Here is a 50,455-nt window from a genome sequence, read left to right on the forward strand (position 1 = left end):
TTGATCCCGTATAATTGACCAGGTGGAGAATAATACGTCTATCCTGTTTTCTCATGGCTGTATGTATTGATTCCAATGTAAAAGGAGTCTTTATATTCAATGGGACATCCACGAGGGATCGTACTGCATTATCAATCAGCTTACGATATTCCGGAAGCGCATAGGATTCATAAAACTTCCCTATGTTTCCTGTAAAATATAGACTTTCGCCTTTCCCAAATGTATTTTTTAAAATGAAAGGATAATCTGTTCGTCCCGGCAGTTCACAGTACCTTGACTGTTGATGCTCCCTATAGTTCATGACCGATGCCGTTTTCCCATCCGATATGACATTCATCCCTAATGATGAAGCTGGAATATGTGATTGATCGATTCCATCTGTCAGATCCTTATCCCCATTTATTTCAATGTGGTCATATTTACAATGCCGTATGCTGACTGCTTGTTCTATACCAAAAATCTCCCCAAGTAACGGCCGATCCCTTTTTTCTCCATCATCATCATATAGGGAGGTGTCAAAGGTAGAGATGACCTTTCCACCTTGAGCGACATACTTTTTAATAAGCTCCGCCTGCTTCTCACTCATGACACTTATATTTGGCAGGATGATCAACTCATAACGTTGGAAGGCACCGCTTTCGATCGATTCATCATCAATGACATCAAATTGGATCCTGCTTCTTGATAACGCATCGTACCATCCCATAAAGGAACCACGAGCATCACCTTTTTCCGGATTGGATAATTTATCCTGTCCTGCTGTAAAATCTGTCTCCTCTGCAGATGATTGATACTCATTCGCAGTCGCAAAGGACCAAACCAATGCGATTGAAGCCATTGATTTTGTATTCATATAGTATTTTTCATTTTCTGATAGAAACTGATTGATCTCTTTTACAGTGCCCATCCGCTTGTCTTGATTATTATCGTTATAGACGCCATACCATGTATTTGCACCATGTGAAACCGCCATTGCATGAGCAAGCCACGTTTCGGCAGGAGAAAGCAAATAACGAGACCAGGGTGCCAATCGCCCAGCAATCGCAACACAATAGGGCTTGCCATTTGTTTGTGTTTCGAGCAATTGAGCAGTTGCTGCAGGTTTCCAAACAGGGGTTCTGCGAAGGTCATCCCCCAAAAACCCCCCTTCTGCCAGTAACATATCTTGATGGTGGACCGTAAGTCGGTTGTCACGACTACAGAATTTGGTCGGTACAAGCTGTGGGCTATTCATATAAATCATTGTGTCAGGAGAAATATCCTTTAACGTTTTGTTTGCCTCTTTCATGAAGAGTGCAATCGACTCGCGTTTATATGTAAACAGATCCCTCCTTTGTGTTTTATTCGCTTTCTCCCAATCTGGAAGGCCATATCCATAATTAGAAAGGAACGACATCTTACACGCCTTGCAATAACATCCTTCTACCCTGAAGAATGGTCCATCAAGAAAAATTCCCTTTATTGAATATTTTGCGAGATTACGGATTGTCGAAAATGCATATTCCCTGAATGAGGAATTGATGCATGAATATCCACCTGATCCGTAGGCACTTTGGATCCTGTTCCCGTTACGATCCCGCTGCTGCCAATCCGGGTACAACTTTGCCAATGACTCGGCAAGCCAGTGCACATTGAAATAAACGACCGGATAAATTCCGAGTGATTCATACGATTCAGATATTTTCCCCAGAATATCTTTCCGTTCCTGGACAGCACAATCAGAATGATAGTAGGTTATACCGGATTCTCCTTCTGTAATATCATGTACTTCAACATGCTCGGCATTAAAGCCCAATTCTTTCCTGATATTGAACTGCTCATCCAAATCCAAAGATTCATATTTTTCCGGTTCAGGAGGAATAAAGTCAACGATCCTAAGGGGTTTATCTTTCCATAGGGCAATTTTATTCATCTTATATCTCCTAACCTTTTATTGATCCTTGCAAGCCGCTGACAAAATGGCGTTGCATCAATATATAAAAAATTATGATCGGTACCAGTGAAATGACGACGCCAGCAGCCATGGTCTTCACATCGGTTCCAAATGTACCAGACAGATAAGCTAATCCGAGAGCTATTGGAAACAGGCTTTCATCTTTTAAGATGATCAATGGCCACATAAACGAATTCCACACAGAGATGAATGAAAAAACACTAAGGGCAGCTAACGTAGGTTTAGTCAATGGCAGAATCACACTCCACCAAACCCTGAATGGACCACAACCGTCAATTATCGCAGCCTCCTCTATTTCCTTCGGGATGGTAAGATAGGCTTGACGCATCAGGAATATGGAAAATCCACCGATCAATCCAGGTACGATCAACCCCCACCACGAATCCACCATACCCAGCTTTTCAACGATGATGAACAATGGAACGAGTTTACCCTCTTCGGGAAGAAACATTGTAGCGATAATTGCATAGAAGATAAATGTCCTACCCGGAAAATTCATTCTGGCTAGTGGATAGGCTGTAAGAGCTGTCAAAAAAATATGAGAGGGGACCATGATGAGCAATAGTAAAAAAGAATTCAACAGGTACCTCGGAAATGGAATAGCTGTCCACGCTTCAATAAAATGGTCGAATACAGCCGGCTTCGGAATAAAACTTGGCGGAAAACCGAAAACGTCCTGAGCATTGGACTTGAGAGCTGTAGATAACAACCATAAAAAAGGGCCGATGAAAATAAGCGATACCGAAATCAACAGTACATATAAAAAAACGTTTTTGCCGATTTTTCTCCATTTGTACAATTGTTTGTCGTTCATTGCACCGAGTGCCCCCCTCTCGAGATTTTGTAATTTATAATCGTAAGAATCATCAGGATCACCCATAGGACTATGCCCATTGCAGTTGCATATCCCATATCAAGCTGCACAAAAGCTTTTTGATAGATATACAGAGGAAGTGACATTGTACTATCCAGCGGTCCTCCACCTGTCATGATATAAATACTTGTGAACATTTGGACTGTCCCGAGCGTAGCCATTACAAGTGTTACAGCAAACACAGGTCGTAATTGAGGTAAATAGACATGCCACAAAATCCTGAGCGGAGATGCTCCATCTATCCTTGCCGCTTCAATCAACTCCTTCGAAACTGCCTGAAGGCCAGCAAGGTAAATCAGCATGTAGAACCCCATCGCTTTCCAGGCTTCGAGGATTGATACAGCTGGGATAGCCGTTTTTGTATTCAATAACCAATTTGTTTCGGCATTAATTCCGATGCCATTCAAGAAGGCATTCACCAATCCAGACGGATGGTATAAATATTTCCACATGATCGCGACAGCTACCATAGCCGTAACTACCGGCAGGTAATAAATCAGTCTAAAAAAATTGATCCCTTTGATCTTTCTATTAACGAGAATAGCTAAAAATAATGGAAGAATAACTACCATTGGAACAGTAATGAGAAAATACTTCATTGAATTTCCTAATGCCTTCCAAAATTTATCATCCTGCATCATCGTTTTATAGTTTTCCATTCCTACCCATTCGGCTGGTGCAAGAATGTGGTATTCAGTAAAGGAATAATAGAAAGCATTCAAAGTCGGAAGATACTCAAAGGTAGAGAGAAGCACTATTGCAGGGAGTAAAAAAATATATGGAATAAAATTGAATTTCTTCTTTCTCCTCTTTTTTGCCACGACTACACTTTGACGGATGGATGTTTCTACTTGGTTTAAAGCCACTCTATCGACTCCTTTCTAAGAACCTGGAAAAAAGAAGTGCAGCGGATTGGATTTTTATAGATCCGCTGCGTTGATCCTTGCTTCTATTTAGAAAGTTCCTGGTTCCAGTGTTCTACAGCTGTATCAAGTGCTTCTTTTGCAGTTTTTTCACCTAAGAGGGCTGCTCGGATTTGTTCAAGGTAGAAATCTTTCAGTTCTTGTTCTTTTTCAATGCCCAGTGAATTGATTGTAAGATTCGGAGATATCTCAACCATTATTTTCCTTGCTTCATCATGAATGTTTTTAACCTCAAAATCAGTAAAGAATGAATCTTCTAAGGTTTCTTCTGTTGAAGGAAAGATTGCAACCAACTTAGTGAACTCCAACTGATTTTTAGCGTTCGTCACGTAAAGGGCGAATTTCGCTGCCTCTTCAGGATGTTCTGATTTCTTAGGGACGACGAATGTCTGGATACCAGCTAAAGCCACTTTGCCTTCACTACCTGTCACAGGTTTAAAAACTTTCAGTTTAGGAAGGACACTTGGAGCGTTCTTTTCAATTCCTACCAATGTAGACGCAAGCTTCTGTCCGACATGGGCTTGCTGTCCATTTTCAAATGTTTGCTGAAGCTGGCGATCATCTTCTGAAACCGCACCTGACGCAACAGCACCGTTTTTGTATCCCTCTACAAACATTTCAACAAATTCTACGTGTTCTTTTGAGTTGAAAACCGCCTCCGAACCTTCATCATTTAATATCGGAAGCCCTTGTCCAACTAGCACTTCCATAGTCGGCAGGTCATTTGAACCGTAAACCTTCGGCAGTTTCTCGTGGATCTTTTTCCCATTCTCCAATATTTCTTTCCATGTTTGTGGCGGGTTGTCAGGATCAAGCCCTGCTTGTTCGTATACCTCTGTATTCAACATTCCGACTGCAGGTCCACCATGATACCATGGGATTCCCAGTAGTTCATTGTTGAAAGTCAGACCTTCAATCAATCCATCGATATATGGATCCAATTCTTTTTCATCGACGAGGGAATTGATTGGGTTCAGTACGCCATAACTTTTTATTAAAGAGATATCCATACTGGCAAGGTTGACAACATCAGGGACTTCTTTACTTTGTAGTGCAGTAATGAACTTTTTCGAAGCATCAGCACCAGGCACATCCACCCATTTGATCTTTACGTTAGGATTTTCTTTTTCATAGTCGTCCACGATACCTTGGATATAATCTCCAAAATTTTTCTTAAGATTGATTGTCCAAAATTCCAGCTCAATATTTTCATCCTTTTCTGCAGATAAATCTTCCTGTGGTGAACAAGCGAGTAGCGGTAGGAAACAGAGTAAAATGACTAATGACAAACTCACGATTTTTGTACGACCCATTAAAAATACCTCCCTATTTTTAATATTCTGAAAATTAAATATGTAAATACTTTTATTAAGTTACATTATATGGTCCTGGCTATTTAAAGACAAGTCTTTTTAATGTCTTTAAATAGCCTGATAATATACTAGAAAACATTCGGCGAAGCAATCCTTGTATACTTTACTTCTTTCCCAACGCCTTTCTTTAAGCCGGGTTCATAATAAAGCCTTTCTACTTCAAGTTCATCAATTCTTTCACTACGACCACTTAAATAATCACCGATCCTTTGTTGAGTCGTATCAATCCTTGCAAGGAGACCACCATATCGGATGTCTAAAATTTCCCACCCGAATGGTTTGTTATAAGCCATCCACTGGGATCTGTGGAGATTCCTCAATTTATCTACTGCATCGTGTAAAAGCTGTAATTCTATTTCAGACGTTTCCGCCAGCTCATCTTTCATATTATTACTATATCTTTCTACTAGTTTTAATCCTATTTCACTTTTTACACTTAGTATGGAACATAATGTTGCAGAGAATTCATATAGTGTGCCCCATGTTGACTCTTTTTCCAAATAAGGTTTTAATTCCTGATATATGGTTTGGTAGTGCTTATTGAAGTCCAGATTTTGTATTTGTTTATCAAATAAACCTAAGAGCGGATCCTGCCATAATAAATATTTCGTCGGGCTATCAGGGATCAGTTTATGCCAATCTGCAGCCGGATGCATGTCCATTTTCCCGATCGTCAAAAACGCTTCATAACGGCCTCCTGTACAAAATTCAAACCGATTCTTCAATTTCTCCTGATCGACTTCATTTGAATATCCATGTTCTGCGAAAAGCTGCAATCCCAAAAGGCCATAATAATAATTGCTTTCTGCTCCATCATCTCCCCAAAGGGTTGCGAAAACTTCCTTGACCCCTTCTTTTTTGCAAGCATTCAGAGCGGCATTTGTCGTAATAAATGTTTTCTCATGATGAATCGTCGGCCCATGCCACGTCCATATCCCACCTGCAAAAACAGGTTTTGATCCAAAATCCGCATGCATCCTGATAAAATTTCTATAAAAATCCTCTGATTCGTTATAGTAATCCCAATATACAAGTTGAACACCTTCAGGGATGTCCTGCAAAACCTCTTTCGGAACTTGAATATCCAGATCGTAATAGGCATTGGATTCTGACCATACACGGAAATACATGTCACTCCAAACCATCGGCTTCAACCTAAGTTTATCGGTTATCTCCTTTACTTTTTCAAGATGCTCTGTCATCAAAGTAAACCGGTCTTCTTTTCCAATCTGGTCTAAAAAGTTCCCTCTGCCCAAACCATGCGCTTCATCCATTCCGATATGAATCCTATCGGTTCTGAATGGATGTGTCGATGCTGCAATCATTTTTTCAATGAAATCATACGTTTCCTTGTTTCTGACTAATAAAACGTCTGAAGTATCTTGTATGCATGATGTGTGGGGCCACCTTAAATAGGAGGACAAATGTGCAAGTGTTTGTATACATGGAATGACTTCTATCCCGAAACTATTCCCGTAATCATCTATTTCCTTCAGCTCGGAATCTGTATATCTTCCTCTCATATAACCGAAGTAAGGATCCGATTCAATCGTATATGTGTCTTCCGTATACAACATCATCATGTTGAACCCCATCAATGCCATATACCTCATGAATGACTTTACTGTTCCAGGCTTAAGGACAGCATTTCTTGAACAATCAAACATGGCACCGATTGTAGTAAATTGTGGTTCTTCTTCAATTTTAAATGAACTCTGTTTTTCAGCGGATTGCAGAAAAAGCCCCAGGGCTCTAAAAAAATGGACCTTGTCATGATATTTGATCGTACCTTGGTTATTTTCCAGGCTAACTTCAATGATGTTTTCAGACGTCTTTTCGACTTTTACAGGAATACCCTTTCCATCTACTCTAAAATGGCGTTGAGATTCCAGTTCTGACAAACCATCTTTCAGTTCATCAGGCAACCCTTGCAGATTTAAAATCATCTTATCTCTCCTTACCTTCAAAGATAGGATTGCACAACTTTTTTAATTGCTTCTGCCGTATAAACAATCCCTTTTTCATCACCCAATAGAACGGTCTGGGTAATCCATACTACCTGGCGATCGCCCATTTGCTCTGCAATTGGACAATGAAACTCCGGTTCTTTTCCCGTCCATTCTTGGATAGACCTGATGATAGAATCATACTTATTGATTGCAGTATAGCCTGTCGAAGATGGTATTCCCTGTTCACTGAGCATCTTTACGAATTGGGATTTGTCTACACGTTCTGACAGTGCCTTTTCTAAATAAAACATGAAAAAATGGTAACCGTTACGCGTCACCCGAGGATCCGTTTTAAATAGCTGGATCCCTTCCACGGGACTGAGAAGTTCAGTTAAAAGTTTTGCATTTCGGTTCCGTAATTCGATTTGATCTTCCAACCGGGTCATCTGCCCTAATAAAATTGCGGCTTGAAACTCGGTGATTCTTAAATTCCACCCTATCTCATCGTGTTGATACCATGACCCATCACGTACACGCCCCACATTGGCTAGCGACCATGCTTTATCTGCTAATCGTTTATTGTTGGTAAGGATGATCCCCCCTTCTCCAGAAGTCAGGTTTTTACTGGATTGAAAGCTGAACGTTCCTAAATCACCAATCGCCCCTACACCTTCTCCTTTCCATTGGGCTCCCACCGCTTGGGCTGCATCTTCAATCAAAACGAGGTTATTTTGTTCAGCTATTCCTTTTAAACGGTCTAGATTTGCTGGTGTTCCGCCTATGTGCACAGCAACAATAGCCTTGGTTTTAGAGGTGATGGCTTGTTCAACTTTTTCCGGGTCAATCAATAAAGATTCCTCTTCCACATCCACAAATACTGGAATCGCGCCAAAAAGGAGTGCAGATGTGGCAGTTGCTATGAAGGTATATGGAGGCATGATGACTTCGTCGAAGGGTTTAACACCAGCTGCTTGAAGAGCAACTGTGATGGCAAGTGTTCCGTTTACTACTGTGACACCATGATCAGCATCTTGAAACCTGGCAAACTTATCCTCAAATTCAGGTATTTTGTGTTGGTAGTCTTTGAGGTTCGATCCACCAGAACCTCCCCACTTGCCCGAATTCAACACTTCATTCAAATAGGTCGATTCCAATGCTCCACTTAACGGCCAGGTAGGATAACGTGGGTTTCCGACATTTCTTCCCTTTTCATCGAGTCTTTTCATATGGTCTCCTTTCAGTTCAATTTGCTTTGATCTTCGCCAACTGATAATGATTGGCTACCTTTTGTATACCTTTAATAATATCCTGTATATCTTCAGCAGTATAAAATTCACTGACAGGAATCCTTATTGAAGTGGTGAGGATTTTTTCCGCAGCAGGGCAAGATCCTTTTTCATATGTCACATCGGATAGTTCAAAAGGAAAATGACTATTCAAATAGGCTTGTTTCTTTTGGAATAAATCATTTAAATAAACGACTTCAGGGATATATCCGGATGCCGCCGGTATACCCTCAGCCCTTAATGCTTCAGCGAATTCATCCCTTGAACAAGAGAAGCTCTCCTTATCAATCTGGAACATATAGAACCAATAGGTACAAGTATCGTCTTCTTCCACTTTATGAGGATGTAGGCCCTTCAACCCTTTGATCCCATTTGTGATTTCATCTCCATATTCCGTTCTTTTCGCACATATGTGTTGGAGTTTTTTCAACTGTGCAATTCCGACAGCTCCTTGCAGTTCTGTCATCCGATAGTTAGGTGCAAGATAGGTTAAATCTTTTTGGACATTCTTCCCGAATCGTTGATAGTTTTTATCTGCAAAAGCGTGAGTAATTTTAAAATCTTCTTCATCACCTGAATTAATGACGACAATACCTCCATCGCCTGTAGATAAATGTTTGAAATCGTTGGTGCTGAAGCATCCATAATCACCTATCGTACCAACAAGCCTACCTTTATAACGGGCAAGGTAACTTTGCGCACAATCTTCGATCACTTTCAAATTATATTGTTTTGCGATTTTCATGATTGGATCCATGTCAGCTGGATTACCAGCTAAATGCACAACAAGAATCGCTTTTGTACGATGTGTGATTCTTTCTTCAATTGATTCTGGATCCATATTGTAAGAATAGGGATCAAGATCCGCAAATACAGGTATAGCATTTTGGTAGAGGATACCGATCAATGTTCCCTGATCTGTGATCGGGCTAGTGATCACCTCATCACCGACTGTGATACCAGCTGCTCCCAATGCAACATGGATGGCAGCTGTACCTGAAGAAGCAGCAACGCTATACTTTACACCATAGAGATCATTGAAATCACTCAAAAACTTCTTCACTTTATTTCCACTATGGTAAAACAGTGTGTTCTGTTCCAGTGCTTCGAGTAACTCTCTACTTTCTTCCAGACCAAATCGTTTGCCAGTTCCAAAAGGAATTTCTTTTACTTTTTTACCGCCGTGCAAAGCCAGCTTACTCATTAAAATCGCCCCTTTTTACAATTTATCACCAAGTTCGATCAAGTACTTTCCATTAATCACATGCTTTTCACAAGGCAGACCATAACGATTGACCATTTTATTTCCGTTGACGTTTTCTTTGCTAGAAACCGGGATTAGGATGACTGCATTTTCAACGGCATTCGCAACTTTGATGGACCCGTCAGGATTCAATCCGATAATCTTCATTTCAAGCCTTTCTCTCACCCATCTGTTGATTTGTTCTCCTGTCCAAAATATGAATCCCATTTTTCTAGCTTCTTGTGTGACAAATTTAACTGCTTGTCGTACGGATTGCTGTCTATAAATATGAATTTGATGAAATAAAAAATGCGCTACCCCCCGGACCATTTTGACATTCTGGAGAAATGGTTTGACAATGCTGTTATCTGCTAAGCGATCCAGATCGACATCCTGTGTCAAAAAACTGATTTCAACGACATCATAAAAACGGTTATTCTGATCAGTCCATGAAACTGGAAAATAAGGGTGGCATGTACCGAAAAGGAATCCTATATTGCCCTTTTTACTTGGTCCTCTCGTCTGGTCTGATAGTATGCCATGCTTTTCACACCAATCAAACAGCTCGCCCCATTTTTCGAACCTTGTATAATGGTTTTTATTTGAGAAAACTTCTGACTTTCCAGTGACCTGTTTCAACCAGCTTAATTGGCGTGAAAATTCAGCTTCGCTCCAATAGCCGTCATCAGTTTCCAATGCATTATAATGGAATGCCAGTTCATGACCTTCGTCTTCGATTTTTTGATAGATTTTCTCGGAATAACCTGGTTCCATCATGCACCATGTCGTTTTCAGACCACATTCTTTCAAGACTTCAAGTGTCATTTCTGCGGATTCATCCTGATTGATATCACTATCATGTGAGATCATAGCCACTTGATCTATTCCTTCAGGCCAATAATCTATAATCGGTAATGTTTTTTCTTTTTGCAATGCAGTCCGAAGCAATTGTGCTATTAAAATTTCCTTCCATAGATCTGCATAAGGATACGCAAAATATTTTTCACCCGTTTCGGTGATACTCCGATCCCACTCCCAGTCCAATTCAAAACCATCCTCCGCTTTCAGCAACTGATCATCTATATTCGCTGTGCCATCAGGAGCCGGCACACCATCTTCCATTACGGGCTTCGTACCTTGCTGAAACCCTACCACAGAGCCGATAATATCAACTGCCCACCGATGGACTTCCCCTTTTCCGTATGTAAATATTTGGTAAACAGCACCGGCTTTTTCACCTATCGGTGTATTTGAACGAAGAATCCCCCTTTCTTCCCTGATTTCCACCTTATCCGACAGTCCTTCCAAGGTGATCGCTTTCAAAAATCGTAGAGAAACACGATTATCTTCATTTAATCCTTCAGCATATCCCTTTTTGATTACTTTCGGACGACACCCTAACATTGCTCCAAGTTCTTTCAAACCACCATATGAAATCAATGCTCCACCCTGAAGGATGAATTCAAGGATCCTGTCATTCGAACTTTGTTCAATAGGGTCAACTGGAAGGATTAAAATATCGTATTCATTTGAAATTTCCACATCATTTTCAATCCATGTAAACGGGATCCCCGCATATTCCAAAATATGTTTCAGATATATTTCAAATACATTTTCCCCTGCAGCCCATCTCTTCAACGCGGTGGTCCTATCAAAGTACACTGCTACTTTAGCCAAATTCATGTAAAAAACCCCTTTTACATCATCGTAATTTCACTTTTTTTCCAGTTGTCCTGCTTTCATTTGCGGCTTCAATAAATCGGATGATCTCGATTGTTTCTTCGATATCTATTCTTGGCTCACCTGTTTTGAACATGATCATCACCTGTTCCAATAAGCTTGCATAATGTGGTTTCGTTCCCGATTGCCCTTCTGCAAATACAGTTGATGACTCCATATGGATCAATGCCCCGAATTGATTATTACCTTTTCTGTTTCCCCTGACGGTGCCGATTCTTCCATCATCCCATTCCCCAACAAGAAGGTCATAATCTTCGTTCGTTACCGTTTCAACACTTATACAGCCTTTGCCGAGAATCGTGAAAAGCATTTCGACTGAATGAATTCCATACCAGAATAAACCAGGCTGCTTCTCAACAATGTTCATCGGTCCATACGAGTCTGCTCCTATGATATTTTTGCTTGATTTCAGATTGTTTTGGAGCCCTTCTGCATATCGAAGAGAGGATGTGCTCATGATAGGGATGTCCATATCATGTGCGATATCCCGTATTCTCACTGCCTCTTCATAATCAACTGTAAATGGTTTATCAATGAATACTGGTTTTTTAAATTCCGCTATCCGCTTAAATTGCTCTAAATGGACTCTTCCATCGACCGAAGTCAATAAGATGGCATCAGATATTTCACAAACTTCTTCTATGGAATCCTTGATTTTGACCTGAAATTCGCCTTTTAACTTTTCCGTGATCCCTTCTATCCTTGAATAACTTAAATCAAAATCCGGTGAGCCCCCTGGAAATGCAATTACCACATTTCCTCCGGGCACATGATAAGGGTGCTCTGGATCATTCAGCAATTCCGTGAATGCAGCACAATGAGAAGTATCTAATCCGACCATACCAATTTTTAGTTGGTTACCCATGATTCCCTCCTCCTAACATAATTTTCCGAATATTCATTCTCATTATAAAACTACTACTTAAATAAAGACAAGTCTAAAAAAAGTCTTTTATTAACTTCAGCTATTGGTTATAATTATTACAATTATTAGTAAACGCACGGTGAGGAGTGAGTTTTTTGGATAATAACAGACCAGAATTCGAGTTTGAAAAAGGGATTGCAATCGGTGTGATCGGCCCTCAATTCCTTATTGAAAGGACTGAAGAAGCACTGAAAGGTTTTCCATCCTTTGTCCCCTACTTTCACAAATGTGATGATGAAAGTGACATCTCCTCGATCCCAAAAGGTTTGATGAACAAGGTTGAAGTCCTTCTTTTCCTCGAATATCAATTATTCAGAAAAGCAAAAGAGAAAATGGATTTCATCATACCTTTCCATTATGTGCCATTGATGGGGACAGGTTTATACCGTTCACTTTTCCGTACTAAAACCTTATATGGCCTGAAAACACTGACAGTGGATTCTGTACCAGAGCAGTATGTCAATCAAATCCTCGACGAATTAGAAGAAAAAAATACGAATAAGATTTTCTATGAAGGTACGGCTCTTGATACTGTAAACGGCATAGTTGATTTCCATTCCCGATATTTTGATAATCGGCCAGGTTCCTCTGCAATGACTGGTATACAAGCAGTTTCTGAAAAGCTTGATGAACTAGGCATCCCAAATGAATGGGTCACTCCAACCCATCAGGATTTGATTGTATCCCTTGAACGAGCATTACTTGCCACTAAAACAAGACGTAACAAGGAGGCTCAGATCGTAGTGGGATTAATCAATATAGATGATTTCAGAAAGGTCGCAGATAATTTTCCGACCGAACATGAGGTACAGAAACTGAAACTTGACCTCCACCGGCTGTTGTTGGATTATGTAAAACTTTTAGACGGACATTTAACTAGTTTGGGAGGTGGAGAATACCTTTTCTTCACTACCAGAGGAATATTTGAAAGGGAGACAAGAGGATATAAATTTTTACCGATTCTAAATGATGCCCATAAATCACTTGGTGTTTCATTAAGCTTGGGTATCGGCTTCGGAAGGACGGCAACGGACGCCGGGAATCATGCCCGAATAGCTTTAAGGCAATCAAAAGATTTCGGAGGTAAAACATGTTTTATCGTAAGAGAGGATAGAAGTGTGATAGGCCCTGTTGAAATGTCGAACCCGATGATCTATGACCTTTCAATTACAGACAACAAGCTTCTTAAGGAAGCTGAGAAGGCTGGTATGTCAGCTGCTTACATGAGTAAACTGATGGCTCAAGTCACTCGTTACAAAAAAACGAACTATACTGCACAGGAGCTGTCATCTATTCTTGGGATCACTATCAGGAGTACCCACCGAATCCTTGCCCAGTGGATCGATGCAGGATTGGTGGACGTTGTCGGTGAGGAAAAAATCACTTCGCGAGGGAGGCCGAGACAAATTTATAAGCTTACTTTCGTTGCTGAACATATTGATAAAATCCAAGAAAGAGTGGAATAAAATTCTTTTATCCCACTCTGAATTTGTTTATTTTTTGAGTATCGATCGAACAGCCAACACCATGTAAATCATTATTCAACAAAACATTTCCTTCATCAATGGCAGGGCCTTCACCAACAGGGTCATCTTCCAAGAACATTGGACCATTCAAATCTACAGGTCGATCGATTTCTAGATAATTAAATACATGTGCACTTGCAGTAAGACCCAGGGTAGACTCTGTTAATCCACCGCCAAGTAATCCTAAATTTGCTTCCCTGGCTATTTCACCACATAATTTGGCTCCTGAAAGGCCGCCCATTTTTGTTATCTTTATGACAGCCGTATCACAAGCCTCAAGGCGAATCGCCTGGATAAGGTCTCCAGCAGTCCAAATACTCTCGTCCAGAGCGATCGGTACATACGTCTTTCTTCTTAATTCTGCATGTCCCAAAAGATCATTTGCTTTTAAAGGCTGTTCGAAAACATCTACCCCTAGCTTTTCGAGGCCCTTAGAAACCTTTACTGCTTCAGAAAGGGTATAGCCCTGGTTTGCATCAACACGAAAGAATAGATCAGGTGCCGCTTCCTTCACCGCTTCAACCATTCCCAGATCCTCACCTGCACTGAATCCAATCTTCAAATCAATTCCTTGATAACCATTTTCAAAGGCATAATTGGCTTTTTGGACCGCTTCCTGTATATTTCTGGTACTTATTAAATAAGAAAGTCCTATAGACCGCTTCGGTTTCGAAAACCATAGTTCGGATATCGTTTTTTTCTGATGCTTCCCTATTAAATCATGAAGAGCTGTATCGATACCGGCTTTTGCAATAGGTTGGCCAATTGTTAACCCGTTTTTGATTTCACTATTCATCAACTTGTGTACGTTCTTTATATCTTCTGCGTTTTGTCCAAGCAAAATAGGTTTAAAGTAATGGTTGATTGTTGATACTACCGATTCAATTGTTTCATAACTCCACCGATTACTCGGTCGCGCCTCTCCCCAGCCCTGGCTCCTATCATCCGTTGTGATTTTTATATAAACATGCGGAGCACCTTTCTCGGTATCACCGACAGAACCACCAGAAATCCTAAAGTTCTGCTTCATCGGTAAATTCAAAGGATATACATCTATTTCTGTAATTTTCATTTCAAACTCCTTTCCAACTTAAGGAAGTGTGTTCTTTAAAAGTAAAGTTTTATTGTAATAGCAGTTCAGGATTGTACCGCAATAGATTTCCGATCAAAACCATTCCGTAGGTAGATCCAAATGTATCTCGTGGTCGGTTTAATAGCTGGACGGATATATCCCTGATCTCTTTATCGAACTGGCTAAGAGTTACCCACTCAGAAATTAACACAGAATAATTTTTGCTACCGCTTCCATCAACGAACATACTAACTCGTGGGTCGGAATAATCACCCTGCCAAATAAGCTCTTTAAAAGTTGAAGTGAATTTCATCATATCTTCTTCAGTAAAAACTGTCCCTATCTGATATAAATCTACTGCTAGACCAAGCTCAATATTTGCGTGACTAATATCTTCACTTTTGTATCTAAAGTATCCAAAATCCCATTGTTTCCCTGAATTATCCCAATAATTCCAAACAAAAGCATCACCGTTATCAGTTTCTTTTATGTGTAAACTACTTTTTAAGAAGTTTCCCATTCTTTGAATCTTATCTAAATAAGCTTCCTTTTTAGTTATTCTATAAAGATTTACAAGTGTTCTGCCTGCTGCAGCATATTGATTGTGAGGAATTGTAATCCCTTTTGACGGTTCATTAAATGGGAAATACTCATTAATTTGGGTCATTCTCGCAGTATCATCAAAGGGAAACTTGTAAACTCCCATTTCAATTCCATTATGCTCCCATTCTGCCCAATGTTGTTCCCATTTCGGAACGAAATTTTTTTCTAATATTTTTAGATAGTCCTTTGCTTTTTTGGTGTATTCTTTACTTAGGGTCTTATCTTGATAAACAATATCTATAAATTCGGAAATAGCAGTTAATGCCATCCCTTCATGAACGATATATTCACCATACTGCTTCAAGGAAAGATCGTCGTAATATGTTGCCGCATCCGGGTCATTAGCATCATCATTCGTTAAGTAAATACGTAATTGTAGTCCTGCTATATCAGGGGTTTTAAAGTCTACAGAGTAAGATTGCCACTCATTATTCGTAAAAGAAAATTCCTTAATAGGTTTACCTGTATCCTGGCGTACAATCATAATTTTCCCAAGATCATCAGAATGCTTATTTTTTGCTCTAAACTTAAAGTTATATTGTTTTCCTGGTGTATAGTTCGGAATGATTGTATAGGCTGATACAAAGTTTTCCCCTTCTGAATTTTGAACTAAAGTACTGTATGTTCCACTTGCTTTATCTTCATCCGTTCTATACACAGACCCTTTTCCGCCATACCAGGGATAAGGATACCAACCGTCAGTCATGTATGCACCATTTCTGTCTTTATAATAAATACTATCCTTTTCCATATTTCCATTCATAATTTGATCGATACTATAACCGGAAGTCCACCAACTCTCAAAACCATCACCTTGAAAATCCTCTAATTGAGCAAACATACCATCAACGTCTTCCACAAATCTGTCTAAATACTCTTCATTTTTCGTTGCCCTATAAACACCCAGGTACCCTTTCAATACATAGGATTCATCCCACCCATATACATTTGACGGAGTATATCCCAGCCTAGGTATGGGCCCGACATGCCCAGCTCCATCATATGCCTGACTTTGATCAGCGTCATAATCATTAAACCTTTTTAACCAATCGGTATCCTCTCCTATTGCAGAATTTGAAAAAGTAGAAGAAAAAACAAGCATCAGTACAATCATAGCTACTATAAACCATTTTTTCATTTTTTTCCCTCCGAAAAAAACATTATTTTAAAGAACAGTATAAAAATTCCGAAAATAAAAGACAAGGTCTTTAATAGGACCAAAAACTTAATCAAATCTCTTGTACTAGAACCTAAGATCTAAATTTATTGTAAATAATATAAAGACATATAAAAGACTTGTCTTTTATAAAACTAGTTAGCTATTATAATCCTGAATATAGATTTTGGAATTTTCAGACAAAGGAGGGTGGATCTAGTATTTTTAATACGATAAAAGGAGGATATTGAATTGAAAAAGTTTGGATTAACATTGTTGATATGTATGTTGGCTTTAGGGGTGTTTTCTTCAATACCATCCAAGCAAGTGGATGCTTCGACTGAATCTATCGAACCTGGGAAAATGCTTGCCGATTATGCTGGTACAATTCGAGAAGCAGAGCCAAGAGCCGATGGAATCCACCATGTTGATACGCCAGCAATGATTGAAAAATTAAAAGAATTGAATGTTAACACGTATTATTATTTGATCTGGCATGAAGAGACGGACTGGGATGATTTAAGGTTTGAATTTCTTCCTGCTGCGAAAGAAGCAGGGATCGATGTTGTCGTTTATCTAGTCCCTCCTTCTGAATCGACAGGAGAAAGGAAATCTTACCCCTATACGACCGATTATATCGCTTGGTCAGAAGCCATCGCTAACCTTTCTCTGGAATATTCGAATTTAATTGGTTGGGCCATTGATGATTTTAACCATAACCTCAATACATATACTCCGGAATATATGGCCCAAATGAAAGAAACCTCAGAAGCGATTAACCCAGAGTTGTTTTTCACACCTCAAATGTATACGCAGTCTCTTTCAGAATCCTTTCTTGAAACCCGGGGCGATTATATTGATGGGGTTGTCCTAGCCTTTAGAGATGGGATTTATCGTAACACCCAGGTTTATGAAACAGCACAGCAACAGATTGATGAATCCTATGCACTGCTTAGTGAATACGATCTTCCACTCTACTGGATGATTTATGCTTCTCAGCTATCAAGAACTCCAGCGAATCCATCATCTCATTATGTAAGAGAAGTGGTTCAAATTGCTTTAGAAAACATGCAGAAGGGGAAGATAAATGGGATCATTACCTATGTACTAAAAAAGAATTTCGCTCCGGAGCCGACAGATGATAAGGCATACAATGACGAGGGGTATCTGAACTTCTTCATCGGTCTGGGTGCACCTAGTTCTTCTGGTAATTATACAGAAGCAACACAGGAAGTCAGAATTGATAAAAAGTCAGAGAATTATTCTTTAACCTTTCAAACGATGGACCATGGCCCGAATGTCTATGGCTACCACAAAAAACAACTCCTCGTTGATGGAGAAGTGGTATGGGAACAAGATACTGCTGAAATGGTCTCTGACTTGGTCTGGGATCCTATACATGTCGATCTTACTCCGTACATGTCTGGTAAATCTAAGGTAGATTTGACTTTCCGTTTCTATGAGAATAGAGGAGTAAATAACTACTGGACCTATGTTGGATTCGATGCGTTAGAACCAACAGGTTTCACAGTAGAGAATAGTAATTTTACAGACAGCTCCAGTTGGGAATTTTCATCAAACACAGGTGCTATTATCGGAGAAATACTTCACTATGATGAACAAAGAAGCTTGATAGCTTATCATCATACAAAAGTATCTTACACAACCTATAAACTCTTTCTATCCATCCATAATGCTGACATTGATGAAGAAATCAAACAGATGCTGCTTTCAAAAGCAGAAAAAATCATGGCAGATTACTTCAGTGAACAAATTGAAAAAGCAAGGCAGGGACTGAACAGTTTAGAAATGCAAATAGAATCACAGAAAGGAAAGAAAACTCCTGTTGAGCTGGCCGACAAGTGGACAGCCATGATTCATGAACTTGAAACACTTTATGAATAAACCAAATGATGAATCCCTTCTGTTCAATCAGAGGGGATTTATTTTCTAAATTTGTCGAACCCCCTAAAGCTTTGTATTCACATAATAGATTGTCTTTTCAATATGAGAAGGTGTTCCCGGGGCATCATGTCCTGAAAAGGGGTATATTTCCATACTTTTTTCTGATGTAATGTGATTATATACACCAAAAATCGGCTTTGGGGGACAAATAAGATCTTTAAAAGCAACTGAAACACGGATTTTACTCTTGATGTTTGAAGCATGATTAAGAATATCGAAGTAGCTCAGATTGGTAAGGACTTTCTCCATATATTCTGGATGAAGTTTCATGAATTTTTCTATTTCAACAAGTGATCCTTCCATTTTTTGCTTTATTGTCAGTTCAATATCACACATATTTGGTACTTCTGCTACAACAAGAGCTGGTCGCGAATCCAATGCTGCCACCGCCATCGCTATTCCACCTCCTAAGCTTGAACCCATTAGACATACCGCGTTTGGATCAATCTCACTTTGCTCCATGATAAAATCAACAGCACGTTTACAATCCAACCAAACTTTATAGTAATAGTATTCTTCTTTTACCAACAAGCCTTGAGTTGCCCAGCTACCCGTATTTCCATAAGAGTATTTACTGTCATCACCTGTTTCCCCCATCCCACGGCAATCGACTGTAAGTACCGCATAACCCTGGATCAACCAGGTCATATATTGGGAGATTGACCCTTTACTACCTCCATAACCATGGTAAAAAATTATACATTTTAATTTTTCCTTGGGATCAACTGGTTTGATATAAAAAGCTTTTATAGGTGTTTCATAAGCTCCTTGATAGATTATACGCTCTACCTTGACTTGCTTGATTGGATATTTGATTTCCTCTATCCGTGGTCTTAATGGAATACTGTTGCACCCCGATAGTGCATTATCCCAAAAGCTATTGAAGTCTTCCCTCCGTGTCAATTCAGGACGATAACCTTCATATTCCCTTATAAGTGCATCTATTTCCCTCATAATTGTATTACCACCCTTTTTATCCATCCTTTGTGATTGTTTTAAAATTAGCAACATAGACAACATTTGTCAAAATATTTTCGAAATTTTTACGGTATCTTTCTTTTATTAATTTATAAACATAAATAGACCCTCTAGCGGCGTGCCTCTGAGAGGGTACTGTTTAAGATATTCAGCTGGTAGGCTTTGCGGGGTCTGCCTCGGTCGACTTGTTCTTCACCTTTAATGGTGACCAGTTTTCCTTTTCAAGTAAGCCCGGTTTGCTATTCATAATCACATATGCAAATCTCTCAATGATTCATCTTTCATATCTTTAACCTGATCAGTGTTCAGTTTCCCTGAGCCATTTTTTTGTTCCATTTTATCCGTTAGATTGAATACTTTAAGCGTCTTTTCCAACCAGTTTTCGTCACCCATAGTTTAAACCTCGTTTCCTTGTAACTCCGAAATAGCCCTTACAAGTACATCGACCGCAACAGATAGTACATCCTCTTGATAGTCGAATTCCGAATGGTGATGGCCATTTGCAAGAGGGGTTCCGAAAATTAGGTAGGTCGCTTTTCCGCCACGTTCCTGTACGCGGTTGATCATATAGGCGGCGTCTTCTGAAGCGCCAATTACATCTTTCGGGATGACGTTTTGGATCAGGTCACTCTTCACAGCTACCTGTTCGATAAGCGGGATGAACCATTCATCGCTCGTTGCATCAACCCCGTCACCGACGATTTCGATGGTCGCTTCTACGTCATGGAGTGCGGCACTCGCTTGGATGATCCGTTCAGCCTCTGAAACCATATATTGATTCAGTTCGACGGTCGCCCCTCTTGTCTCAAGCTGTATTTCCGCTTTTTCAGGAATGATGTTGCGCCCACTCCCAGCATGTAGTGTCCCTACATTGACCCGTGTCTTGCCATCTCCGTGACGGGATATTCCGTGCAGATGGATAGATGCTGTGGCTGCTGCAAGGAGGGCATTCTTGCCTTTTTCCGGCGCTTTTCCAGCATGAGCAGAGATCCCTTTGAAGCTGGCATCACATTTGGTAGTGGCTAAAAATCCGCCTGAGGTCGCTGATACGTCGCCAACCGAACGGTCAAAATGGACTCCGATATGGCCGGATAAAAAGAAATCGACCTCGTCCAGCCAACCTTTTTGGACCATGGACTTTGCCCCTCTTGACCCTTCTTCTGCAGGTTGGAAAAGCAGCGTGTAACGGCCTTGAAGCTGCTCGATATGTTCAGCTAAAAACGAAGCGACCCCAAGTCCGATCGCCGTATGGCCGTCATGAGCACATGCGTGCATCTGCCCGGTTCTCGTTGATGCAAAACCGATCCTCGATGGATAGTGTTCATGAGATTCCGATTCTGTGATCGGTAAAGCATCTATATCAAAACGCAAAGCGATATGAGGCCCTTTTTTGCCTGAATCAAGGGTTGCGACCAGGCCGGTATGACCGCCTTCCATCCGTTCTAAAAATGATGAAGGGACACCTTCTGAAAGGGCCCTTTCTTCTTCTTCCTTTAACACATGGGCAGGCGGTACTCCCATTCTGGTATCACTTGAGAGTGCTTCTTTTCCGACATGGATATCTTTAAATCCAAGGCTGGTCAAGGTTTGATGAATTTTGTAGGTCGTCACAAATTCGGTCCATCCAACTTCAGGATATTGGTGAAATTGGCGACGCCATGTAACCAGGTGTTCCTTTTTATGTTCGACGAAACCTTTTATGTTCATAAGCATTTCTCCAATCTCAATAGCGTATCCACAGCAACCTGTGCCATAACCTCAGTCCCGTTGGGAAGTGCTTTTTCGTCTAGCTCAAAATGCGGATCATGAAGCTGTTTCGGGTTTCCATGTTCCGGCATTGTTCCGAGCCAGAAAAATGCTCCTGGGTATTTTAAAAGGAAGCGGCTGAAATCCTCTCCCCCTAAAGAAGGGTTGATGTCAGGGGTTGCTTCATGACCGAGTATCTTTTGAGCGGAAGAACGGACTTGCTTCGCCCATTCTGGCGTATTGACTGTCGCCGGGTAACCTTCGATATAGTCGATGTCCGCTGTGCCTCCCATAGCCTCTGTTCCACTCTTCACGATTTTGTATAAGCGTTGTTTCATCGTTTCACATGTTTGCTTATTAAGCGTCCGGACTGTTCCTTCTATGGTGACCGTATCAGCAATGACGTTATAACGGTAGCCACCTTCGATTTTGCCGATTGTCAGGACCCCCGCTTCTAATGGATCGACGTTTCGGCTGACGACCGTTTGAAGCTGGTTGATGACACTCATGCCCATCGTGATCGCATCACATGTCTGATGCGGCATACTCGCATGTCCCCCGGTTCCATTGAATGTAATGTAAAACCGGTCGGATGCGCCCATCATCACGCCCTCCCTTACCCCGATTTTACCTGCAGGAAGATCAGGCCAGACATGCTGGCCATAAACGACATCAGGTGTGTATTCATCGAAAACCCCGTCATCCATCATCGGCTGCGAGCCTCCAGCCGGGGCATTTTCTTCAGCTGGTTGGAAAACGAGTAAAATCGAACCTGGAATCTCTTTCTTCTTCTTATTCAACAGTTTTCCTGCGCCCAACAGCATGGACGTATGGGCATCGTGTCCACAAGCATGCATGATCCCTTCTTTTTCAGAAGCAAAAGAGGCGTTCGTCTTTTCATTGATCGGCAGTGCGTCAATATCAGCACGGAGGGCGACTACTCCACCTGGCCGTCCTCCTTTTATCACGGCGAGCACCCCTGTTTTCGCATATCCCTTTTTAAAAGGAATCTCGTATTCTTTCAATTTATCTTGTATGAATTGGGATGTTTCAAATTCCTTCGTGCTCAATTCTGGATTTCTATGAAGGTGGCGCCTCATTTCTATGATTTCATTTTTTATACGTTCGCCTTGCCCTTCAAAATTCAGTATGGTCCGTCCCATGTAAAAAACTCCTATTCTTTCTTACTAAAATTTCATATGGATGCCAGGGCCGATCGGTAATCCTAATAGACTCCAGACAACGAAGATGAGTGTCCAGATGATCAGGAAGATGACCGTATATGGCAGCATGACAGAAAACAGTGTACCGAAGCCTGCTTTTTTGTCATAATCCCGCATGAACGCCAGAATCATCGGCACGTATGGGTTCAATGGCGTGATGATATTCGTGGATGAGTCTGCGATACGGAAGGCGAGCTGAGTGAATGCCGGGTTATAATCAAGCAAGGCGAACATCGGGATGAACACCGGCGCCATCAATGCCCATTGAGCTGATCCACTAACAATGAACAGATTCAAGATCGCAGCCAGAAAAATAAAACCGATGATGACTGGTAATCCTGTCAAATTGATGTTCTGCAAGAAGTCCGCTCCGGAAACAGCGATCCAGACACCGATATTCGTCCACTCGAAGTAAGCGATGAACTGAGCTGCTGCAAAGATCAGGATGATGAAGCCAGACATATCTTTCATCGCTTCACCCATGTACCCAGGAACGTCAGATGTCCTCTTGACTTTCCCAACCGTTACGCCGTATGCAGAGGCAATGGCTATGAAGAAGAACAAAATGATCGGGATGATTCCATCCAGAAAGGGTGAAGGGATGAGCCCTCCCTCTTCATTACGCAGCGGTGAACCGGGCAGGAAAACCGCCAGTGCAACCAGACCAAGATAGATTAGAGCAGCGAATCCTGCGTTGCGCAGTCCTCGGGTTTCGATCGGTTTGATTTCCTCTAATTTTTTGTCACTTGCAGAACCTTCATATTTACCCAGTTTCGGTTCTACGATTCTTTCAGTGATCTGAACACCGACAACCATGAGCATGAAGACTGAGAAGCTCATGAAAAACCAGTTGTCAACCGGGGTTACAGTCAATCCGTCTCCAACATTCTTCGCCACTTCCGTTGTTATTCCTGAGAGTAGTGCATCTGTACCAGTGATAAGGACGTTGGCTGTAAATCCGGCCCCTACACCGGCAAACCCTGCTGCAAGACCTGCAATTGGGTGTCTCCCGAGTGTCAGGAAAACCATCGCAGCGATCGGCGGTACAATGATGAAAGCCGCATCTGAAGCAAGGTTTCCCAGAACACCCGTAAAAATGACGGCATACGTCACCAGTTTAGGTGGTGCATTGATGATCGTTTTTTTCATGAACGTTTGGATCAGACCGACTTTTTGGGCAAGCCCAATACCAAGCATCATACCAAGGACTAATCCGAGTGGTTTGAATTCAGTGAAATTCGTCAGCATCGAAGTGAGGATGAAAACAAGGCCTTCACCGGAAAGCAAACTCTTGATCGACACCTGATCCCCTGTACCAGGGTGTTCGAGAGTGACATTGAACATGCTTACGACTGCAGAAAGGACATCATTCCTAGGGCCAAATAGACAAATAGCATAAATGGATGCGGAAGTTTATTCCCCACTACTTCTACCTTGTCCAAAAACTTCAGCATGAAACCCTTTGACGCGGTTTCAGCTTGATTTGGATTCGTATTAGGTGGCTGCAATTGTAATTCCTCCTTATTTTGGACATTCATTGAGAGTGAGAGTCGATTTATTGATAGATTGCTAGCTGAAGACGAAGGTATGAAATTTCGTAGAATGCATGTGCTCAAGTGTCTTTTTGGGTAATACCCTAATTTTCACCACTAATAGCTAGTGCATTCTGATGGACACCTGTACCAGGCACCTTTTGAAATCCGTTGGGGCACAAGGGCTTAAATTCGGTGCCTGGTACAGTAATACTACATGCCTAGCGGGTAGTGGCAGGCGGCGTGGTGGCCGGGTTTGTATTCTACTAGACTAGGTTCTTCTTTGACGCAGCGTTCCTGGGCATAAGGGCATCGGGTATGAAAACGGCAGCCTGATGGCGGATTCGATGGGTTCGGGAGATCGCCTTCCAACGGTTTGTGGGTCCTCCGCTTCGTCGGATCCGCTACTGGGATTGCGGACAGTAACGCTTCCGTATAAGGATGGGTCGGGCTTTCGAACAAGCTGTCCCGATCTGTGATTTCTACGACCTTCCCTAAATACATCACGGCAATCCGGTCGCTGATATGACGGACGGCTGGGAGCCCGTGGGCAATGAATACATAAGTCAGGTTGAACTCTCTTTGCAATTTCTTCAGTAAATTCAAGATTTGCGCTTGAATGGAAACGTCAAGTGCTGACACGGGTTCATCACAGATCAGCACTTTCGGATTCAAAGCGAGGGCACGGGCAATACCGATCCTTTGCCGTTGCCCGCCGCTGAATTCATGCGGATGCCGCTTAAGATGATGTTCATCCAACCCGACGACTCGTAATAACCTGACCACCTCATCACGGAGCGCTTTTCCTTTTTTCAAACCGTATATTTTCAATGGTTCGCCGACCAATTGTTCAATCGTCATCCTCGGGTTTAACGAAGAATAGGGATCCTGGAATATCACCTGAAGATCTTTCCGCCTCAAACGGAGCTCCTCTTTTGAGAGTGACGTCAAATCTTTTCCTTCAAAAATGACGGAGCCTTCGGAAGGAGGCAACAATCCCAAAAGCATTTGACCTGTCGTTGATTTACCACATCCGGATTCACCTACGATTCCGAGCGTCTCACCTTCGTAAACCTCAAGGTCGATGCCATCTACCGCCCTGACTGTACCGACCGTCTGGTTAAACAGACCTCTGGTGATCGGAAAATGTTTTTTCAAATCCTTGACCTGGATCAATGGCCGTCGATTTGCCGCAGCAGTTGTGTTCATCATGCAACCCCTCCCTTCTCCACATCATAGAAGCAACGTTTTTTATGGTTGGAGTCGAATTGCTCCAGTTCTGGATGTTCGTTCCTGCATTTATCCGTCGCAAATGGACAACGGGGGTGGAATTTACAACCCTCAGGCATATCGGCAGGATTCGGCACGTTTCCTTCAATCGTCCCTAATTCATCCACGACATGTTCAGCCTTCGGAACAGAGCTTAACAGTCCTAGTGTATACGGGTGCTTCGGGTTAGCGAACAATTCCTCCACCGGTGCTTCCTCCACCACTTCGCCGGCATACATCACCACGACCCGATCAGCCACTTCAGCTACGACACCCAAGTCATGGGTGATCAAAATGACACCTGTATCGAAGTCTGTTTTCAATTGTTTGATCAATTCCAATATCTGCGCTTGGATCGTCACATCAAGAGCCGTCGTAGGCTCATCCGCAATCAACAGCTTCGGGTTGCAGGCAAGGGCCATCGCGATCATGACACGCTGACGCATTCCACCAGAAAGCTGATGAGGAAAGCGCCGTACGACCGCTTCTGCGTCAGGAATCCCGACTCGGTCCAGCATCTCGATGGATTTCATCAATGCCTTCTTTTTACCAAGCCTTTGGTGGAGGCGAATCGATTCGCTGATCTGGTTCCCAATTGTAAAAACCGGGTTCAGGGAAGTCATCGGTTCCTGAAAAATCATCGAGATTTCATTCCCGCGCAGCTTTCTCAACTGCTTTTTCTTGATTGCCTGTAAATCTGTCCCGTTAAAATCGATTCTCCCATGGTGAATTTCGCCAGGAGACGGGATCAAATCGAGGATCGACAGCGAGGTGATGCTTTTCCCGCATCCGGATTCCCCGACAATCGCAACAGTTTCTCCTTTATCTACATGAAATGTGACGCCATTTACAGAAGGGACAATTCCGTCTTCTGTTTTAAAACGAACCTTTAGATCTTCAACATTCAACAATGAAGTCGACACGATCATCCCTCACTTTTCTACCTGTCATCTATTTGATCTTCATTTTCGGATCGAGTACGTCTCTCAACCAATCTCCTAAAAAGATGATACCCAAAACGGTTATCGTGATTGCGATTCCAGGGAATGTAGCGACCCACCAGCTTGTGGCAAGATATTCTCTTCCATCACTGAGCATCAAGCCCCATGAAACATCCGGCGGCTGGATCCCCAGCCCCAAAAAGCTTAAGGAGGACTCCAATATGATCGTGGTCGCGACATTCAGTGTAGCAATGACAATAAAGGAAGAAACGATGTTTGGGAGGATGTATTGCCAGATGATCCGTGCATCCTTCGCCCCTACTGCCCTTGCCGATCGGACATAATCCCGCTCCTTTACACTGAGCGTTTCACCGCGCACCATCCGGGCATATACCACCCAGGTCGTACCTCCGAGTGCAAAAATCATCGTCATCAAGCTTGGTCCGATGACCGCTAGCACGATCAACATGAACAATATGTTAGGAATAGCCAAAAAAGAATCAACCGTCCTCATGATGACCGTATCGATCCACTTCCCATAAAAACCGGCAAGCAGTCCTAAAAACAAGCCGATTGCTCCGGCTAACACTACAGCACTAATCCCGACCAGAAGGGAGACCCTTGAACCGACGATGACCCGGCTCAATATGTCCCTGCCAAGGTTATCGGTCCCGAGCAGGTAATCCGGATTGCCGCCCTCCACCCAGGCAGGAGGCAATAGCCGATTGACGACATCGGTCTCGGCTGGGTTGAACGGTGCAATCATATCAGCGAAGACAGCCATCCCGAACATCGCCAATACGATGACCAAACCTAATGTCCCCGTCTTGCTTCTTAACAAGAGCTTGATCCATTTGAATCTGCCACTTGCTTTTCGGGCTTTAGGCGTTTCCAGGGAGACGTCTTTTTCCGTTTCTGTTTGTGTGTACATTGAACTAAAGCCCCCTTTTAATCGTACTTGATCCTTGGATCCAGGTAGCGGTATGTCAAATCAGCCAACAGATTGCTGCCGATAACCAGAATCGCGATCACAAAGGTGGCCGCCTGGACTACTGCCATATCCCTGAGGTTGACAGCCTGGATAAGCAATTGTCCCATTCCTGGCCATGAAAAGACCGTCTCAGTGATCAAGGTGCCCCCGATTAATGTCGCTGTTTGGAGCGCCATGATTGTGACGACAGGGATGAGCGCATTCCGCAAAGCGTGCTTATTCACCACGATCGCCTCTATCAACCCTTTGCTTCTTGCAGTCCGGATGTATTCCTGGCTCAGGATTTCCAGCATGCTCGAGCGGATCAGCCGCGTCATTTCAGCCGCAATCGCTGTGCCTAACGTGATCGCAGGCAAAATAAGGTGATAGATGGAACCTGTCCCTGATACCGGCAAAACATTGAACTGTACCGCAAACAAGAGGATCAGCATGATTCCAAGCCAGAAGTTCGGCATTGCTTTCCCTAGGACCGCTCCTCCTGTTATGAATAAATCGATGAAGGAGTTACGTTTGATTGCCGATAGAACCCCGAGTGGAATTGAAATGATGATGGCAATGATCATTGAGAAAAAAGCCAACTCCAGGCTGGCCGGCAGCCTTTCCAACACAATCGACAAAGCAGGTTGGTTATAACGGAACGATTCACCGAAATCACCTGTGACCAAATCGCCAAGGTAAGTAAAATATTGAACATATAAAGGTTCATTCAAACCTAATGATTGCCTGAGTTCCGCTTTATCCTGTTCTGTCGCCGTTTCCGGCAGCATGAGTGATATGGGATCACCGGTTACACGGACTAACAGGAAAACGATCAGACTGATGATAAACAAAACCGGTATGATCCGGAGAATTTGTCTCAGCAGGAACTTCATATCCATCCCTCCAACGTTTATAAGAAAAGCGCAAACGCCCTGATCAGCCACGACGGTCACTGGAAGTCCGATGAGGAGGCTCGGACCAAACAAAGTTCGTTCTGCGTGGGTAACACTTCGACCTAAATCAATGTGTCGACCTCCGCAGGAGGACTGAAGTGATCCAAGTGGTTGGGCGTTGGAGCTAGACATTACTTCATCGCAACAAAATTTTCATACTTTCTTAGTTTGCTACAAAGGGCTCTTCCGCTAGTGTCTGAGTCTCACCGTTCTTAGTCAATGACTGGGATGCGTCTGGCTCTCTCGGTTTTCCACCAACATATTTACAAAAATGTTGTGTTGAGGTGCCCTGACTCAATACTCATAATTGTGTGGAGGTGTCTGACACATTTTTTGGAACAGCCCCTTCCAGTCCTATTTCAAGGTAATTTCATCTGCAATGAGCATCTCATCCAACCTAGGTTCGAATTTCAACCCTTCATTAAACCCGTAAACTGAATCAAGTTGGTAAAGGTAGATCTGCGGACGATCTTCTGCAATGATTTCTTGAACTTTTTTATATTGTTCATCACGTTCCTCTGCGTTCATATTGCTCATCGCATCTTGAAGCAATTTCTCAACTTCAGGATTGTCATAATCGGTTTCACCTTTTGCCTGTTCCTTGCTTAGCCTTTCCATAGCAAGTGCTGCATCGAACATGGAGTTTCCATAACCAATAAGGAACATATCCCCGAAACTTTTAGATGAGTACTTTTCCGCAAAAGAACTCCATTCAAGGAAATTGAGTTTTACATCGATCCCGACTTCTTTCAACATTGCCTGCATCAATTCTGCAGATTCTTTATCCTTCATATAGCGCCCATTCGGAGCACTTAACTCAAGTTCGAGTCCATCTTCGTATCCAGCTTCTTTCAAAAGCTCTTTCGCTTTTTCCGGATCATATAACGTATCTTGGTAAAGGTCCTCGTTAGCACCCGTGTTGCCAGGGGTCACCCGAGTACGTGTAACTGTTCCTGCACCTTCCATCAGGCTGTCTAAAATGGCTTGTTTATCAATCGCGAGGTCGATCGCTTCCCGTACTTTCGGATCCGAGGTCGGGTGACCTTCCGTATGTCTTAAAACAAGCATCATGACGCGCTGTGTCGCACTTTTTGCAATATCTGTCCCTTCGTTCTCTTTAATACGATCCCAATCAGTCGGGGGTACGTTAACGGCGATATCGACACCACCGGTCAACAACTCAGAAACCCGTGTGGAGTCTTCCGGAATTGATCTGAAAACGAGTTCTTCCCATTTCGGCGCGTCCCCGAAATAATCTGGATTCGCTTCTAAGACGACACGATCATCCTTTTTCCACTCGACGAATTTGTAAGGGCCTGTCCCGACTGGTTCCTTTAAAAACTGCTCCCATCCCTCTTCCTCAATGTACTTGGATGGAAGGATACCTGAACCTAGACGGGAAAGACGATTCAGTAAAGCTGGTTCAGGTTCATGGGTGATGATTTCGAACTCATAATCGTTAAGGACTTTAACCTCTTTGATCTGCTTGTAATTCCCGTACTCGAGCAATTTATTGTCATTAGCGACACGCTCAAGTGTGAATTTCACATCTTCTGCGGTCAAGTCCTCACCGTTATGGAATTTGACCCCTTCTTTCAATTTGAATTTCCATGTGGTATCATCCACACTCTCCCAGCTTTCGGCCAGATCAGATTCGAATTCTCCATTACCAAGGTTTTTTACAAGGTAATTGAACATGTTCACATGGATCGCTTCTGTGGATGTGTTGTTATGATCATGAATATCAAATGTCACCATATCCGAGCCATTGGCAAAGACAAGCTTTTTATCCTGCTTTTGCTCAGTCGATCCTTCACCTTCATCCGAGTTCGACTTATTGTTGAAGGCACATGCAGTCAAACTCAACACCAGCATTGAAATGAACAACGTAAATGCAAATTTCTTCACTTTTACTCCCCCTCATTGTGATTTTTCAAATAGTTGAGTGCTAATTGGGATAACATCGCTGACCCGTATGGCAAAGCATTTTCATCAATATCAAACTTCGGATGGTGTCCTGGATACCGTTCCATCTGGTCGTTTCCAACCCCTAGTCGGAAAAAGACAGCTGGGATCTGTTCGGAATAAAAGGCGAAATCTTCTCCCCCCATACCAGGCTTCACCCTTTCATAATGGCCTTCTCCAAGCACTTCATCTGCAGTCGATGCTGCTAGCTCTGTCATTTCGCTGTCATTTAAAATCGGTGGAAATTTGAATATGAAGTCGAAGTCGTAAGTTGCCCCGAAACCGTCCGTGATTCCCTTGATCACCTTTTCCATCATTTTTGGTACTTTCATGCGCAGTTCCGGGTTCAAAGTCCTGACTGTCCCGGTCATTTCAACAGTCGGTGTGATGACGTTGCTCGCGGAACCACCGTGTATCGACCCGATTGTGATGACAATCGGGTCTGTCGGGTCAACCTGTCTGCTTGAAATATGCTGTAAAGCCGAAATGACTTCAGCTGTGACGGCGACAGAATCGACTGTTTGGTGTGGGTGGGCAGCATGTCCGCCTTTTCCGTTCACCTTCAATGTAAAAAAATCTGCAGCCCCGCAGCCTATCTTTTCACTTGATAAAGTGATGTTTCCGGTTGTGATGCCTGTGTTGACATGCAGTCCTCCAATCGCATCTACTTTTGGATCAGAAAGCACACCATAGTCGATCATCGCTTTTGCACCGCCCCTCCCTTCTTCAGCCGGCTGGAAAATGAATTTGATGTTTCCTTTTTCCAGTCCCCTTTTGCTAAGGAGAGTTGCAGCCCCCATCAACATCGTCGTATGGGCATCATGTCCACACGCATGGCTTAAACCCTGGTGTTTGGAATGGTAGGGAACCGTTTTTTCATCCTGGATCGGCAAGGCGTCCATATCAGCACGAAGAGCAAAGGAAGGACCCTCCTCTTTTCCTCTCAGGAGCGCGACAACGCCGGTTTTGGCAATATTCCGTGTCACCTCAAGTCCAAGGTTTTCTAAGTGATCAGCAACGATGGCTGACGTCCGTTCTTCTTCAAATCCAAGCTCTGGATGTTCATGGAAATCCCTTCTCCATGCAGACAGTTGTTCTTGTAACTGTTGGGCTTCTTTTAAAATGGCCGGGCGTATACTCGTTTCCAAAAGATCCTCCCCTTATATTTTGGCGTAATCTTCAATCACAGTTGCGATCAGTTTGATTCCATCAATGTAATCTTCTAGGTGGATATTTTCATTAGGTGCATGATTGTTTGATTGGAAATTCCCGACTCCTACTGAAACGGATGGGATGCCGTGTTTTTGGCAAAGGACATGCATCGGTCCTGTACCTGGTGACATAGGCATGACTGTCGGTTCCAAATTCGAAATTTTCTTTGTGGCTGCGATGACTGTTTCTGAGAGCGGGTCGTTGTAAGGGGTTTTTCCCGGTTTTTCCATCGCCATTTCGTGTATTTCAATATCACCAAACCCGTGCTTGTCCAGATGTTTTCTAAGAGCTTGAAGGATTTCATGCGGGTCTTGATCTGGGACAAGCCGAAAATCAAGTTTCGCTCTAGCTTCAGATGGGAGGACTGTCTTTGCACCTTTTCCTGTATAGCCTGACTCGATCCCGCATATCGTACAGGTCGGTGCGAAAATCAGACGCTCTTTCAAGGGGTTGCCTTCCAGGTCCAGCAAAAAGGAAGGCAAATCAAGTTGCTTCAACATTTCGTTTTCACTGTATATCAAGTCACGGACTGCTTTTTCATCATCTGGAGAAAGAGATTGGACACGATCATAAAAGCCCTCAATTTTGACGTGCTCATTTTCGTCTTTTAATGTATTCAAGGCCCAAACGAGTCTCCACGCTGGGTTTTCAATGACTGCAGCATTTGCGGAATGGAGGTCCGTGTTCGCTCCTTTGCAGACAAGCTCGACATAGGTCATTCCTTTTACGCCTAAGCTGATTTGTTGCCTTCCGTCAGCATTCCGGTAACCAAACTCCCAAATACAGCCATCCGCCTGTATGAGATCAGCATGATTTTCACTGAACTCATCAAGATTGATACTTCCGATTTCCTCCTCACCTTCCACGATGAACTTGATATTAAGGGGCAATTTACCTCTTACCTGCTGATAGGCATGGACCGCAGCGATGCGAGCCATCAGGTTCCCCTTGTTATCAGCTACCCCTCGGGCATACATTGTGCCTTCATGTATTTCCGCTTCAAAAGGGGGATGCTCCCACATTTCAATCGGGTCTTCCGGCTGGACATCGTAATGGTTATAAAATGAAAGGGTCTTCTCTTTTGTACCGGGGACTTTCCCGTACACGACCGGAAATCCAGATGTGGAGACCAGCTGTGTTTGACCATTTGTTTTTTCGGCCAAATCATTCAACACGTGCTCTGCGGCTTCTTGCATCCCCCGGTTCTGGGCTGCGACACTCGGAATACGACATAGGTCCTGGAGCCATTTTATGTACTGCTCTTTATGCTCTTCGATGTACTGATAGACATCTTGCATTCCCCTTTCACCCTCCAAATTCTGTTTTCATTTTGCAGTTTTCGGCAATATTCCAAAAATTTTCCCAAATTCTTATACATGACTATAAAATAGTTAGATTATTTTGTCAATTAGTATTTTAATGAAAATTGTAAATATTGCGTTTTATTTTCACTTACGGTATAACTAGAAATACATGTTAACGGCAATTTTCTGAAATCTTTCCTAAATAAGAAAAGCGGAAGCGCCCTGGGGAACCACGAAGGTCACTGGATGTCCGACGGGGAGGTTTACGTGGAAATTTTATCTATCGTAACTTTAACCCCAAAAATATGTTTACAAATAAAATAAGGTGGTTGATTATATGTCGGAAATTGCAACTTACTTAAGGGAACACGAGAAAGAGATTCTATCGGACATCATTGCCTTTGTAGATGCAGAATCTCCTTCTGAAGATAAGGAACTGGTCGATCGATGCGGCAATGTTTTGAAAGGGATCTTTACGGAACGCCTAGGGGTTGTTGATCCTGCCATCTACCCCCAGGTGGACCGCGGTGACCATCTCAGTTTCACTGTCGGCAATGGAAGCAAACGTGTATTGATTGCTGGGCATTTTGATACGGTCTGGGATAAAGGACGGTTACCAAGACAGATTGCCGATGGGAAGTTATATGGTCCTGGTGTCCTTGATATGAAAAGCGGGATCATCCAATCCATATGGGCGTTGAAAGCGCTCGTTCATTTCGACCTTCTGGATGACCTTCAGATCAAATTTCTCTGTACGTCTGATGAAGAAATCGGCAGCCAAACCTCTCGGCCAATTATTGAGGAAGAGGCGAAAAATAGTGATATCGTTTTGATTACGGAACCACCTGTTGCGAAGACAGGTGCTTTGAAAACCGCTAGAAAAGGTGTTGGAATTTATGAAATCAAGGTAAGAGGGAAAAGCTCCCACGCAGGCAACCATCATAGTGCTGGTGCAAGTGCAATCCATGAACTCGCCCACCAAATTGTAAAATTAGAAGAGCTTACGAATTATGAGCTCGGTACGACGGTGAATGTTGGTGTCATAAATGGGGGTACCAGGCGGAATGTCGTGCCGGAGGAAGCCGAAGCTTTGATTGACTTTCGTGTAAAAACTGAGGAGGAAGCAGATCGGATCGTCGACCATCTGGAAAGTTTGACCCCAGAGCTTGAAGGGACGACCTTAGAGGTGGAAGGCGAACTGAACAGACCTCCTATGGAACGGTCCCCGGATATTGAGGAATTATTTGAAAAAGCAGAAATTGCTGCTGCAGAGGTTGGTTTTTCGATTACCGAAGCTCAGGTTGGCGGTGGAAGTGACGGGAATTTTACAGCAAGTATCGGAGTTCCGACCCTGGACGGGCTTGGTGGAGTCGGTGAAGGGCCACATGCAGAAAATGAACATATCGTGATCGAGGAAATTCCTAACCGGACAGCGATGCTTGCCCACTTGCTATTGAAGCTTTAAGAGATACCTATATGAATAAAGTGTCAGATTCCCAATGTTGGAGGCTCTGACACTTTTTCGTTTTAGGGTTTTTTTTTGGTTGTGGGATTGTTCAATATCAACCGGTACACTTTTCGTGGCCTTCCTTTCGATCCGCTGAGCTGTACACTTTTACTTGTAGCAAGATTGAGGGACTCAAGTTCTGATAGGATTCGGCGGGCATTTCTTTCCGAGCTTCCCAACCATCTTGCCACTTCCTGGGAATTTACTTCTTCTTTTTTATAGAATTTGGCTAAAGATTCAATTTTCGCTAATGCGGTAGGTGAGATATTGGCTTTCCGTAGTGCCTCAGACCACTCCCCCTCAATCCATTTTTTGTAATCGTATTGGAGCGCCTTCCCTTCTGTCAGGTACTCGGTAACCTTTTTCTTTTCGTCGACGAGGACGACCTTGGAGGAGGTTTTCCGTGCGTACCGGAATGCAGTCCGGACATTTTCCTCAGCTTGCAATGCATTCAGGCCGTACCCGATGCCGATCCGGGCATGATACCTGCTGTGGGAATAGACCGTTTCGATGAGATGGAACAGATCGCTTTTATCGAGTTTGAACTCAATTTCTCCGCGTGTCGTATAAATGTAATACAGTCCATCACCAATCTGGACGAACGATCCATTGATCCGCTCTGCTAATTCAAGCAACAACCGTTTTAAGCTGAGCTCTTTATGTTTGAGGTCGTATGAGAAGAGATGCTCATCCCCTTCTTCATCCGGCGGCAAAAGCTCTACTCCCAATAAGGCAAGCTGGGAACGTTGGTACCAGGAGGACACCCCGCGTTCTTTCAAGAGCCTTAACGTAAAATAAATGGAAAGGTGCGACGGAGTGATCCGGTAACACGGGATACCCAATTCTTTTAGCTTGAGATAAACGGCCCGGATACAAGTGAAAGCGATTTCAGTTTTCCCTTTCTCAAAGAGCGAACGATGAAAATCAACAATTTCATCCATTGGCCTGAAATCAGGGTAAGAGTATGGGAATATCTGTAGTTTCTGAAGAGAGAAATATTGTTTTGTCGTATGAAGCTCCTGCTCTTGAATCGTATCAAGGCTGATCTTCTGTACTACTCCTTCGGAATCCATGAACGCCTCGAGGACCTTTCCAAGTAGGCTGGCTCCAAATAAAGGTGGATAAATCCCATCTTTTTCTTGGATAAGCCCTTTGGATAGGGCATATGCATAAGGTACCTGGCCTGAGAAAAACCATTGATCGATCAAATCCCTGTTCTGTTGAATGATCTCATCCACTTGCTCGATGCTTGTATATGGGAACGGCAATAAAGTCAAATCTGCAAACGGTTCTGCTGAATTCAAAATATGTCTGACTGAATCTTCAGGTCCAATGACCCCTAATCGTATTTCCAATAAACTCACCTTTCCAATCCAAAAACAATAATTACCCTAAGTATATCAAACCCACAGACACATAGTGAACAACCCACCCTAAAGCTGTACCAGGCACCGTTTTGGAAGCCTTGGTACAAAAGGGTTCATGATGTGTACCTGGCACCAATTGAAAACCTTTGCCCCTGGTGCCAGGCACCATTTTAGACCTCTACAGCGACAAGGGTTCTGATTTGGTGCCTGGCACCGGTTCAGTTGATGCGATCAAATTCCCCAGAAGCGTTGGATAATTTGTTGGTGTTCGATTTGGTGTTTGTGTTGTGTGATCAGGCTGACGAGTACATAGCCTATAAGGGATAGTGCCACTGGCAATACGACTGTGTGCATCCCGAAAAGGTTCGGCACAGACAGATGGATGGCCATATAGGAACCGACCCCTATGAGCATGGAGGCAAATGCTCCGTAGGCATTGCCTTTTTTCCAATATAATCCGAGTACGATTGGCCAGATGAATGCCGCTTCTAGCCCTCCGAAGGCGAATAAATTCAACCAGATCAAGAAATCTGGCGGGTCGATCGCCATCAGGAACACTAGGATCCCGATGATTGCCGTAATGCTGATGCTCAACATTTTTACCTGGCGCTGTGTTGCTGATGGTTTTACATAGTTAACATAGACGTCCTTAATGACAGCTGAACTGACAAGCAATAGCAACGAATCCACCGTTGACATGACCGCTGCCATCGGCGCTGCAAGAACAATCCCTGCAAGCCAGCCAGGCAGGACTTCCAACGCCACGAGCGGCATGACTTTATCCCCGATTTCGATACCCGGTACGACAACTCGCGCAAACACCCCGATCAAGTGCATCCCTAGCATGATGAATCCGACAACGAGCGTCCCGACGATCATCGCTTTATGCATTGCTCTCGAATCCCGGTAAGACATCGCACGAACTGCAACTTGCGGCAGACCGATAACTCCTACACCAACCAAAATCCAAAAAGATGACACGAACAGCGGTGTCAGTGATCGATCCGCTCCGAACGGTGAAACGAGGTCCGGATTTTCAACGGCCAGTTCCGTCATGATGTTGGAGACCCCACCACCTGCTACAATCGTTCCGATCAACAAAAGCAAGGTCCCGATGAACATGACGATCCCCTGGAGACTATCCGTTATCGCAACCGCACGGAAACCTCCGATTACGACGTAAACAAGCACCGAACTTGCAAAAATGAACAGCGAAGCCGTGTAGGAAAGCCCTGTGAATGACTCGATCAGGCGGCCTCCCCCTACCCACTGGGCTGCCATCGCGCTGAACAGGAAAACGACAATGCTGGCTGCTGAAAGCAGGACAACCCACTTGCTTTGATACCTTTCTTTTAAAAAGTCGATCAGCGTGACTGCGTTGATTTTCCGAGCAACGATCGCGAACTTTTTCCCTAACACCGCTAAAGTAAAATACCCGGTCACAAGCTGTGACATCGCAAGCAGAACCCAGCCAAGCCCAAGGTTATATGCGACGCCAGGACCTCCGATAAAACTGCTTGCACTTCCAAAGGTCGCCACCATCGTCAACGCTAAAATGAACCCATTCAACTGACGGCTTCCTAAAAAGTACTCCTGCAGAAAATCAGGAGCTTTTCGTATGTATTTGGATGAATAGGTCCCGATCAAAAATACAATCGCAAGAAAACCAAAGAGAGGTAGTATGACATCCCAGTTCATTCGACATCCTCCTCTCTGTCTTCAAAAGGTACTTCGAGGAAAAATAGTTTTACCATGACAAAAACGATCAGAGAAAAAAGAATGAATCCGAGTATGCAGCTGTAAAAAAACCATGCTGGGAAACCAAAAATATATGTATATTCTGCGACGGGTTTCTTGCCTAAACCATAAGCAAACGCGAACCACCAGATGAAATTGAAAATCGCCAGGAAGACTCCCATCAAGGCTTCGCGGTTAGCGATTTTAAAACGGAGATCTTCCTTGTAATGATTACGTCCATCCCCCATTACCATCCCTCAAATCTCTCAGACTGAGCTTTTGCTCCCTATTTTACCAGAACGGTTTCCTTCGCTCGACTATTATTTACTTTCATCTGTTATTTACGAATCGTTTCCTCTATTGTAAAAATTATGTTTTGATAGATTTACTGTTGCTGTATAATCGAAATAGATTCGAAAATCTCAGAGTTAAGAGGGGTCAAAATGTTGAAAAAAATCGTTTGGGGCTTTGTCATTGTCTTGGGAGTCGTTTTAGCAGGAATCGGTGGCTATGCTTATTATTTGTATGACTCGGTAAAAGATACGGCAGATGCCATACATGAGCCGATTGATCCAGACCGTGATAAGAATGTCCCTAAGCCTAAAGTAGATAAAAATGATAGAGAACCGATTTCGATTCTGATGTTAGGTGTCGATGAACGGAAAAATGATAAAGGCAGATCGGATACGATGATCGTCATCACAGTGAATCCTCATGATGACTCGATGATCATGTTCAATATTCCGCGAGATACAAGGACGGAGATCATCGGTAAAGGGGTTGACGACAAAATCAACCACGCCTATGCTTTCGGTGGTACAAAAATGGCTGTTGAAACAGTAGAGAACTTTTTAGATATACCGATTAATTATTATTTCAAAGTGAACATGGAATCGTTCCAGGATATCGTCAATGCTGTGGATGGCGTCACTGTACAGAATGAACTTGCTTTCAGTTATAGTGGGTTCGAGTTTCCTGAGGGGAAAATTGAATTGGAAAACGGAAAGGAAGCTCTTGCATTCGTCCAAATGAGAAAGAAGGATCCTAGAGGTGATCGTGGGCGTAATGATCGACAACGCCAGATCATCCAGGGGGTCATCGATAAGGGAGCTCGCGTTTCTTCGATTACGAAGTTTGATAATATTCTTGATGTCATCGGTGGCAGCGTAAAAACAAACATGACTTTCGATGAAATGAAAGATATTCAAGGGAATTATAAAGATGCCAGGAAAAACCTTCAAACATTTGAGATCAATGCTACTGAAACGTATATCAATAACATTTTCTACTACCTTGTCTCTGAAGAGGAGCGCAATGAAATCAGTACAAAGCTGAAAGAACACCTGGAAATCAAAACCCAGTCTGCATCTGAAGAAGGAGACGCAGCCTAACAGCACCCTTATATCCAGGAGAATAAGTTAAGAGCTATATATAGACCGGAAATGCCCATCGAAACCACTGGACTCACACCCAGTGGTTTTTTATTTTGCTTGGGTGTACCAGGCACCGAAGCAAAACCCCTGCGGCTGTTAAAGTTTGAAGTGGTGCCAGGTACATTTTTAAACCCTTTGGGGCACATGGGATTGAGATGTATGCCTGGTACACTTTAGAACCCTTTGGGGCACATGGAATTGAGATGTGTGCCTGGTACACTTTAGAATAAGTTGTATTGAGTACATAGGCTTAAATTCTATATCCTATTGTACGTGCCAGACCTGCCAATCCCCCAAATACAACCTTTTGTAAGAAGATAGGTGGGCCTTCCAAATATCCGTCTATACACTTCCATGCCATCCCCAGCCATAATGGATTTCGAGGTATGCCATTAGAATTTAAACTGTCCTGCTTCGCTAATTTATGAATAAGCTTGAACATGTTCCAATGATTCCCTGGTGGTCGTATTTCATGAGCCACTATCAACCGATCTTTGCTTTCGTTCCAGAATTGATGCACTTGTTTCGGAAGTACTTTTATATGTTGACCAGGTCCAAGAACCTTCTCCTTACCATCTACTATGAAGCGCATATTACCTTCCTTCACTGTAAATGATTCCGTCAGAATTGGATGCCAATGAGGGCCATTCATAGCACCCCGTTTCATTACTAAATGTTCTACAATTAAGTATTCCCCCAGTTTATCAGTCCCCTGATCCAACATAGTAATTGTTGTTCCGTCTGGATGAACGAGTACCTTTTCAGTAAGAGTCTCCATTTATATCACCACCTATGTTTTTTAATAGGTCGTCAGTCTCAAAAACTTCTGGATTGTATAAACACCACGCTGTAACGGAGTCAGCTTCGTCTTATTCTTTTCATAATCAACGGTATAGGTTCCACCTTCGTTGTTCCAGATTCGTCGAAAGTACTGATCGACTTTCCTTATAAGTTCCGAATCAGGCCGCCCCTTGATTTGAATATCAGCTTCTAGATTGAATGCTTCCAGGTTCCTTTTTGTGTAATTAGCAGAGCCAGCGATGATCGTTGCTTCTTCTTCATCTTTAATATACATCATTTTCGTATGGTACTGTTCCATTCCTGTATTGTACCATCGGACTTCAATTTTACCCTTTGAATCCTCTAAAAGTTCCTCTGCGACAGGGATGTTCGGTAGACCCGCTTTCTTATTCCCGAATGCATTTTTATTTGGATCAAGGACCATTTTGACATCGACGCCCCGTTCTGCAGCTTTTACAAGCGGATTGATGACAGAACGATCGGCAATATAGAACATCCCCAGGAGGATTTCGTCTCCTTTTTTCGTTCCATTGATTGCTTCAATGATTTGTTCATGGGTTTTTCCTTCAGTATAATATTGGATTTGGTACTGGCCGGAGTTTTTTCCATTTTCAAAATGATAGTCAGGCAGGTCAATACCTGGTTCTGACATGTTGATGACCGCTTGTTCAGCATTGATAATCTCTTGAATGGTCGGACCACTAAATTCAAAAGCGACATTCCCATGATAAGCGGATGCATCATGCGGATTACCTGATGTAATGAGCGCCGTTTTATCTGTAGCTACCACTTTGCGGTGATTCGCTTTTACATTTAAAAGTTTCAAGTAGGATCTGGCAGTCATGTCAGGGGCTGTACTTGCGAAAGGATTCCGGATCCAGCCCTCTCCTTTTTGTCCAAACCATTGGAAAAACATCCGCCAAATTCCTGAATACAAAGGTGTTGAATCTCGAAGTCTTTCCAAATCTGTGTAGACCACCTCCACTCCGTTTTCCTCGAGTTTAGAGAGTAGTTTGGATTCATAAGACCGGTATCCTGTATTGACCTCATCAGATATAAAAACTATTTTTATGTCAGGTTCCTGCTTCTTCTTCTTGATGATTGTGTTCGCCAGGTTTTTACTGATCGGCGGGAAGGATTGTTCAGGCTCATGATAACCGTTGAATAAAAACATATCGAGGACGATGAACTCATCCGCCTCCATGATGATTTCATTGATCCGGTCGAAAATCTTCAATTCATGAACGGTCTTATCCCCTTTTTTGTAAGTCAAATCATGATAAAAATTAATATCATCAACCTCATATACATCACTCTGATAGGCAACACCTTCAGGAAGCGGTTTATACGTGTGATAAATCATCGTCACTATGTAAATCAAAAGAAGGGCACTGATCAGAGTCCAAAACATGGACTTCCTCCCCAAACGCAGCTTTTCCAATGACTCTTCCTCCGTCTTATACTGCCATATATTCTGGTCTTTTAAAATCATACCGTACGTATACATTCCCCAAACAAGTCTGGTTGAATCCTGGCGAATCGCAGTGAATCACGGTGTCAGGTACAAAATCAAAACCCTTGTCGCTGTTAAGGTTTGAAATGGTGCCTGGTACACTTTCAAACCCATTGGGGCACAAGGGATTTGGATGTGTGCCAGGCACCGATCCGGAACCTATGGTACTATTGGCTTCTATTTCGGTGCCTGGTACAAGAAAATTTGTACAAGAAAAAATCGCCGGGACTTTGTTGTCCTGGCGATTCCTTGAGTTTAGTATGTTTCTAATATCCCATCGATTGCGTTGATCAATCCTTGTGCAAATTCCTCGTCGATATGTTTACCGCTTTTGTGTTCGACATAGTCTTGAAGGGATTCAAGTTTGTGAGCTTGTTCCTCTTCGCTTTCAGTCCGTTGCACGCTGCTGATTTTGGCTTGAATAGAACGGTAAATGCCGTAGTTGCTGAAGTGCCCTTCCTCATATCCTTCTTCAACCATTTCATTAAGTTCATCAAGGGTAATCGCTTCTTCACCAATTACAACCGTAAAAGCCTGCCCTTCTTCTCTATTGAAGTTTTTATCGATGGAACGGATTTCTACCAAATAGGTACCTTCTTCAAATATCGTGAAGCTTCCATCCTCTACGGTTACCCATTCACCCTCATTTACACGGTACTCTGTCCTCAATATTCCAATTCCATCGTTATCTGTGGCTTCAACCGTAAATGTTACGTCTTCTTCGTTCGTTGCATCTTCACCTACGTTCCCATCGACTGTTACTGTCGTTGTCGGTGCAAAATAATCATTACTGATCCTTGCATCCGGATACATTTCAATCGGTTCTTCAAAGCTTTGAATATAGTTGATGGTTGCATCCAAGTCGTTCGGTCCTTGAACTGGATTCTCACCAAGCTCGTCCAATCTATAATTATCTGTGCCATGCGGATACATGTAATTGTTCACAACCACAGTATAGGTCTCTTCTGGATCGACGTGTGTTCCATCCGGTAAATACAGTCCCATGACTTCCCAAGTCTCCTCATTCCAGGTATATCGGAAGCCTGCAATACTTACATCAGGTCCGTATTTTGAAAACTGAGCGTTGAGGACTTGACGGAGATCATCACCTGTCAGATCAATCTGGACAAGCGTGTTCCCAAACGGCTGGATGTTATAAAGCTCGCCCCAGGTGATTTCCCCTGCATCTAGGTCATCACGGATTCCACCCCCATTCATCAAGGCAAAATCAGAGCCCATCTCAACACGCATACCTTCAGCAATCAAGTTGCCCAGTGCATTATCACCGATCAATCCTTTACTTGCATATCCACCTTCTAAATCAATTGCTGCTTCACCAACGACTTCCCGCAGCTTCGGCCCGACAAGTTCATCATAGTAATCCAGCAGACCTGTGATCACTGGGTCCGGTTCCATATTATTTTGTACAACGTCCACGATTTCAGCGGACTTATGCACTATATCGTTCGTCACTGGATCGATTTCCAAATCGACGTCAGCAAACGCTTTTCCGTATTCCCACGCTTGAACGATCAGCTTTCCGTCAACAACCGCATTCACTTTTACATGGTTATGGGCAGCAAAAATGACGTCCACTGCATCATTGATGTTCCTTGCCAATTCGGACACTTCACCTGTTACTGTATCCCCGCTCTGGCTCCCCGGTTCATGGGCAAGGACAACAATCGCCTCGACACCTTGCTCCTGGAGTTCTGGGACAAAACGGTTGACTGCCTCTGCTTCGTCTGTAAAATTGACATTCTGAATGCCGTCCGGAATTACCATACTCGGCGTTTCAGTCGTTACAATCCCGATGAATCCGATTTTCGTCCCACCAATTTCAAGGACGGTATATGGGTCCAATACCAGATCCCCAGAATCTTTGTACTCAACGTTGGCGGCCACCATAGGAAAATCAATACCATCATAGTTTTCTGTCCCATCAGAATGGTCACCGCCATCGATCAGACGGAGCATTTCATCGACACCTTCGTCGAACTCATGGTTTCCGACTGTTCCGACGTCAAAGCCCATCTCCTCCATCATATGGACGGTTGGCTCGTCTTGAAGAAGGGCAGAAACTGGAGAACTTGCCCCGACCATATCTCCTGAATGGACAATTAAAGTGTTCGGACTCGTTGCTTCCCTTTCTTTTAAATAAGCCGATAGGTAATCCATGCGCCCATATTGAAGACCATCATATGTCCCTGTTACATCGACTTTTCCATGCAGATCGTTCACACCGAGCAACTGGACTTGAATGCTATCTTCGGAACTTCCATCATCGGCTGCCGTATAGCCTGCGCCGGTTGCATCTTGCTCTTCAAAGAAAAACACGCGGTTTTGAACAGGGATGTCTTCCCATTTTTCAGGGGTAACATATTCTTTCGTAAAATAATCCCCGACAAACTTATCTGGACCATTACGGAGGTTAAAGCGGAACTCGTACGGCAGCTCCTCAATCGGATTATCCGGGTCCCATATGCCACGGCCGTTTTCAATCGCTTCTTCAGCAGCACTGCTGTAAGCCTCGAAATGCTCCATGTTCGGGTAGATGAAATACGGGACTGCTCGTCCTAAGCGGACCATTTCCTTATTGACGTCCATATCTCCTTTGTGAACATGTGCAAGCAGACGTCCATAGCTATCAAGCGGTTCTTCGCCTACTTCAAGTGTAATTTCAGTTCCAGCGGGCAACATGCGTTGAAGCTCAGCAGTCGCTGCTTCTGCATGCTCACCTTGTGAATGTCCGTTGTAATTCGTTTCCGGTGTATCAATGGAAAGCATACGGACATTGGTCGCGCCAAGCACTGGGTCATTTATGCGAACTGTATCACCATCTACCACCCGCTCAACGGTAGCTTCATAGGTTTCTTCTGGTTGTGGTGCCGGTGGCTGGTCTTCTAGTAATCTTAGATCTTCTGCTTTTGTCGGTAAAAGTTGATAGTCATTGTATTGGCCTATAACGGCAGTAACGTTATACCATTTGCCTTCCTCAAGCTGAGAAACATCGATGTCAGTCACACCTTCCACTCGAAGAACTACGCCTTGCATCGTGTCATCTATGAATGAAATATTGTACCCCCCGCCAGCTTGATTAGAGGGGATCGATTGTATGTATCCTGTTACATTGACGAGTGATCCTTCCAGAGGTTCAGCTTCGTTATTATAAAGAGTTGCAAGATCTGTCGGATGAGGTTCTGGAAGTTCGTTGCCTTCTGATAGAACCTGAATGTCCGTAGGCTTGATTTCAGTCAAACCATTATAGGAAGTGATTTTTCCGGTTACTTGTAGCTGTTGACCTGGAACCAGATCTGGAAAATCACCCAACCCAAAATTAAAAATATTAATGCCTGCGGAGTCATCTTGTATGTAAGCTGATAGATTGCTAGCTGTAAAGTCCGCAGTGACAACCCCTTCCACTGTGACTGTTTGCCCATTTTGTGTTTTTGCTTCTGATATTGGAATGGTCGTTTCTGCCTGGACTACGCCCATTGGAAGTAACGTGACTAGCATAGCAATCAAAGCTATTAATGTCGTCCATTTCCGAGTAACCTGGTGATACATGTAAAAACCCCCTAAAGTTGAATTTTATTCCCTTTATTTCTAACTCTACTAGATTTTGTTTGATGTTTAATGAATTTATTGTAAAATATCAATAAATCGTTCCGACTTACCATTCTGCAGTCTGACAACCACAATTATTGCCCTATTTTTACAAGGATAGCTGAATAGGCCTATTAAACTATTTTCCTGTTTACAACGTTTCGACATTAATGTAAAATTATTACTGCAACCTTGAGTTAATGATGTCTGACCTTGGAGGATTTGATGGAAACTACTAAATTAATACAGACAAAAGAAAATGAAGAAGTTTATTCTATGCAAAAGTTAATGTACGAGTATAGTAGAAGGCTGAAAAACTACTCTGATCCCGCCATTGTCAAAATGAGCCAGAAACTTGATGAAAAACTCAATGTCATACAAAGGACAAAAATACAGAACTGATTTTTGGTTTTTGTATGACAATACATAGCTTTTTGTAACCACCGTCATTAGGACGGTGGTTTTCTTTTAGCAGGCTGTACCAGGCACCGAAAAAGAAATCAACAGTCCCAAGGCTTCCCATTCGGTGCCTGGTACACTTTCAAACCCCTTGTGTAAGAAGGCTTTCGGTTCGGTGCCAGGCACCATTTCAAACCTCAACTGCGGCAATGGTTTTGATTTGGTGCCTGACACTGATGCTCTTTTCTGTACCGCAATAAAAGTGGGCAAGTTCTCTTCGTTGCTTTCATAGACTGAGAGTAGACAAGGGGGAATGCAGCTTGGAAAGCGTAACGATTATTGTCATCGGGATTATTGGATTCATCACCCTTTTTGGAATCATCGGCAACATCCAATCACGAATAAAATTGGCCGATTGGCTGAAGGAGCTCAGGCAGATTGATACGGCTGCTGTTGAAGCAGGTCGGGGTTCAAGGTGGATGAACGACGCAATCGAGGACTACCGTAACTTTCATCTCTCCGGCGTTTCAAATGTCAACAGTCCGGTCCTTGTTGAAAAGCATTTGATGCAACAGCCGATCCGGGTACTCGGCATCTTCCGTGTGCCGACAGGGAACATCATCCGCTTGTTGCATGGATTGCCCTCCCTTGCAATCATTGTCGGGGTTCTCGGAACATTCGTCGGCCTAACGATCGCGATCATGGCGATGCAGGATACGCTCGTCAGTATCGGGAGCCAGCCTGGTGAAGGCAATCTGTCCGTTTCAGCGATCGTCGCTGCAATATCGGAACCGTTCAGAGGGATGAGCATCGCTTTTGTGACGAGTATCGCGGGTATCGGCAGCTCACTTCTTCTCTCTTTCGTACAATCCGGCTTCCTGACCGGCGGGACATCCCTGAGCTACCTGCAGGACCGGGTTCTAGCAGAGGCAGAAGGCGTCCTCGACCACGTTGTACAAAAACAGCTGCAAAATGAAAAACCGAAAGATTCCCTGGAGCGCCTCCTTGACCGTCTCGTATCGAAGGTCCAGGAAAGCTTCCAGCAAAGCATAGGTGATTTCAGTGAAAAAATGGTCGACTTCACCTCTGGCCTTGAAGATGCGATGGAAGATGTCAAGGGAATATTAACTGCTCAGAGAGATCATACAGAGCAGTTCAAACAAAGTACCGATATCCTCGTCATGTTCGGTGACCGATTTTCAGAAACGATCATGAAACTTGAATCGGTCCAGCATTCAGTTGATAAAAGTCTTGCCAAGCTCGGCGATCATGTTTCTGGCTTCGAAAAGCAATACAAACGGACGAGTGAGCAGCTTGAACAGGGACAAAAGCGTATGGAGCATGTGATGAAACACTCTGATCGCATGATTGAAGAATCCCAAAAGAAAACCGAAGAACTCGGACGCTCCCTTGTCACTGGCGTGGAATCCGTCCTTTCCCGATATGAGACGAAGCAGGAAGACTTTGAAAGGAAAATGGCACAGCAAAATGACGAATGGTTTTACAGATATCAGGATAAAACGGAGCAATACGGCAGGGCTTCAGATTCCTTCGCAGGCTCCGTGCAACATCTTGAAAAAGCCTGGTATGACACGATTGAAACGTTCAAGCGCGATTTTATCGACCAGCTCGGCTACATGTTCGATCGTGAACGGCAAGCGAGAAATGAACCTGGACGCGATCAGGAAATGCGCGAACTCATCAGGGCGCTTGATTCCGTGTATCAAAACTTATCAAGGGAATTCAAACAGACACATCAATATTTTGGTGATGTGTATCATGTGTTACAGCGCTTACTAGATGCGACCGTCCAGTCGGCAAATGCCCGCTATGAACGGGATTATGAGCCACGTCGGATTACTGTGCACGACACACCCCACCGGTGATGCCGATGAGAAAAAGAAGATGGCGTAACGAAGAGGAAGGAACGAAGAGCTATTTCTGGCCGTCCTTTACTGACATGATGGCGATGATGGTCCTCGTCATGCTGTTCATCGCGATCATCGCTTACATCCAGAGCATCTATAATGCTTATGAGCAGACCGAAGTGAGGCATGAGCTGGCGAAAGTGGCTGATGTGAAGAAGCACATTTCTGATCTGATTGAAAAACGGCTTGAAGAGAATGTCGGGAAAGATAAGATCGTCCGTGGACCGAACAATACGATTGCGGTGGAAGGTAACATTTTATTCGATACCGGTAGTGCTGAAATTAGCACACAAGGGAAAAAAGTGCTCGCACAGCTTTCCGATGCCCTCGTCCAAATCATTGATGAACAGGAACTGAGCCGATACCTTTACATTATTCTGATCGAGGGGCACACAGATTCAGTTCCTTATGATAACTGGACGCTTTCTACTGAGCGGGCGGTTGCGGTCGTCAAGTACATGGCTGAGGTCAATCCGAAATTCAAAGAACAAAAATACGCGCAATACATTGCAGCAACTGGCTATTCGGAGTATAAGCCGATTGCTGAAGGAAACGGAGAGGAGTCCCTTCAGAAGAACCGCCGGATTTCGTTCCAGATCATTTTGGACGATGAAAAATGGCAGAACAAACTCAAAGGGATCATCAGCGAATATTAAACAAAGTCCAATCCATTAATGGGTTGGACTTTTAAAAAAGCATCCTTCAGCACTGGTAAAACCGTTCCGTTTTAAGGTGTGTTTCAAATTAATTCTGATGAGAATGGCCCATTGAATCGGCAAGTCTTTTTGCTTAAACAGAACTTAACTGGAGTATTCGATTACTCCATGAAAGACCTCTTATATGGAAGACTTGATCGAGATATCTGGCTTAAAATAATGCAGGTCTACAGAAATTGACTGGCACCCATCCTGGTGGAGCCTTTCCCCTTAACTTGCTTTAACGTCGCCACTATAAGAAAGCTGACAATCACTAATAAGAGCCATGAACTCACCTTCCCAAGATGTACAAGACTCCATGCCTCGGTTTGATTTGGGTATTCCCAAGCTCCAAAGAATGTTGCGATATTTTCAGCTATCCATATAAAAAATCCAATAAGCACAAAAGAAAGTGCGAGGGGCATTCGGTAACGACTTCTATTAACCGCAAATGTGACCCATGATTGCCAAAAGACAATAATTATAAGTCCAGATAACCACCAGCGAACATCAATCCAATAATGGTGAGTGAAAAAATTCAAATAAATTGCAGCTGCTAAAGATCCAACGATCCAAAATGGCGGCCATCTAACCAATTGAACCTTTAACCTCCTCCACGCCTGACATAGATAACTCGCTACACTTGCGTACATGAAACCACTATACAAAGGCACCCCGAAAAATTTAGAATATCCTTCCTCCGGATAAGACCAGGAACCCATATGCACCTTGAAAAGTTCTAGAGCAAGCCCAATAAGGTGGAACAATGTGATAACCTTTAGTTCATCCCACGTTTCAAGTCCAGAACGTACCATCCACCACTGCATCAGAAGGCAGATGATGAGCAGCCAGTCATAACGTGGCAGGAAGGGAAGTGGCGTGATTAGTGTAATTGCTAAAGAGGTGAAAATTACTACAGGAAATATACAGGATAGGGCTTGCTCCCAACCAAAACGAAGGAGTTGTTTTAGCGCTGTCATGATTTGAGCCTCCATCAATCTTCTTACTAAGCTTGATCTTCTTTTTCACTTCTATATTCTAAAAGATCACCAGGTTGGCACTCTAATGCTTCACAGATTGCCTCTAAGGTTGAAAATCGCACCGCTTTGGCCTTACCATTTTTCAATATAGAAAGATTAGCCATGGTTATTCCAACCCTCTCCGAAAGTTCTGTCACACTCATTTTCCTTTTAGCCAGCATCACATCAATATTGATAATAATCGCCATATTATACACCTCAGACCGTTAAATCATTTTCTGATTTTATATCTATGGCTTCTTGTAAAAGCCTTTGGAGAACAGCAGCAAAGACAGCAATCACCATTGGCGCAAACGTAAGAACCATTCCGATTAAGATGACTCCCGGGGCGTCGTCTTTCTCCCCTATGAGATAGAAAAATGGCATGCTGGCAAGATACAAGACACTGATTGTAATTGCACAGAATTTAATATTTCTTAAAGCTCTTACAGACAATTCCGAGAACGCTTTGTTCTTGTCAATATAGCTCAGCAAACGGAACGCCTGATACAATGCGATGAAAAACGGAATCGTCGATGCATACATACCGATCAAGACTGGATATACCAAATACGCCAACTCCCAATTACTTTCTAATACATCCCTGGCTATCCATGGCAACAAATAAATGCACATTCCGAGAATTGGCATTGCAAGTAGAAAAACAACCACCTTTAAGAAATTTGTTGACCCTCGATTCATAAAACACACCCCGCTTGATTTTTGTCATTTTGATTATAAAACAAAATTTATCGTTTTACAATAAATAATTATTCTTTATTGACATAAAATTATCGTTATATTCTTTCCTGGATCAGTTTTTATTGGGGGAATTGATGATCTCCATTTCGATCAAGAAAAGCGTAAACGCCCTGATCAGCCACGAAGGACACTGGAAGTCCGACGAGGAGGCTCGAACCAAACAAAGTTCGGTTCTGCGTGGACAAACACTTCGGCCTAAATCAATGTGTCGGCCGCCGCATGAGGGCTGAAGTGAGCCAAGTGGTTGGGCGTTGGAGCTAGACATCAAGAAAAGCGGAAACGCCCTGCACAGCTCACGGAGGTCACTGGAAGTCCGACGAGGAGGAGGCTCGAACCAAGCAAAGTTCGGTGCTGCGTGGACAAACACTTCGACCTAAATCAATGTGTCGGCCGCCGCATGAGGGCTGAAGTGAGCCAAGTGGTTGGACGTTGGAGCTAGACATTCTTCATCGCATCAAAATTTTTATACTTCGTTTGAGTTTTCAAACGTAAGAGCTTTGCAACTTACAGAGAATACGTTAATCATTGGTGTGGACATTGCTAAACATAAACATGTTGCTCATGCACAAGACTTTCGAGGAATTTTGTTTGGTAATTTTTTGATTTTGTTTCAATCCCGCACTTGTTTTGGTAAGTTCCTTGGTTGCACAATAACTATTATTAAATGAAATTATCCTGTCATTTGAACTGTCCTTTACTTAATAATTGATTGAAATACCCTTGCTTTTAATCGAGTAGGAGGGGGTGACTAACCCCCGACCTCTCACACCACCGTACGTACGGATCCGTATACGGCGGTTTCTCTAAGATTGACGTAAGAATTGATATCTTTGATACAAGCTACACAGCCCTAGGCGACTCCAATAGGAATTGTCTAGGGTTTTCTTTAGGATGGGGCTAGCCGAGATACGCCAGTATGCCTTCCTTGAGTTTGCCCATTCATGGGCTTTCCCTCTTGGCACACCAAAACCAATTAGCTTCCTCTTGCGAGTCTTTATCAGTTTCC

The 50,455-nt window shown here is 43.1% G+C and carries 38 protein-coding genes and 1 pseudogene (1 of these 39 running past the window's edge); 7 read left to right on the forward strand and 32 right to left on the reverse strand.

Features of this window, described 5'->3' with window-relative positions; genetic code table 11:
• The 9 genes from L1611_RS18000 to L1611_RS18040 all read right to left on the reverse strand — a co-directional run.
• Positions 1-1,912, reverse strand: partial view of a beta-galactosidase trimerization domain-containing protein gene (locus L1611_RS18000; RefSeq protein WP_236315102.1) — the 5' portion only. The gene continues 194 nt to the left of window position 1, outside the view; 1,912 of the gene's 2,106 nt are visible here — the first part of the coding sequence; its start codon is at positions 1,910-1,912; its stop codon lies beyond the left edge, outside the window.
• 10 nt (positions 1,913-1,922) lie between these two features.
• Complete coding sequence (locus tag L1611_RS18005; protein ID WP_236315103.1) at positions 1,923-2,768, reverse strand: carbohydrate ABC transporter permease; 846 nt, start codon at positions 2,766-2,768, stop codon at positions 1,923-1,925.
• Positions 2,765-3,694: a carbohydrate ABC transporter permease gene (locus tag L1611_RS18010; RefSeq protein ID WP_236315104.1), complete on the reverse strand. Its 930-nt coding sequence runs from the start codon at positions 3,692-3,694 to the stop codon at positions 2,765-2,767. Before L1611_RS18010 ends, L1611_RS18005 begins: the two co-directional genes overlap by 4 nt.
• 83 nt (positions 3,695-3,777) lie before the next feature.
• Positions 3,778-5,064 (reverse strand): ABC transporter substrate-binding protein, encoded by a 1,287-nt coding sequence (locus L1611_RS18015; RefSeq protein WP_236315105.1) that lies wholly within the window; start codon positions 5,062-5,064, stop codon positions 3,778-3,780.
• A gap of 128 nt (positions 5,065-5,192) precedes the next feature.
• Positions 5,193-7,070 (reverse strand): beta-N-acetylhexosaminidase, encoded by a 1,878-nt coding sequence (locus L1611_RS18020; protein WP_236315106.1) that lies wholly within the window; start codon positions 7,068-7,070, stop codon positions 5,193-5,195.
• Between the two features lie 17 nt (positions 7,071-7,087).
• Positions 7,088-8,299 (reverse strand): DegT/DnrJ/EryC1/StrS family aminotransferase, encoded by a 1,212-nt coding sequence (locus tag L1611_RS18025; RefSeq protein WP_236315107.1) that lies wholly within the window; start codon positions 8,297-8,299, stop codon positions 7,088-7,090.
• Positions 8,300-8,315: 16 nt separating this feature from the next.
• Complete coding sequence (locus L1611_RS18030) at positions 8,316-9,563, reverse strand: DegT/DnrJ/EryC1/StrS family aminotransferase (RefSeq protein ID WP_236315108.1); 1,248 nt, start codon at positions 9,561-9,563, stop codon at positions 8,316-8,318.
• Positions 9,564-9,578: 15 nt separating this feature from the next.
• Complete coding sequence (locus tag L1611_RS18035) at positions 9,579-11,285, reverse strand: polysaccharide deacetylase family protein (protein ID WP_236315109.1); 1,707 nt, start codon at positions 11,283-11,285, stop codon at positions 9,579-9,581.
• A 19-nt stretch (positions 11,286-11,304) separates the two neighbouring features.
• Positions 11,305-12,207: a Gfo/Idh/MocA family protein gene (locus L1611_RS18040; protein ID WP_236315110.1), complete on the reverse strand. Its 903-nt coding sequence runs from the start codon at positions 12,205-12,207 to the stop codon at positions 11,305-11,307.
• A gap of 155 nt (positions 12,208-12,362) precedes the next feature.
• Here L1611_RS18040 and L1611_RS18045 point away from each other — a divergent pair, with 155 nt between their 5' ends.
• Positions 12,363-13,733 (forward strand): GTP cyclohydrolase IIa, encoded by a 1,371-nt coding sequence (locus L1611_RS18045; protein ID WP_236315111.1) that lies wholly within the window; start codon positions 12,363-12,365, stop codon positions 13,731-13,733.
• Between the two features lie 7 nt (positions 13,734-13,740).
• On the opposite strand, the gene L1611_RS18050 is transcribed toward L1611_RS18045, so the two are convergent.
• Positions 13,741-14,865, reverse strand: a complete 1,125-nt coding sequence (locus tag L1611_RS18050; RefSeq protein WP_236315112.1) for a mandelate racemase/muconate lactonizing enzyme family protein — start codon at positions 14,863-14,865, stop codon at positions 13,741-13,743.
• Between the two features lie 49 nt (positions 14,866-14,914).
• Positions 14,915-16,606, reverse strand: a complete 1,692-nt coding sequence (locus tag L1611_RS18055; RefSeq protein WP_236315113.1) for a carbohydrate binding domain-containing protein — start codon at positions 16,604-16,606, stop codon at positions 14,915-14,917.
• Between the two features lie 270 nt (positions 16,607-16,876).
• On the opposite strand from L1611_RS18055, the gene L1611_RS18060 reads away from it, so the two are divergent.
• Entirely contained in the window at positions 16,877-18,529 is a 1,653-nt protein-coding gene (locus L1611_RS18060; protein WP_236315114.1) for a hypothetical protein, read from the forward strand.
• Between the two features lie 63 nt (positions 18,530-18,592).
• Here the strand turns inward: L1611_RS18060 and L1611_RS18065 are convergent, their stop codons facing one another.
• From L1611_RS18065 to L1611_RS18120, 12 genes and pseudogenes are all read right to left on the reverse strand, one after another.
• The gene (locus tag L1611_RS18065) at positions 18,593-19,543 is read right to left on the reverse strand and encodes an acetylxylan esterase (protein ID WP_236315115.1); all 951 of its coding nucleotides are present in this window, start codon (positions 19,541-19,543) and stop codon (positions 18,593-18,595) included.
• 273 nt (positions 19,544-19,816) lie between these two features.
• Complete coding sequence (locus L1611_RS18070; protein ID WP_236315116.1) at positions 19,817-19,960, reverse strand: hypothetical protein; 144 nt, start codon at positions 19,958-19,960, stop codon at positions 19,817-19,819.
• A 3-nt stretch (positions 19,961-19,963) separates the two neighbouring features.
• Positions 19,964-21,274 (reverse strand): amidohydrolase, encoded by a 1,311-nt coding sequence (locus tag L1611_RS18075; protein WP_322972577.1) that lies wholly within the window; start codon positions 21,272-21,274, stop codon positions 19,964-19,966.
• Entirely contained in the window at positions 21,271-22,476 is a 1,206-nt protein-coding gene (locus L1611_RS18080; protein WP_236315118.1) for a M20 metallopeptidase family protein, read from the reverse strand. Before L1611_RS18080 ends, L1611_RS18075 begins: the two co-directional genes overlap by 4 nt.
• A 24-nt stretch (positions 22,477-22,500) precedes the next feature.
• Positions 22,501-23,990 (reverse strand): annotated as a pseudogene (locus tag L1611_RS18085) (AbgT family transporter).
• A 291-nt stretch (positions 23,991-24,281) separates the two neighbouring features.
• Positions 24,282-25,277 carry an ABC transporter ATP-binding protein gene (locus L1611_RS18090; protein WP_236315140.1) on the reverse strand — a complete coding sequence of 332 codons (996 nt, stop codon included), beginning with the start codon at positions 25,275-25,277 and terminating at the stop codon, positions 24,282-24,284.
• Positions 25,277-26,260 (reverse strand): ABC transporter ATP-binding protein, encoded by a 984-nt coding sequence (locus L1611_RS18095; RefSeq protein ID WP_322972578.1) that lies wholly within the window; start codon positions 26,258-26,260, stop codon positions 25,277-25,279. Before L1611_RS18095 ends, L1611_RS18090 begins: the two co-directional genes overlap by 1 nt.
• A 28-nt stretch (positions 26,261-26,288) precedes the next feature.
• The gene (locus tag L1611_RS18100) at positions 26,289-27,209 is read right to left on the reverse strand and encodes an ABC transporter permease (RefSeq protein ID WP_236315120.1); all 921 of its coding nucleotides are present in this window, start codon (positions 27,207-27,209) and stop codon (positions 26,289-26,291) included.
• A gap of 17 nt (positions 27,210-27,226) precedes the next feature.
• A complete protein-coding gene (locus L1611_RS18105; protein WP_236315121.1) occupies positions 27,227-28,141 on the reverse strand; it encodes an ABC transporter permease in 915 nt (304 codons plus the stop codon).
• 414 nt (positions 28,142-28,555) lie between these two features.
• Complete coding sequence (locus L1611_RS18110; RefSeq protein ID WP_236315122.1) at positions 28,556-30,109, reverse strand: ABC transporter substrate-binding protein; 1,554 nt, start codon at positions 30,107-30,109, stop codon at positions 28,556-28,558.
• Between the two features lie 2 nt (positions 30,110-30,111).
• A complete protein-coding gene (locus tag L1611_RS18115) occupies positions 30,112-31,314 on the reverse strand; it encodes a M20 metallopeptidase family protein (protein ID WP_236315123.1) in 1,203 nt (400 codons plus the stop codon).
• A gap of 12 nt (positions 31,315-31,326) precedes the next feature.
• Positions 31,327-32,676, reverse strand: coding sequence for a M20/M25/M40 family metallo-hydrolase (locus L1611_RS18120; protein ID WP_236315124.1), 1,350 nt, complete (start codon positions 32,674-32,676; stop codon positions 31,327-31,329).
• Positions 32,677-33,019: 343 nt separating this feature from the next.
• On the opposite strand from L1611_RS18120, the gene L1611_RS18125 reads away from it, so the two are divergent.
• A complete protein-coding gene (locus tag L1611_RS18125; RefSeq protein ID WP_236315125.1) occupies positions 33,020-34,147 on the forward strand; it encodes a M20 family metallopeptidase in 1,128 nt (375 codons plus the stop codon).
• Between the two features lie 62 nt (positions 34,148-34,209).
• Here L1611_RS18125 and L1611_RS18130 read toward each other — a convergent pair whose 3' ends face one another.
• The 3 genes from L1611_RS18130 to L1611_RS18140 form a co-directional block, all read right to left on the reverse strand.
• Complete coding sequence (locus tag L1611_RS18130) at positions 34,210-35,544, reverse strand: hypothetical protein (protein WP_236315126.1); 1,335 nt, start codon at positions 35,542-35,544, stop codon at positions 34,210-34,212.
• A gap of 243 nt (positions 35,545-35,787) precedes the next feature.
• The gene (panF, locus tag L1611_RS18135; RefSeq protein WP_236315127.1) at positions 35,788-37,254 is read right to left on the reverse strand and encodes a sodium/pantothenate symporter; all 1,467 of its coding nucleotides are present in this window, start codon (positions 37,252-37,254) and stop codon (positions 35,788-35,790) included.
• Positions 37,251-37,541 carry a YhdT family protein gene (locus L1611_RS18140; protein ID WP_236315128.1) on the reverse strand — a complete coding sequence of 97 codons (291 nt, stop codon included), beginning with the start codon at positions 37,539-37,541 and terminating at the stop codon, positions 37,251-37,253. Before L1611_RS18140 ends, panF begins: the two co-directional genes overlap by 4 nt.
• A 195-nt stretch (positions 37,542-37,736) precedes the next feature.
• On the opposite strand from L1611_RS18140, the gene L1611_RS18145 reads away from it, so the two are divergent.
• Entirely contained in the window at positions 37,737-38,684 is a 948-nt protein-coding gene (locus L1611_RS18145; RefSeq protein ID WP_236315129.1) for an LCP family glycopolymer transferase, read from the forward strand.
• Positions 38,685-38,976: 292 nt separating this feature from the next.
• On the opposite strand, the gene L1611_RS18150 is transcribed toward L1611_RS18145, so the two are convergent.
• From L1611_RS18150 to L1611_RS18160, 3 genes are all read right to left on the reverse strand, one after another.
• Positions 38,977-39,504, reverse strand: a complete 528-nt coding sequence (locus tag L1611_RS18150; RefSeq protein WP_236315130.1) for a cupin domain-containing protein — start codon at positions 39,502-39,504, stop codon at positions 38,977-38,979.
• Between the two features lie 21 nt (positions 39,505-39,525).
• Positions 39,526-40,938 (reverse strand): phospholipase D family protein, encoded by a 1,413-nt coding sequence (locus L1611_RS18155; protein ID WP_236315131.1) that lies wholly within the window; start codon positions 40,936-40,938, stop codon positions 39,526-39,528.
• Positions 40,939-41,295: 357 nt separating this feature from the next.
• The gene (locus L1611_RS18160) at positions 41,296-44,607 is read right to left on the reverse strand and encodes a 5'-nucleotidase C-terminal domain-containing protein (RefSeq protein ID WP_236315132.1); all 3,312 of its coding nucleotides are present in this window, start codon (positions 44,605-44,607) and stop codon (positions 41,296-41,298) included.
• Between the two features lie 264 nt (positions 44,608-44,871).
• Here L1611_RS18160 and L1611_RS18165 point away from each other — a divergent pair, with 264 nt between their 5' ends.
• From L1611_RS18165 to L1611_RS18175, 3 genes are all read left to right on the forward strand, one after another.
• The gene (locus tag L1611_RS18165) at positions 44,872-45,048 is read left to right on the forward strand and encodes a Spo0E family sporulation regulatory protein-aspartic acid phosphatase (RefSeq protein WP_236315133.1); all 177 of its coding nucleotides are present in this window, start codon (positions 44,872-44,874) and stop codon (positions 45,046-45,048) included.
• 317 nt (positions 45,049-45,365) lie between these two features.
• Positions 45,366-46,931, forward strand: a complete 1,566-nt coding sequence (locus L1611_RS18170) for a hypothetical protein (protein ID WP_236315134.1) — start codon at positions 45,366-45,368, stop codon at positions 46,929-46,931.
• 5 nt (positions 46,932-46,936) lie between these two features.
• Positions 46,937-47,629, forward strand: a complete 693-nt coding sequence (locus tag L1611_RS18175) for an OmpA/MotB family protein (protein ID WP_236315135.1) — start codon at positions 46,937-46,939, stop codon at positions 47,627-47,629.
• Positions 47,630-47,856: 227 nt separating this feature from the next.
• Here L1611_RS18175 and L1611_RS18180 read toward each other — a convergent pair whose 3' ends face one another.
• From L1611_RS18180 to L1611_RS18190, 3 genes are read right to left on the reverse strand one after another with little or no spacing between them, the layout of a single operon-like run.
• Positions 47,857-48,648: a DUF817 domain-containing protein gene (locus L1611_RS18180; RefSeq protein WP_236315136.1), complete on the reverse strand. Its 792-nt coding sequence runs from the start codon at positions 48,646-48,648 to the stop codon at positions 47,857-47,859.
• Positions 48,649-48,674: 26 nt separating this feature from the next.
• The gene (locus tag L1611_RS18185; protein ID WP_225064798.1) at positions 48,675-48,896 is read right to left on the reverse strand and encodes a helix-turn-helix domain-containing protein; all 222 of its coding nucleotides are present in this window, start codon (positions 48,894-48,896) and stop codon (positions 48,675-48,677) included.
• Between the two features lie 10 nt (positions 48,897-48,906).
• Positions 48,907-49,389, reverse strand: a complete 483-nt coding sequence (locus tag L1611_RS18190) for a DUF2975 domain-containing protein (protein WP_236315137.1) — start codon at positions 49,387-49,389, stop codon at positions 48,907-48,909.
• Positions 49,390-50,455 lie beyond the last annotated feature (1,066 nt).

It is taken from the genome of Pseudalkalibacillus salsuginis (assembly GCF_021646685.1).
GTDB classification, from domain to species: domain Bacteria; phylum Bacillota; class Bacilli; order Bacillales; family Fictibacillaceae; genus Pseudalkalibacillus; species Pseudalkalibacillus salsuginis.

Coding starts and splice junctions, on each gene's coding strand:
- L1611_RS18005 (WP_236315103.1), bottom strand. CDS start 2,768: ATGAACGACAAACAATTGTACAAATGGAGAAAAATCGGCAAAAACGTT.
- L1611_RS18015 (WP_236315105.1), bottom strand. CDS start 5,064: ATGGGTCGTACAAAAATCGTGAGTTTGTCATTAGTCATTTTACTCTGT.
- L1611_RS18020 (WP_236315106.1), bottom strand. CDS start 7,070: ATGATTTTAAATCTGCAAGGGTTGCCTGATGAACTGAAAGATGGTTTG.
- L1611_RS18025 (WP_236315107.1), bottom strand. CDS start 8,299: ATGAAAAGACTCGATGAAAAGGGAAGAAATGTCGGAAACCCACGTTAT.
- L1611_RS18030 (WP_236315108.1), bottom strand. CDS start 9,563: ATGAGTAAGCTGGCTTTGCACGGCGGTAAAAAAGTAAAAGAAATTCCT.
- L1611_RS18035 (WP_236315109.1), bottom strand. CDS start 11,285: ATGAATTTGGCTAAAGTAGCAGTGTACTTTGATAGGACCACCGCGTTG.
- L1611_RS18040 (WP_236315110.1), bottom strand. CDS start 12,207: ATGGGTAACCAACTAAAAATTGGTATGGTCGGATTAGATACTTCTCAT.
- L1611_RS18050 (WP_236315112.1), bottom strand. CDS start 14,865: ATGAAAATTACAGAAATAGATGTATATCCTTTGAATTTACCGATGAAG.
- L1611_RS18055 (WP_236315113.1), bottom strand. CDS start 16,606: ATGAAAAAATGGTTTATAGTAGCTATGATTGTACTGATGCTTGTTTTT.
- L1611_RS18065 (WP_236315115.1), bottom strand. CDS start 19,543: ATGAGGGAAATAGATGCACTTATAAGGGAATATGAAGGTTATCGTCCT.
- L1611_RS18070 (WP_236315116.1), bottom strand. CDS start 19,960: ATGGGTGACGAAAACTGGTTGGAAAAGACGCTTAAAGTATTCAATCTA.
- L1611_RS18075 (WP_322972577.1), bottom strand. CDS start 21,274: ATGAACATAAAAGGTTTCGTCGAACATAAAAAGGAACACCTGGTTACA.
- L1611_RS18080 (WP_236315118.1), bottom strand. CDS start 22,476: ATGGGACGGACCATACTGAATTTTGAAGGGCAAGGCGAACGTATAAAA.
- L1611_RS18090 (WP_236315140.1), bottom strand. CDS start 25,277: ATGAACACAACTGCTGCGGCAAATCGACGGCCATTGATCCAGGTCAAG.
- L1611_RS18100 (WP_236315120.1), bottom strand. CDS start 27,209: ATGTACACACAAACAGAAACGGAAAAAGACGTCTCCCTGGAAACGCCT.
- L1611_RS18105 (WP_236315121.1), bottom strand. CDS start 28,141: ATGAAGTTCCTGCTGAGACAAATTCTCCGGATCATACCGGTTTTGTTT.
- L1611_RS18120 (WP_236315124.1), bottom strand. CDS start 32,676: ATGCAAGATGTCTATCAGTACATCGAAGAGCATAAAGAGCAGTACATA.
- L1611_RS18125 (WP_236315125.1), top strand. CDS start 33,020: ATGTCGGAAATTGCAACTTACTTAAGGGAACACGAGAAAGAGATTCTA.
- panF (WP_236315127.1), bottom strand. CDS start 37,254: ATGAACTGGGATGTCATACTACCTCTCTTTGGTTTTCTTGCGATTGTA.
- L1611_RS18140 (WP_236315128.1), bottom strand. CDS start 37,541: ATGGGGGATGGACGTAATCATTACAAGGAAGATCTCCGTTTTAAAATC.
- L1611_RS18145 (WP_236315129.1), top strand. CDS start 37,737: ATGTTGAAAAAAATCGTTTGGGGCTTTGTCATTGTCTTGGGAGTCGTT.
- L1611_RS18150 (WP_236315130.1), bottom strand. CDS start 39,504: ATGGAGACTCTTACTGAAAAGGTACTCGTTCATCCAGACGGAACAACA.
- L1611_RS18155 (WP_236315131.1), bottom strand. CDS start 40,938: ATGTTTTGGACTCTGATCAGTGCCCTTCTTTTGATTTACATAGTGACG.
- L1611_RS18160 (WP_236315132.1), bottom strand. CDS start 44,607: ATGTATCACCAGGTTACTCGGAAATGGACGACATTAATAGCTTTGATT.
- L1611_RS18165 (WP_236315133.1), top strand. CDS start 44,872: ATGGAAACTACTAAATTAATACAGACAAAAGAAAATGAAGAAGTTTAT.
- L1611_RS18175 (WP_236315135.1), top strand. CDS start 46,937: ATGAGAAAAAGAAGATGGCGTAACGAAGAGGAAGGAACGAAGAGCTAT.
- L1611_RS18180 (WP_236315136.1), bottom strand. CDS start 48,648: ATGACAGCGCTAAAACAACTCCTTCGTTTTGGTTGGGAGCAAGCCCTA.
- L1611_RS18185 (WP_225064798.1), bottom strand. CDS start 48,896: ATGGCGATTATTATCAATATTGATGTGATGCTGGCTAAAAGGAAAATG.
- L1611_RS18190 (WP_236315137.1), bottom strand. CDS start 49,389: ATGAATCGAGGGTCAACAAATTTCTTAAAGGTGGTTGTTTTTCTACTT.